Below are 55,145 nucleotides of genomic sequence, written 5' to 3'. Positions count from 1 at the left end.
GCGCCTGCTTGCGCCTGCCTGCTCGCTCGCCCGCGCTGAATGTCCTGCTGCGCGGCCGGTCCGTTGCCGGCGCCGCGCAGTGCGTTGTCGCGATTCACGTTTTGCGCGCTCGCCCGAATGTTGCCGGTGTTCATACCGCCATGCTGGATGCCTTGCACGCGCTGGCTCGGTGCCGCCGAGATTCTGGCCGGTGCGGTTCTGCAAAGTCTGTTGCGCCTGCGCGCGCGAGGTCGACATGTCGCGTCCGCGGTAAGCGTCGCGCTGCACGCCGCCTGCGTTCGCTGAAGTGTTGCGGTTGAAGGTCGTATTACGGTTCCAGCTTGTCGTGTTGCTGTTCACGTCGAGCCGCCGGTTCACGTTGATGTTGTTGTATCGATTGACGTTGATGTTGACGCTGTGGTTGTTCCAGTTGACGTCGCTCCACAACGCACTCGTGATCGCGATGCCCGCGCCGAACGCGAGGCCGGCGGCGAGTCCGCTCGCGACCGCGTAGCCCGGAGGCGGCGGCATGTACACGGGCGGATAAGCGGGATAGGGCCACGCGCCGTATACAACTGTCGGGTTATACGTCGGCACATACACGACCTGCGGATTCACCGGCACGATCTGGATGGTGGTTTGCTCGACGATCACCTTCTGCTGCCCGGTCGTCTTCAGATTGCCCGCCTGTTGCGCCTGTTTGCGCAGACGCTGCACGGAATCCATCACGTCGTTTGGCTGGGCGAGAAACGCGTTGCCGAGCTGCGCGACCCAGTCGGGTTTCGACGCCATCGTGGCGAGCACCTGCGGAAACGCCACGAGCGATTGCACGCTGGGGTCCCACGGCTGCGCAGCGACCGCTTTCACGGCGTCGTCGCCCTTGGTATTCCCGTTCGCTTTCGACCATGCCGCCGCCGCCTCTGTGTCCTGTGGAAAAGTCGACGCCATTAGCACCTGCGCGAGCAGCGCGTCGGGATAGAGCGCGATCGGCGCCGTGAGCGAATCGAGTTGCTGGTTGGATATTTTCGCGGCGGTCTGCGCGTAGGCGGCGGGGGCCGTGACATCGAGCATGACCGGCAAGCCAGCCAGTATGGCCAGCGCGATCAGCGTTCCCCGCGGGTTTGCCGTTGAGCGTTTCACGATGGAGTCTCCGTGTTTCGAAGTTGCATAGGTCTTGTTGCCGTCGGAGTGAGAGTGGACTGCGGACTTCGAGCCCGTGGGTGAGGTCGGTGAGGTCGATTGCATCAGGCTGGCAACCGGGAATATCGGACTGCGAATGGTTGTGTGTCTTCAAGGGACATCTGTGACAGCACTTTATGCATGCGATTCCGAAAAGGTCCGTGCGTTTCGATGGCGAGATTATTAGCTCGGGTCTATACACAATTGCAATCCTTTAACCAAATAAATTTAGATTGCACTTGAGGCAATGATGACCTAAGAAGCGTGTATCCGATCAGGCAGGCTGCGCGCAGGCGGCCACTCAGGAAAACCTATGGATGTCTAATCGTCGGCTTGCGTTTCACAGCGGCGTTATCTATCTTCCGTGCATGAAGGAGCGCTCGCCGGCGTGCGTCTCGGCGCATGAATCAGCGTGCTCCAGCCGCGCTTCATGACGAACTCGTCTAGCTGGTGCGGTGCGCGTTTCCAACGGCGCGCAGGGTGTTAAGCAACGCCGTCCGCGTTCAGTTTTTCTTTACTCGGTTGCGGCAATGCTGACGGGTAAGATGTTCTGCGTTTCGGCCTCTCGCGTCGCGGCCGCACGACGGGTTAGAAACCGATCAGTGTTCCTGAATATGAGGGTTGACATGAAGCGATTCGCCGCAGTGATTCTGGCAAGCGCGAGTGCGCTCGCTTTCGCTCAAAAACCGGCCACCTATCCCGCGCATGGACAAAGCCAACAGCAGCAGATGTCGGACGACGGCGCTTGCTATGCCTGGGCGAAGCAGAGCACCGGCATTGACCCGGCCGTCGTCGCGCAAACGCCTGCGCCACCATCGGGCCCGACCGGCGCGCGTGTCAGAGGCGCGGCGCGAGGGGCGGCCGCGGGCGCGATAGCCGGAGACGTGAGCGGCAATGACGCGGGACATGGCGCCGCGGTCGGTGCGACCGCGGGGGCGCTCGCGGGCGGAGTGCGCAGCCGTCAGCAGCACGCTGCGCAGGCCCAGGCCGCGCAAGCGTCTCAGCAATCGACGATGAGCACCTATTGGCATGCGTACGGCGCGTGCATGCAGGGCAAGGGCTACACGGTTCAGTAGCGGTGCAAGGGGAATGCGATCACTTCAACGGAGCTTGTATTGGACAACACGAACAATGGTGCCCGACCGGCCACGCGTGCAGCCGCTTCGCGCGTGGCGCTCGTCACCGCGGCGCTGGTCTGCGTCTATAGCAACAAGTGCGTTGCGACGGAGGGCGGCGTCGGCAGGCCGGTAACGGGGCAGCAGGTATCGCCTTACGCCGGAGTCGTGCCGCCCACCTCCGACTGGCTCGTGTCGTTCGCGGCCATCTACTATGAGGCTTCGCTTGGCGCATCGAAGACGGTGCCTGTCGCGGGCACCGTCACGGCAGGCCTGGATCTACAGCTTGTCTACATCATGGCGAACATGGCGAAAACGTGGGGCGTCACCGTAGGCGGGTGGAACTTCGCGTCGGCGGTCGGCGTGCCGGTGGCATACGTCAATGCGTCCAGCTTCAACGGAGTGCTTCCGAACGACCACGCCACGCAGTTCTCCGATCTGTTTTTCGTACCGGTGATCGCGGGCTACCATCTCACGAAAACAGACCACGTGGCGTTGAGCGTGCAGGTATTCGCACCCACGGGCGCCTACAGCACGAGCCGCCTCGCCAATGCCGGCCAGAACACCTGGACCTTCACGCCGACCATTGCGTACACGCACCTGATTCCGTCGCAAGGTGTGGAACTGACGCTCAACTATGGCATCGGCTTCTATACGCCGAACGACAAGACGCATTATCACAACGCGCCGGTGAGCGTGCTCGATCTGCTGGCGCTCAAACGCTTCGACAACGGCTGGGGCGTGGGCGTCGTCGGCGGCTGGATTCAGCAGCTCGCCGACGACAGCGGCGGCATTGCAGACAGAGTCGGGAGTGCGCGCGGACATGTATTGGGCGTCGGCCCGATGCTCACGTGGTCGGGCAAGGCTTACAAAACACCGGTATCCGCCGCGCTGCGCTGGGTCAACGAATTCCAGGCGAGCCATCGGCCTGGAGGCAACTCGGTGCAGCTTGCCATTAGCGCGACGTTTGAATAGACCGGCTCACTGTGATGCAGAGGCGAGCAGCGAGACCGGCACGCCATGACAGCTCACGGTCGCCACGACCGCCGCGCCCAGGCCGTCGCCGGGCTTCACGCGAACGTCGAACGGCGACGCCCGCTTGTCGACACGCAGAATGTTGAGCGGCCACGTTGAGCGCGACAGGCGTTCATGCGCAATGGCGCCAACCCAAAGCGGCACGGCGGCCGTGCCGTTATCGACGGCATAGCCGCTAGGCCAGAAGCGCAGCACGTCGCGTTGATCGCGCGTGTCGCCGGGACGCATGAAGACTAGCGACGACGGTACGCCGTTGTTCAGCTTCGGCAATACCGGAAGAGCGGCGGCGGCTACATCCGGTGAGGCCAGCGAAAGCAGGCTATGCGCGGACAGGTCCGTGCCCTCGATCCATCCCTCACCGCGCAATTGCCGGCGGATCGAATCGCGGTCCGATACCCATTGCAGCGTGAGTGGCTCTTTGCGGTCGCCGCCCATATCCGAGCGGTAGCAGGGCAGGCGCTTCCATACGGTAAGCGTCCACTGTTCGCGCGTGACGCGCGCGAGCGGCAACGGCGACGCGTCTTGCGGCGCCGCGGGCATGCCGAGACCGAACTGCACGCCGATACTCGCCAGCACCACCACGAGCACGATGGCCGGCATCCAGCGGCGCAGCGGCGGCGGCTGCGGATGCCGCAACATCGCGGTGAGCGCTACTATCGCGACCCAGACGTACGCGAGCGCAGCGCCGCCGATCGCATCCGACACCCAGTAGCGGCCGAAGTACACGCCCGCGAGCGCGACCACGATCACCATGAGCATGCTCGCGGTGACCACGGCCAGTCCTTCTAACATGCCGACGCGCCGCGCGAGGAGGAACGCGAGAAAGCCGTACACGATGACGGTCGCCGCCACGTGATTGCTGGGAAACACATAGGCGTCCGTCATCGACTCGTTGGGCGCGGCGCGGTGCATCGCGAACTGCAACGCGAAGATCAGCATCTGCGAAAAGACGACGGCCGCGAGCCAGTAGCCGACGGTGCGCCAGCGCCGCTCCCAGAGCATCCACAGCGCGACCGTCACGATCAGCGCCGCGAGCGTCGCGCTGCTGCCGAGCGTCGCGAGACCGGCGAGCACGGCATCGCCCCACGGCGTGCGCACCGACTGCATGAAGCGATAGACGGACTGATCGACATGCGTCAACGGATCACCCGCTATCACGTCCTGAAGGACCCCGAAGAATAGCGCGCCGCACACGAGCACGATCAGCGATGCGACGAGAATACTGGTGGCATCCGGCGCTTCGGGGTCCAGCATTTTTCGCGCGACGCGGCCAAGCGGTCCGGGATGACGGCAAGCCCAGTTGCCGAGATGACGGCCGGCCGCGCCCGACCATGCGTTAGCGTGCGAGAGCAGGAAGGCCGCCGCGCGATAACTCAGCCAGACGCTGCCGACCAGCAGCGCAAGAATCACGACGAGCCGGAACGAAACGGCCCCGGCGAGCAGCACCGACGCGCCGAATACGACGCCTGGCAGAATATGCGCCGGCGCCCACAGCAACGCGGACAGCAGGTTCATCGCGTAAAAGCGTAGGGGCGGCATGCCCATCATGCCAGCTACGACCGGCACGATCGCGCGCAACGGACCGACGAAGCGCGCGAGCACCACGCTCTTCGCGCCGTGCTTTTCGAAGAAACGATAACCCGCTTCGAGGACTTCGGGATGGCGGGAGAACGGCCACAGCTGAACGATCCGGCTCTCGTAGCGGCTGCCGAGCCAGAAGCTCAGACCGTCGCCGGCGATCGCGCCGGCGATCGCGCATGCGAGCACCCAGCCGAGGCTCAGCGACCCCGTGCCGGTCAGCGCGCCCGCAAGAAACATCGCAGTGCTGCCAGGGACAAATGTGCCGATGACGGCGACCGCCTCGAGGAAGGCCGCGATGAAGACGACCGTGAGCGTCCACTCCGGGTGACCGGCCAGCAGATGCAACAGGTGAAGGTAGGCTTGCTCCATCGTGCGCGATCAGCCGTTATGGCGTAACGATTGATCATAACGCGCACCGAGCGGTTTTATTCCTCGTTCTGGTTTTCGTTCTGTTCTTCTTCCGGCACACCGGCTCGCGCTAACCGGCTAGACGATCACGAAGCGCTCAACGTATCGCCCGAGACGTGCACGCGTTCGCCGACTTGCACCGGCGGCTGCGTTTGATAGTCGAAGTTGCGGTAGCTGCCGTCCTGCATGCGCACCTGGACCTGATAGCTCGTCTGCTTGCGCACCGCATGCTCGATGCCGTTGCCGGCAAGCCCGCCACCAACCGCGCCCGCAATCGTGGTCACGATCTTGCCGCGTCCGCCGCCGAACTGGTTGCCGACGAGGCCGCCCGCGACCGCTCCGCCAAGTGCGCCAAGTCCCGTCGTCGGTTCCGGCGACTGCACGGTGTTGATCGCGACGACTTCGCCCGCGTACGGGTCGGCGGCGACCGGCCGGGCGGCGGCAGGTTCGTTGGCCGTCCGGTAGCCGTCATTGTTTGCGTATCGCGGCGCTTGCGTACCGCTGGTGCTGTGCGTGCGATGAACGGGCGGCTTCACGGGCGCTGCGGGCTGTTGTGCGGTTTGTTGCGTGGACTGCTGCGCGTTCTGCTGAACAGCGGCCGGCTGCGGCGCGATGAGCGGACCGCTTGCGGCCTGCGCGGCAAGCGCCGCCGATGAAGACGACGGTTCTGTGACGGCATGCGAAGTCGGCAGCAAGCCGGTCATGGCCGCAACTCCCGTTGCGCTTGCAACGATGACCGCGACTGCTGCGCCGGCGACCAACGGATGAATACGGCTGCGCGGTGAATTGCTGGAAGTGAGGTTCGTGTTCATTGCGGGCTCCGCGAGTAGGTGCTTGCAATAACGCTTGCACAAAGCGTCCGGTGCACGTCGACGATGCGCTGCTTTGTAAGTATTTGTACGACTTCACATGGCAACGGCCCGCGGGGACGAGGATTCGGACTCAACGTGTTACCACCGTGAACGAAGCAGGCCGCGGCTCGTCATACTCGTTGAGCAGCGCGCTATCTGACGGAGCACAGGAATGAAAATCGCGACTGGCGGTATGGCACGGACAGTATTGATGTCGGCATGCGTGGTCGGCATGATCGGAGCGGCTCATGCGCAATCGGGCTCGGCGCGCGCAGGCAATGGCGGTTTGAGCGCTACGCCGTCGAACGGAAACGTCAATGGCGGCGCGGGTGGGGGAACGAATGCAGGAACAGGTGCCGGGACAGCCGGCTCGACTCTGAGCCCGACGCCAGGCCTCGCAACCCCGAGTGGTTCTGTCGGTAGTGGACGAACGGGCAGCGCAGGCCTGGGGCCGGCGCTCAACAATATGCGCGCCAACGGCACGAGCCTGAACCAGAATCCCGACCCGAGAGTACCGAACGTCAGCGGCAGGCCGCCGTCGCCACGATAAATCGAATCGCGAAGGTTGCGCTTCGGCGGGTGTCGGCGGATTAAAATGCACGCCCCATCAACCGGATTCAGTCGATCACAGGAAGGGCGTATGGCATACGGCGAGCACAAATACGAAGTCGCTGTGCAGTGGACAGGCAACCGCGGTACCGGCACCTCCGGATACCGCGACTACAGCCGCGATCATCTGATTAGCGCAGGGGACAAGCCGGCCATTCCGGGATCGTCGGATGCGGCTTTTCTCGGCGACGCCAACCGGTGGAATCCTGAAGACCTGCTGGTCGCATCTGCTTCGGCCTGTCACAAGCTGTGGTATCTGCATCTTTGCGCCGACGCCGGCATTGCCGTGGTCGACTACCGCGACCATGCCGAAGGAACCATGCTCGACAATCCGCAGCAAGGGCGTTTTTCGCGGATCGTGTTGCGCCCGCGCGTCGTCATTCAGCCGGGCGGCGACGTCGAACTGGCGACGCGCTTGCATCACGTGGCGCATGAGAAGTGCTATATCGCGAACTCGGTGAATTTCCCGATTCTGTGCGAGCCGGTGATCGAAACCAACGCGGGTTGAACGCAGCCCGCCGATGCAGGCCGCTCGCTTCAATCAGCCGGCGGACGTTGCCCCGAGCCTAGCGATTGCCGTCGAGCAGATCGCCCAGCAGTTCGTCGAATGCAGCCTGGGCGTCTTCGAGTTCCTGCAAGGCGGCGTCGAAAGTTTGGAGCGCGAACTGCGAAGGCTTGCCGCTGCCGGCCGGCGGAAATTGCGATTGCAACGACGCAAACGCCGTCTTCACGCGCTGCGTCGCGGTCAATACGCGCTCCATCGCGGCGCTTTCTTCCGCGCGGGCTTTATCGTGATCGATGTTGTCCGTGTGATCCATTGAGAACTCCGTGTTCGTCGGTGCGGCTCGCGCCGCGTCAAATGGCGTGACTATGCCACGTTGGCGTTCGCGTTCACCGTTCACGATAGCGGCAGGCCGCCATCGGCCTTCACTTCCCGCAACGATAACGCCGATTCCACCGACGTCACGCCCGGCAGGCTGCGCATCTGGTCGCGCATGAACGTGCCGTAGTCGTCGAGGTCGCGCGCCACCACTTGCAGAATGTAGTCGGCGCTGCCCGATACGTTGTGACACGCGATGATGCGCGGGATCGCCTGCACCTCGCGTTCGAAGCGGTTGGCCAACTCCTTGTCGTGCACAGCGAAGCGCACGAGGACGAACGCCACCACGCCGAAGCCGAGCGCCGAACGCGCCAGCACCGCGCGGTACTGGCTGATGTAGCCGTCGTGCTCGAGGCGCTTCAGGCGCCGCGCGCAAGGGGTCTCGCTGAGGCCGACGAGTTCGGCCAGCTTCGCGTTCGACATGCGGCCGTCTTTTTGCAGCGCGGCGAGGATCGCGCGATCAGTCTTATCGAGGTCGGTTGCCATGGTTTTTTGGCGGGGTTCTGTGCTTTGGCGGAAAGCTGGTGAAGTAGGGTGAATGTTAGCGCATTCCACTCAATACAGCTGACCATGTCCAGCAATTCGCCAGCAAAACCTCCATCGACGATAGCAAGATAGAGATCCCGAATTCAAGAGACTGACATGATTTCCGCACACCTGCTCGCCGTCTATATCGCCGCGCTCCTGGTCGTCTATGCGGTGCCCGGGCCAGACATGGCGCTGATCCTGCAAACGAGTATCGGGCGTGGGGTGCGCAGCGGCTTCGCGGCGGCTTGCGGGCTCGGCGTCGCGCGCGCGACGCACGTGACGCTGTCGGCATGCGGCGCTGCCGCGCTATTGCGCAACGCGCCGTGGCTCTACGACGTCGTGCGCTATGGCGGCGCGGTTTATCTGGCGTGGATCGGCATCCAGATATTTCGCTCGCCGGTGTTCGCGTTGGCCGACGGCGGCACGGCGGATGGCAAGGCCGGCGACTCGCTGAAGCCGGGCTTGCGTCCGGGCTTGCGTTCACTAAGGGCCGCGTTCGCCAAAGGCTTGCTGACCAACCTGCTGAATCCGAAAGCGTTGCTGTTCTGTTCGGTGTTGTTGCCGCAATTCGTGCGTCCGGAAGCTGGGCCCGTTGCGTGGCAGATGATGGAACTGGGCTCCGTGCTGCTCGCGGTGGGCCTGTGCTTCGACCTCACGTACGCAGTCGGCGCCGCGCGAATCGCGGGGTGGATGCGTGCGCACCCGCTCGCTCACACCTTGCAGCGCTGGACCTTCTCGGCGGCGCTGATCGGTTTTGCGCTGCGGCTTTCGCTCGATTGACGCGGCTTGTCCGTTCGTTACCTGTTCAACTTGCGCTCACGACGCGCGCGGTCGTCGATGATCTTGCTGCGGTGCTTGTCCTTCATCTTCTTCCAGCTTTTGCATTCGTCGCGCGTGCGCAGGCAGCCTATGCAGAAGCCGGTTTCACTGTCGAACTTGCAGATGTCAATGCAGGGCGATGCGATGCTCATGGCCGCTAAATGGATAGTGGAGGGCAGTGGAGGGGGCGACTTTCGCACGCCCCATGCTCATGCGCCAAGTGATTGTATTAATAAGGCCGATAGAGCGAAGGCCTATAGAGCGCCGCTCAGCGGTCCACTCAACGGGCCGATCAACGGACCGATGCACAGCCGAGCCCGTCGCTACACGCAACCATGACAATCACTGCCTGCCCGTCAATGAAAACCTTTGCGCTCTACGCCCTGACTGCCGTTGCTGAGATTCTCGGCTGTTATCTGCCGTGGCGGTGGCTGAAAGAGGGCGGCTCGATCTGGCTGCTGGTGCCGGGCGCGCTTAGCCTCGCGCTGTTCGCCTGGCTGCTCACGCTGCACGGCACCGCCGCAGCCCGCGTGTACGCGGCTTACGGCGGCGTGTATGTGGCCGTGGCGATAGCCTGGCTATGGTGGGTCGACAAGGTGCGGCCGACGCTGTGGGACGCGGCCGGCGTCGTGGTCACGCTGGCCGGCATGGCGATCATCGCCTTCCAGCCGCGCGTGTGAATCCGAACAGCGCCGACCGCGTCGGGCACTGAAGCGTCGGGCGCCCAGCACTGACGCGCACAACGCGTGACCAGCGGCCTCGGCCTCGTTTACTTCGATGCGCCCAGATAGTCGAGCTTGCCGAGTTCCACACCGTTATGGCGCAGGATGTCGTACGCCGTCGTGACGTGAAAATAGAAGTTGGGCAGCACGAAACCGAGCAGATACGAAAGGCCCGTGAACTCGATCGGGCCACTGCGCATCTTCAGTACGATCTCTCGCCCCTCCGATCCGTCGATCTGCCCGGCGCTGAATTCCTTCAGGTAGTCGATCGTTTTTTGAAGGCGGGCATGCAGTTCGTCGAAAGTCTGTTCCACGTCCTCGTATTTCGGCGCTTCGACGCCGGCCAGACGCGCCGCACATCCTTTCGCCGTATCGCTCGCGATATACACCTGGCGCACGAGCGGCAACATGTCCGGCGCGAGGCGGGCGTTCGTGAACACCGACGGTTCGATCTGCTTTTCGGCGGCGTGCGCCTGGGCCTTGCCGAGGATGGCTTGCAAATTGGTCAGGCCGCGAATCAGCACGGGCACTGATGCTTGATACATCGAAATTGACATGGGTTCCTCTGATTCTTCGATCGTGCACGCCGGCGGCGCGCGAGGCAATGGAACGGCTGGATAGCCGCTGCAGCATCATAGCGGAGCCGTGCGAAGCGCGCATGAGTCGCCGCGGCGTTAGCTATTCGGCCGACTGCCGCGCGCGCCGGAACTGTGTTTGAATGCATTGGTCCGAAGGTTTGCGAAGTCCCGAAGTCCCGAAGTCCCTTCAAACAGCAAACCTGCCGGCGGCCGCCGGGCGCTGAGTGGACGCGGCGCGCCCCGCGCCCGAGCCTGTCTCGCATGCCGCGCCGTCACGCCAGGAGGAGAGTCGACACCATGCCCAACAAGCACCCGCTGCCCGGAAGCGAACGAACGGTAGAAGAAGGTTCGAAACTCATCGGAGCTTGCGATCCATCGGAAAAAATCGAGGTTTTCGTGATGCTGCGCCGCCAGCAGCAGGCGCAGTTCGACGCGCTGATGCGCCGCATAGAAGCGGGCGACCCGGATGTGAAGCCGCTATCGCGCGAGGCGTTGGCAAAAAACTACGGCGCGGCCCCCGACGACATCGCCAAAGTCAAGGCCTTTGCCGCCGCGCACGGCCTGACGGTGGTACGTGAAGATCCGGCCGCGCGCTCGGTGCTGCTCTCCGGCACCGTCGCGCAATTCCAGAGCGCGTTCGAAGTCAAGCTCGAACAGTATCAGCACCATACGGCCGGACAATTCCGCGGCCGCACCGGCACGGTCAACGTGCCGGACGACCTGCACGGCGTGGTGGAAGCGGTGCTCGGGCTCGACAACCGCCCGCAAGCATGGCCGCACTTTCGCATCCGGCCACCATTCCGGCCGGCCAGAACGCATCAGGCTTCGTTCACGCCGCCGCAACTCGCGTCGCTCTACAAATTTCCGGACGGTGACGGCGGTGGCCAGTGCGTCGGCATCATCGAACTCGGCGGTGGATACAACGCGGCCGATCTCGCGTCGTATTTCGCGAGCCTCGGCGTCGCTTCGCCCACGGTGAAAGCGGTGAGCGTCGATCAGGCCCGCAATGAGCCGACCGGCGACCCTAACGGCCCGGACGGCGAAGTCATGCTCGACATAGAGATTGTCGGCGCTATCGTGCCCGGCGCGACAATCGCGGTGTATTTCGCGCCGAACAGCGACGCGGGTTTCGTCGACGCCGTGAGCCGCGCGGTGCACGATACGGTCAACAAGCCGTCGGTGATTTCGATCAGTTGGGGCGGCCCGGAGTCGATCTGGACCAGTCAGTCGATGAAAGCATTCAACAGCGTGCTGCAAGCCGCGGCCGCGCTTGGCGTGACGGTCTGCGCCGCGTCGGGCGATAGCGGATCGACCGACGGTGCGGGCGCGGGAGACCAGGTCGACTTCCCGGCGGCGAGCCCGTATGTGCTGGCTTGCGGCGGCACGAGCCTGACCGCGTCGGGCACGTCGATCTCGCACGAGGTGGTCTGGAATGATGGGCCTCAGGGCGGCGCGGGCGGCGGTGGCGTAAGCGGCGCGTTTTCGTTGCCGGCCTGGCAGGAGGGTTTGTCGGTTACGTCGGCGGGCGGCGGCAAGAAACCGCTCGCCAGACGCGGCGTGCCCGATGTCGCGGGCGACGCGTCACCGCTTACCGGCTACAGCGTGCTGGTCGGGGGCACGCAGACGGTGGTCGGCGGCACGAGCGCTGTCGCGCCGCTGTGGGCCGCGCTGATCGCCCGCATCAACGCGGCGAACGGCAAGCCGGCCGGCTTTGTCAACCCGAAGCTGTACAAGGCGGCTGGCGTCTGCAACGACATCACGCAGGGCAACAACGGCAGCTTCGCGGCGTCCGCCGGATGGGACGCCTGCACCGGACTCGGCAGTCCCAATGGTCAGAAAGTGGCCGCCGCACTATAGTCTGCAAGAGTCCGCAGCAGCACTGGCACATAAGACGTGAACGTACCCATGGAGCGATCATGACAAGCACAGAGTCAGCGTCCGTTAGTCCGCAGTCGCCGCACAATTCTCAAGCTTCGCCCCGCCCCGCCGCGACCGGTGGCAAGCACAAGGGGGGCGATCAGCCCTTCTTCGATCCCGTGGCGTATGGCAACGGGCCGGACGATTCCGTGACCGCCACCGACGAAAACGCCGCGATCACGCATCACTCGGTCGCGATAGACGGCAACAAGATTAACTACACCGCAACGGCGGGCCACCTGGTGATTGTGGACCCGAGCAGTTCGCAGCCCGATGCGCGGATGTTCTACGTCGCGTTCACGCAGGACAACCAGAAAGAGGAAACCCGCCCGGTTACGTTCTTCTATAACGGCGGCCCGGGTTCGTCGGCGGTTTTCGTGTTGCTCGGCTCGTTCGGGCCGCGCCGCATCAAGACGTCGATGCCGGGCTTCACGCCGCCCGCGCCGTACACGCTCGAAGACAACCCCGACAGCCTGCTCGACCGGAGCGATCTCGTCTTCATCAACCCGGTCGGCACCGGCTATTCGGCGGCCATCGCGCCGAACAAAAACCGCGACTTCTGGGGCGTCGACCAGGACGCCGATTCGATTGCGCAGTTCATCAAGCGCTTCCTGACGAAGAACAACCGCTGGAATTCGCCGAAGTATCTGTTCGGCGAGTCGTACGGCACGGCGCGCAGTTGCGTGCTTGCATACCGGCTGCACGAAGGCGGTGTGGATCTGAACGGCATCACGCTGCAGTCGTCGATTCTCGATTACACGCAGGCCGGCAACCCCATCGGCGCGCTGCCCACGGCCGCCGCCGACGCGTGGTATCACAAGAAGCTGGGCATTGCGCCGCGGCCCAAGGATCTCGGCGCGTTTGCCGAAGAAGTCGCACAGTTCGCGCGCACCGACTATCTTGCGGCGCTGCGCAAATTTCCGACCACCGATTCGGCGACGGTCGAGAAGCTGAGCGAATACACCGGCATCGACAAAACGACCTTGCTCGCGTGGAGCCTCGATATCGCGTCGTACGACAGCCGCGGCAACTCGCTTTTCCTGACCACGCTGCTGAAACCGCAAGGTCTGGCGCTCGGCGCCTACGACGGTCGGGTGACCGCGATCGGGACCGGCATCGCCGGCAAGGTCGACCCGAACTCGGGCGGCAACGATCCGACCATGACGGCGGTTTCCGGCGTCTACACGACAATGTGGAACGTCTACCTGAACGAGCAGTTGAAATACACGTCGAATTCGTCGTTCACGGACCTCAACGATCAGGCGTTTCACTTCTGGGACTTCGGCCACATCGATCCGACCGGCGCGCAGAAGGGCGTGGACGATAAGGGCAACGTGATTCTCTATACGGCTGGCGATCTGGCCGCCGTCATGGCGCTGAACCCCGACCTCAAGGTACTGTCAGCAAACGGCTTTTACGATTTCGTGACGCCGTTCTATCAGACGGTGCTCGATCTGCAGCAAATGCCGTTGTTGAGCCATCAGGTCCGGCAAAACCTGTCGGCGCGCTTTTATCCGTCGGGGCACATGATTTATCTCGACGGCGGATCGCGCACCGCGCTGAAGGCCGACCTCGCCAGAATGTACGACTCGACGGTGGCCAACTCGGAGGCGCTCGGGCGGATCCGGGCATTGCAGGCGCGCGTGGCGCAGTAGCATGCGGGATGACCGCCACGGCGGCTGTCCGCGACCGCGGAAGGTTCGCGGCAGCGCGCATTGGCAGGTGCGAGTACGCATGAATGCGGCGAGCTTTTTGTTGCATGCGTACTGGATGTGTTTTAATTGCCCTGCGAATTGAACTATTGCGTGCCCCCGCGGGCGCGCCGACGAATGAAGGCAGGCATTGCAGACAGGCGTTGCGAGGGCGATCCGGGCGAGCAGCTCAGCAGCGATCGCAGCAACGATCGCAGCAACCGCAGCGGCAGTATCGTTCGACCGTATCCGCTTACGCTCGCGTGGCGGTCGAGTCGCCAGGCGCGTCTTGCGCTTGTGCTGAGTCTGAGCGCGCTGCTCGCATTGCCCGTGGGCGCGGTCCGTGCGCAAGACGTGGACATGCTAGACGACCGCGTCACCCAGCAGTCGATCGGTAAGACGATATGCCGCCCCGGTTATGCCCGTGCTGTCGCGCCGCCGTTCGACGAACTCATGGCGCACAAGGCTCGGATGCTCGCCGAGCGCGGCATCGACGCCGATGGCGGCGCCGACTTCGCTCTCGATAGACGCGTGCCGGTGGTGCTCGGCGGGTCGCCCGACGCGCCCTCCAATCTCGGCCTTCTGCCTTGGGCGGGCCGTCAGGGCGAGCGCCGCAAGGCGCGCGCGGCGGTCATGCTCAAGCGCTGCGTCTGCGAAGGCAAACTGAGTCTCGCAGAAGCGCAAGCGGCGATCGTCGACGACTGGTCGATCGTCTACTCCGGTTTCGGTCAGACGTCGTGCGACGTGAGCCGGCTGGACGTCGCAACCAGTGCCGAAAGCCGCCGCGCAGCTGGCCCCGCAACCGGCCACTCAACCGGCCACTCAACCGGCCACTCAACCGGCCAGGGCACGTCGCCATGAGGCCGCGTGTCTCCGGATCACTTTGCCGCCGTGGTTCGTTCGCGCGGATCTGGCCGCGCTCGCGCGTAGCGTGCTCTCTGCGGCGTACTCTTTTTAGCGTGCAACTGCCGCCTCAACTTATTCCTGGAGAATCACCATGATCTATTCACGTCTTGCCGCAGTGACGCTTGCCGCGCTGACACTGGGTTGTGCCGCCGGCACTGCGTCCGCGCTCGCCGCCGAGCCGGTTCATTGCGGCAACGCCGACACGCTGCAGATTCGCGGCGATGTGCCAGCGGCCATCAGCTTCGATGTCTACCGGCAACTGCGTCCGCTGAACGCGCAACGCATCGCGTTGTTCCAGTCGGCGGGCGAAGTAAAACATCTGCCCGACGGACTCGCCGTCTGTGAGGTTGCCGATGACGGCGTCGACGATCCCTCTGCGGTGCTGGTCGAACTGCCGCAGGGCAAGAACGCATGGTGGGTGAGCGCGGCCAATGTGCAAGCGGCGGACTGATCCCGCGGCCCGCTTCTTGCAGCCGGCGTCCGCATACGACGCGTCCCAAAGCACCGCGGGGCGGCCCAAGCGAATGGTTTCGCTAACTGAACAGATGTTTTGCTGTTTTCGACGTCCTCTATTCGGGTACAGTGCATTGAAGGCGCTTTTCAAAGCCGCTTTCTCGCTTTCTTTTACGACGCTGTGCCGTATCGCATTTACGGTCGTCAGTGGCTATCCTGAAACAGGACGAAGCCTCGGCAAGCGGCTTGCATGGGAGAATTGAATGATTGCTTTCTATCTGTCATTGGCTGCTCTCGGCGCTGCGGGCGCTGCGCTCATCCGCGAACTTGCCGCTGCTCAGGCGAAACAGCGCGCCGCATTGCGCCCGGTGCGCGTGCACGCCGCGAATCGCGACAGCCGCCGAGGGTAGGCATGAACCTGATCGTGCGCAACATTGCGCCGTCGTGCAGCGAGCAGGAAGTGCGCGAATTCCTCAAGCGTGAACTGGGGCATTACGCCAGGAACGTCGAGGTCGTCGACGCCGGCACCCCCGGCGCGTATGCTACCGTCGAACTCGACGCGCAAGTGCCGTATGTCGGCGAGGTTATCGCGCGGCAGATTCACGGCAAGCAATTGGGCGGCTTCGCGCTCGAGGCGAGCGCCGATCTCTTTACCGACGAACCACCGCCGGCCCAGTAACTGCCGCCGTTAAGCTCGCCGCTCGTTTCGCGCTGGTTCTCCGCTGGCCGGCGCCGGCCAGTCGAACGGCGTGTACGGCAACGCCCGCTTGTGCCGCGTGACATCATAGAAACGCAAGATGATGTTGCGCGCCTTATCGCTCACCGGTTTGCCTTCCAGAAAGTCGTCGATGGTCTCGTACGGAACACCGTACGCATCCTCGTCCGGCCGTTGCGGACGCAAGGCTTCCAGGTCGGCCGTCGGCACCTTGTGCGCCAGCGCGTCCGAAGCGCCCAACGCCTTCGCGACCGCGCGCACCCGACGCTTATTGAGCCCCGCGAGCGGCAGCACATCGGCGCCGCCGTCGCCGAACTTCGTGAAGAATCCCATCAGCGATTCGGCCGCGTGGTCCGTGCCGATTACGACGCCCGTGCGCGTGCTGGCCACCGCGTACTGCGCAATCATCCGTTGCCGTGCCTTCACGTTGCCGTGGACGAAATCTTCCTGCGCTTCGTCCATGAACGGCAGCCCGCTTCGATGCAGCGAGGCGAGCATCGCATCGGCGGCGGGTTTGATGTCGATGGTCAGGCTCTCGTCCGCTCGAATGAAGGCAAGCGCCTGCTGCGCGTCTGCTTCGTCTTTCTGCTCGCCGTGGGGCAAGCGTATCGCGATGAAACGCGCGTCGTAGTTTTCGGCGCGCAGCCGCTCGACGGCCAGTTGCGCGAGGCGTCCGGCCGTAGTCGAATCGACGCCGCCGCTGATACCGAGCACGTAGCTCTTCAGGCCGTTACTGCGTAGATAATTCGCGAGAAAAGACACGCGACGCTCCATCTCCTGATTTGCGTCGAACTGGGCGGCCATGTGCATTTCTGCTGCGATGTCCGCCTGAACGGCGGCCGGATCGTTTTGCTTCATGATTGTTTTGCTCCTCGCTTGTGGGCGCAATGTCAAACAAAGAACGCTCGCGCGACAGTGGTGAGCATGTAGCGGACCTGCCGAAGCTCCATCGACAGATCGCGATGCGCTGAGTAACATCCTGGTTCCGAGCGCCGCATCAACCTGCGAGCAGCCAATAATAATCACATTAGCGCGAACCCGCGATGAACGACACCAAGCGGCCTCGCCCGCCTGTATTGGACCGCCTGACTCTTATACAAGTCCGGCGGCGCAAGATCCGCTGTACGCCGAATGTGTTTCCCCTGCCGCGCGCAACATGTGCTTTGCACCGCCTGATGCACGCGCCGGCTTCGGTGCTTCGCCAGCTCGCGTGCGGCGCCGCGCTCGCCGCATCGGCTTGCGCCGGTGTCGCTGCAATGCCGCCCGCGGCAATCAGGCAGTCCGCTTTTCCCGTCGATGCGTCGTCGGTCGCCGTGCCCGATGCGGCCGGCGTCGTGGACCCGCGTCGCGCGTTGCTGCTGCGAGACGTGTTCGCCCGGCACGTCACGCGCCGGCTCAACCTGCCGGCTGCGGAACAGCGCGCGTACGCCGACCGTTTGCAAGCGGCGTTGCGCGAACATGTGCTTGGTGGCGTGTCGGGCGAATACGTCGCGATGGTCGATCGCAATCCGAACGTGCAGGCGCTGTTTATCTATTTCCGCGCCGCGCCGGCCGACGCCTGGAAGATGATCGGCGCGTCGCCCGTTTCGACCGGCCGCCCTGGCGAGTTCGACCACTTTGTCACGCCGCTCGGTGTCTTCGAACATACGCCGTCCAACATGGATTTCCGCTCCGAAGGCACGGAGAACGACAATCACATCCGCGGCTACGGCAAGCGCGACATGCGCATCTTCGATCTCGGCTGGGCGCAGGCCGAGCGTGGCTGGGGCAAGGGCGGCATCTCGCAGATGCGATTCCAGATGCACGCCACCGATCCGGAGCGTCTTGAGCCCTTACTCGGCGTGCGCCACTCGAAGGGCTGTGTGCGGATTCCGGCGTCGCTCAATACCTTTCTCGATCACTACGGCATTCTCGACGCGGAATATGCCGCACTCGTCGATGCGGGCAAATCGCTGTGGGTGTTGAAGAGCGATCGGCAGATCGTGCCCTGGGCGGGGCGTTATATCGTCGTCGTGGATTCCGGACGCAAGGCTCGGCCCACCTGGGCGCCCGCGCCAGATGCGAAGGCGCACGCGAGGGTGCCGCCAGGAACGGACACGGCGGATTGATTCGCCGCGTTGGGCGGGGTGGCCGGGAAAAGAGCCTCACCGCATCAGCAACATCGTACCCGCGCCGAGGATGCCGCCGCACAACGCGCACGCCCACAGCAGCGCGCGTGTGCGCCGGTATTCGCGGCTGATGTCGGCCAGCAATTGAGCGCTCTGCCGCTGCGTGCGCGTGCGATCGTGCTCGTGCTGCAGATAGCGCACCGCCAGTTGCGGCACGCGCGGCAGCATATGCGCGAGATGCGGCAGCTCGCGTGAAATGCGCTTGAACCAGCCGCGATGATCCACGTCGCGCCGGGCAATATCCGCCAGCACGCGCCGCGCGATGTTCCATGTATCGACGCCCGGATGCAGCGCGCGCGCCAGCATTTCGGCCTGCTGGAACGAACGTTGAGCGGTGGCGAGACGGCCGGACACGACGCCATCGAACGGATGCACCGCATGCAGCAGATGATGAAACAGCGAACCCGCCGAGCGGTCTTCCGGAGCCGCGGCGAAATGCGCTTCGGCACGCGTGCGCAACTCGGCTTCGAGCAATTCGGCTCGCGTGTCGTGCGGCACGTGCCCCGCGTCGCGATGCATTTCGGCGAGCCGGCTGTAGTCCTGCTCGAAGAGCGCGGTCGCGCCGTGCACGAAGAACTCGCGCTCCTCGGTCGAGAGGCTCGACATGATCGAAAACTCCGCTAGCACCAGACGTCCCAGCGAATCCGGCTCGATACTCACGCGAACCCGGCGTGCATCGAGCGTGGCGTGGAAGAAGCCGTGCTCGAACGCCTGCTCGGTTATCACTTCGACGATATGCGCGGCGAGCGGCGCCAGCTTGATGTGGTGCGCGTGGAGTTCGCTCAGGTCGCTCGCGGGCAGTGTGCTGACGCGCTGCATTGTCAGCGTGTCGCGGGTGCACAGGTCCCAGATCACATCGGGCACGACGATGCGCGTGTCGCCGTCGAAATGATGACCGGTCTGGCTCAGGTTCGCGGCTTCGGCGCGCAGATCGAAGCGGCGCAGGATGTCGTCGGTAAAGCTTTGAGCCAGCGTCCGCAGTCGCAGGCGGCGCGCCGCGCCCGACAGCTTTTCCAGCCAGCGCGCGACCCAGCGTAATAGCGCAAGCTCGTCGCCGATCTGTTGCAACTGACCAGCCCGCAGCAGTTTGATGGCCACTTCGCGATGACCGTTGACGGGCGCGAGCAGCCGCGCGAAATGCGTCTGTTCCGCGAAACCGCTGCGCACGGGTGTCAGGTCCACGGCGCTGAAAAGTATGGCGAGCGGCTGGCCGAATGCGCGCGCCAGTGCTTCTTCGGACTCGCGAGGCGGCAGCGGCGCTTCCAGATGATCGACTGCGTCGATTGCATCGTGCAATGTCGCGGTCGCGAGTTCGGGACGCTCGATCAGCGCCTGCGCGAAGCGGCCGGCGAGCGGGCCGAGCGTCGGCAGCAGGGCGTGAAGGCTTTGCGCGCCGCGCGGCGACGCATGCACGCGGCCGACGAGTTCGGTCATCCAGTGGAGTTTGTGATCGGATGGCGCGGCGAGCCAGATCAGGCGCGCGCCGTAACGCAGTGCATGGTAGAGCAGCAGTAAGCGGCGAAACAGTGGCGGCATCGGCAGTTCGATTGACGGCGATGCGGCGCGCAAAGGCTTGCGCGCTGCTTGGCCAGGACAGTCAGATTATCAGGGATATGCGCCGACCGGCGCATCCGCGAGCGATGCGTAAACAATACGGCGGCCTTCCAATCGTGGCGAAATTAGCGTGCCGGCTTGCGGCCTTCCATAGCGTTGTGACCGCGAATATCGAGAGATTCCCCTCCTGTACGCCCCGGCCAGAAACGGGCAGGCCCGTAACACCCAAGGTGCCGTTCCTGTGCAGCAAGGCACCGCAGCGGTCGATAAAACGCATTGCTTTGACGCGGTGACGCTCTCCTGGAACCCATGCGCTTGCGGTAGATGTTCGCCGGGAATGTTTATCGGCATGAATCTTATGTTCCCAGTGGTAATCATGGCATGAACGTTGCGTAAGGATTGCCGGTGAGCGAATGACGGTGCGTCAGTCCCGGTCACCCTGGCCGTACACGAAGATGGACAGGAACTGAATCGGCGTTTTGATCAATCGCTCGGGGCCGTGAGGTACGTCGGCCTGAAAGGTGATGGTGTCGCCGGGATGCAGGATGTAGGTTTGCTGGCCGTGCCGGTACTCGATGACGCCCTTGAGCATGTGGATGAATTCGGTGCCCTGATGTTCGAAGACGGGGAAGATTTCCGATTCATCGTCCATCGTGATCAGGAACGGCTCGAACAGTTTTTTGGGGCCCTGGTCGTAGGCGAGCAGGTGATAGGTGTGGCCGCGTTTCGTGCCTTTACGGACCACCTCCATGCCTTCGCCTTTTTTCACGAGCTGAGCGCCGCCTTCGGGCACGTCGAAACGGCGGAACAGCGTGGACATCGACACACCCAGCGCATTGGCGATCCGGTTGAGCACGTCGAGTCCGGTCGAAGTCTGGGCGTTCTCGATCTTCGAGAGCATGCCGCGGCTGATCCCGGCCTGCTCGGATACCTGGGCAATCGTGAGTCCGTGGCGCTGGCGAAGTTCACGGATCGTTGCGCCCAGATAGCGTTCGAGCGAGTTTTTACTGTCTTCGCCGTTTTGCATGGTTGAACCTCGTTGAAAGGCGAGAGGGTAGCAGATCGAAGGGCCGTATTGCGTCCTGGGAGTTTCACTGCAGGAACTATTGTTGCATGTTAATAAATCTGTATCGATGCTGCGAACAGGCTCGCAGTGGGGTCGTGCAATGGGGCACGGCTCTTCAATCAGCCAGCGATGGTGGTGCAAGGAGTGACGATGAACCTGAACGATGCGAGCAAGCTGCCGGTCAATGAGTTGGGTAGCGTGCCCCGCTTTGGCTCGGCTGAAGAGGCCCAGGACTATCTCACGCAACGCGGCGTGAAGTACGTGCTAGCCCAATTCGTCGATATTCACGGGGTGGCGAAGGCCAAGTCGGTGCCGGTCGCGCATCTCAAGGGCGTGCTGAAAGCAGGCGCCGGCTTTGCGGGTTTTGCGATCTGGGGCGTGGGTATCGAGCCGAACGGTCCTGACTACATGGCGGTGGGCGATCTGTCGACGCTTACGCCGGTGCCGTGGCAGGACGGTCTCGCGCGCATTGTCTGCGACGGTCATGTCGACGGACAAGCGTGGGCTTTCGATTCGCGCGTCACGCTGAAGAAGCAGGTCGCGCGCATGACGCAGCGCGGCTGGACGCTGTTCACCGGACTGGAGCCGGAGTTCTCGCTCCTCAAGCGCTCGGTGACGGGCGCAATCGAACCGTGCGATCCGAGCGATACGCTCGCGAAGCCGTGTTACGACTACAAGGGGCTGTCGCGCACGCGGGTCTTCCTGGAAAAGCTCACCGAATCGATGCGCTCGGTCGGCATCGACGTCTATCAGATCGATCACGAAGACGCGAACGGTCAGTTCGAAATCAACTACACGTATACCGATTGCCTGACTTCTTGCGATCACTATGTGTTCTTCAAGATGGCCGCCTCCGAGATCGCAAATGAACTGGGCATGATCTGCTCGTTCATGCCGAAACCCTTCGCGAACCGTCCGGGCAACGGCATGCATATGCACATGTCGATTGGCGACGGCGAACGCAATCTGTTCTCGGACAGAAGCGACAAACTCGGCATGGGGCTATCCACGCTCGGCTATCAGTTCACGGCGGGACTGCTCGCGCATGCGCCGGCACTCGCGGCGCTATGCAACCCGACCGTCAACTCGTACAAGCGCCTCGTGGTTGGCCGCTCGCTGACGGGCGCGACATGGGCACCGGCCTACATCAGCTATGGCGACAACAACCGCTCGACGATGGTGCGCATGCCCGGCGAGCGCATCGAACTGCGTCTGCCCGATGGCGCGTGCAATCCGTACCTCGCGACAGCGGCCGTGATTGCGGCCGGACTCGACGGCGTCGACCGCGAATTGTCGCCGGGGGCGCCGGCTAATGAAAACCTCTATGAGTGGTCGCCCGAGAAGTTGCGCGAGCATCAGATCGGCATCCTGCCGCAAAACCTCGAACAGGCGCTCGACGCGCTCGAAAGCGATCGCGTGATCTGCGATGCGCTCGGACCTGTCGCCGACGAATTCATCAAGCTCAAACGGATGGAATGGCTCGAGTACATGCGCCATGTCTCGGACTGGGAAATGAAAAGTTATCTGGAATTCTTCTAAGGGGTACGACTATGTGTGGAATCGTAGGCCTGCTGGTCAAGACGCCGGCATTGCGCGCGCAGCTCGGTCAGTTGATGGTGCCGATGCTGATCGGCATGACCGAGCGCGGACCGGATTCGGCCGGACTCGCGGTGTTCGGCAACGTGGTGGGCGACAGCCAGCGCAAGCTGAGCTTGTATGCGGGCTTTACCGAAGCCGGCCACGACTTCGACTGGAACGCGTTGCTCGATGCGCTCCACAGCGCGATCGACGTGGATGCACGCGCCGAGTCGAAGGGCAATCATGCGGTGCTGACCGTGAACGGCCATGTCGAAGCAGTGAAGGCATGGCTCAACGAGCGTTTTCCGAAGCTGTTTTTGCTGTCCACCGGACGCTCGATCGATCTGTACAAGGACATCGGCTCGCCTGCCGAGGTCGCGCAACGTTACGACTTCTCGAAGCTCACCGGCTCGCATCTCGTCGGTCATACGCGAATGGCGACCGAATCGGCGGTCACGCCGGATCGAGCCCATCCGTTCACGGCCGGCGAAGACTTTTGCCTCGTGCATAACGGCTCGCTCTCGAATGCGCATGGAGTGCGCCGCAAGCTGGAACCGCAAGGCATCCGCTTCCAGACGGACAACGATACGGAAGCCGCGTGTCGCTTTCTCGAATGGCGGCTGCGTGAAGGCGATGAACTGCCAGTCGCATTGCAGAAGGGCTTTGAAGAACTCGACGGCTTCTACACGTTCCTGATGGGTACCTCGACCGAACTCGCGCTGATTCGCGATCCGTTCGCGTGCAAACCCGCAGTGGTCGCGGAAAACGACGACTACGTGGCGATCGCTTCCGAGTTCCGTTCGCTCGCGCACTTGCCGGACATCAAGAACGCCAGGGTATTCGAATCCGCACCCGAGGAGATGTATGTATGGAAAGCATGAACTTTGACCTTGACGGGTCGTCGGTTCGCGAACTGAACCAGTATCTGCATGGCGCGAAAGAAGCGCTCGAAGGCGTGAAGGTGGATGTCACGTCGCCGAACGGCGCGCACAACATCGCGGTGGGCGTGAACGCGCACGTCGCGGTAACGGTGCAAGGACACGCCGGTTACTACGTGGGCGGCATGAACCAGCTCGCGACGATCGTCGTGGAAGGCAGCGCCGGCACCGGCGTCGCGGAAAACATGATGAGCGGCAAGGTCCACGTGAAGGGCTTTGCATCGAACGGCGCAGGGGCATCCGCACACGGCGGGCTGCTCGTGATCGACGGCGATGCTGGCTTGCGTTGCGGGATTTCGCTCAAGGGCGGCGACATCGTGGTGGGCGGCTCGGTGGGCAGCTTTTCGGCGTTCATGGCGCAAGCTGGCCGCATGGTGATCTGCGGCGATGCAGGCGACGCATTGGGCGATTCGCTGTATGAAGCCGTGCTGTATGTTCGCGGCGAGGTGAAGTCACTCGGCGCGGATGCGCAGTACGAGCCGATGACCGACGCGGACGTGGCCGCCGTCGGCGCACTGCTCGGCGCCGCGGGTCTCGATCACGACCCGCGCTCGTTCAAACGCATCGCGTCGGCCCGCACGCTCTATCACTGGAACGCTGACGCGGACCAGGAATATTGAACTTCATCGAGAACGTCCCCATGGAAGCCAAACCCATCCATTTCGCCCGCTTGCAGCAGGAAGAGTCGCAAGGCTACGACCGCAAGACGATCGACTACATTCACACCGCCGCGCAGCGCGGTCTCTATGAAATTCGCGGTCTCGGCGCGAAGCGCCGCGTGCCGCACTTCGACGATCTGCTGTTTCTCGGTGCCTCGCTGTCGCGTTACCCGCTCGAAGGGTATCGCGAGAAGTGCACGACACAAACGGTGCTCGGCACGCGCTTCGCGAAGAAGCCCGTCGTACTCGATATTCCGATCACGATTGCGGGCATGAGCTTCGGCGCGCTGTCGGCGAACGTGAAGGAAGCGCTCGGCCAGGCGGCCACCGCGATGGGCACGTCCACCACCACCGGCGACGGCGGCATGACGCAGGAAGAACGCCGCTCGTCGAAGACACTGGTGTATCAGTGCCTGCCATCGCGTTACGGCTGGAACCCCGACGACGTGCGCCGTGCCGATGCGATCGAAGTCGTGATCGGACAAGGCGCGAAGCCGGGGGGCGGCGGCATGCTGCTCGGGCAGAAGGTGAACCCGCGCGTGGCCTCTATGCGCACGCTGCCCGCCGGTGTCGACCAGCGCTCGGCGAGCCGCCATCCGGACTGGACCGGCCCCGACGATCTGGCGATCAAGATTCAGGAACTGCGCGAAATCACCGATTCGGAAAAACCGATCTACGTGAAAGTCGGCGCGACGCGCACGTTCAATGACGTCAAGCTGGCCGTGCATGCGGGCGCCGATGTCGTGGTGATCGACGGCATGCAGGGCGGCACCGCAGCTACCCAGACCTGTTTCATCGAGAACGTCGGCATTCCCACGCTGGCGGCGGTTCGTCAGGCGGTGGACGCGCTCGAGGACCTGAACATGAAGGGCACCGTGCAACTGATCGTGTCGGGCGGCATTCGCTCCGGCGCGGATGTGGCGAAGGCGCTCGCCATGGGCGCCGACGCGGTTGCGATCGGGCAGGGCATGCTGATGGCGCTCGGCTGCAATAGCGACACGTATTTCCAGAACGGCGCGCTGCATTCCGCGACGGCGGATTATTCCGCGCTCGGCACGTCGCCCGGCTTTTGTCATCACTGCCACACCGGCAAGTGCCCGGTCGGCGTAACGACGCAGGACGCCGTGCTCGAACAGCGCGTGCAGGCGGAAGAGGGTTCGCGCCGCGTACGCAACTACCTTAAGACGCTGAACATGGAACTGACGACGATCGCCCGTGCCTGCGGCAAACAGAACGTGCATCACCTGGAGCCGGAGGACCTTGTCGCGTTGACCGTGGAAGCCGCTGCCATGGCGCGTATTCCGCTCGCCGGTACGTCATGGATTCCGGGGCAGTGGTACTGAGCGACGATCGATTCGACGCCCGGTATGGGCTCGCTATGCGAGCGACACGGGGCGTCGAAGCGATCGCAGCAGTCAATGCATTGCACACGGCGCTAACGGAGGACTGTGCCGCGGCATTCACGCATCACCGCCGGTTAAAACCGGCGTAGCAGTCGCCGTTGCATTGTGTTCTACCACCACACACTACAGTCATCGCTTCCTTACGCATTGTGCATTGCGCGCAGGGGTGCTTCGACGTTTCTACAGGATCGCGCAATGAAAAGACTGAACAAAGTTTTTGCGTTACTCATGATGCTGGCGCTAGCCGCGCCGGCATACGCGCAGAACGCCGCCACGGCGCCCGTGCCGAACAAGGGCGATACCGCGTGGATGATCGTGGCCACACTGCTCGTCGTGATGATGGCCGCGCCTGGGCTCGGGCTGTTTTACGGCGGCATGGTGCGCGCCAAGAACATGTTGTCCGTGCTGATGCAGACGCTGGTGGTGTTCTGTCTGCTCGGCGTGTTGTGGGCCGTGTATGGCTACAGTATCGCCTTCACCGAGGGCAACGCCTTCTTCGGCGGCTTGAGCAAGGCGTTTCTTGCCGGCATCACGCCGGACTCGACGGCGTCGACGTTCAGCAAGGGCGTCGTGATTCCCGAGTTCATCTATGTGTCGTTCCAGTTGACCTTCGCGGCGATCACGCCGGCGCTGATCATCGGCGGCATTGCCGAGCGCGCCAAATTTTCCGCGGTGCTGCTCTTCATGGTGCTGTGGTTCACGTTCTCGTATCTGCCGATCGCGCATATGGTCTGGTACTGGCCTGGCCCCGACGCGTACACGAGCGCGGCTGCGGGCGACAAGGCGACAGCGACCGCGGGCTTCCTGTTCCAGAAGGGCGCGATCGATTTTGCGGGCGGCACGGTGGTCCACATCAACGCGGGCATCGCGGCGCTGGTCGGCGCGGTGATGATCGGCAAGCGTACCGGCTTCGGTCGTGAAACGATGGCCCCGCATAATCTGACGATGACAATGGTCGGCGGTTCGTTGCTGTGGGTGGGCTGGTTCGGTTTCAACGTCGGGTCGAACCTCGAAGCGAGCGGCGCGGCGACGCTGGCATTCATCACGACGCTGCTTGCGACGTGTGCCGCAACTGTGTCGTGGACGCTCGTCGAGTGGGTCTTGAAGAAAAAGCCGTCCATGCTCGGCGCGATATCTGGCGCGATTGCAGGGCTCGTTGTCATTACGCCTGCATGCGGCTATGTCGGACCGATGGGCGCGATCGCGATGGGTCTGATTGCGGGTGTGGTTTGCTACTGGGGCGTGAACGGCTTGAAGCGCTTGCTCGGCGTCGACGACTCGCTCGACGTATTCGGCGTTCATTGCCTTGGCGGCGTGGTAGGTGCATTGCTGACGGGCGTATTCACGTCGCCGCGGTTGGGCGGCACGGGTGTCTACGATTACGTGGCCAACAAGGTTGGCGATTACGACATGCTGACCCAGATGGTCGCGCAGTGCTGGGGCGTGGGCACGTCGCTGGTCTGGTCGGCGGTGGTATCGATCGTCGCGTTCAAGCTGGTCGATATGACGGTCGGACTGCGTATCGAACAGGATGGCGAACGCGAAGGGCTCGACGTCAGTTCGCATGGAGAGAGCGCATACCATTCCTGAGGCGTTCAACGACTGTAGTGCGTTGCCCGCGCGCACTGGCGAGCCGGAAATCGCGTGAATTCTGGGGGCGGTTCCCGCACTGCGAGCGCACACCGAGAGCTGCGTTCTCATCGACTCGATGACGAACGGAACGTCGTGCGCGACAGCGGCGTCACCGGCTTTCGCCTTTATACGACTTTGATGTCCGCTTCGCAGCGAAAGCCGCCGCCTGACCTAGCGCTTGCCAGACCGTTCGCGGGCTTCGGCAAGCGCCTGCCGCACCAACGCCTGCGCAGCCCAGCTACTGGCGGCCAACGCCTCGTCGGTGCTTGCGCCGGCGACGTCGCGCAGCGACAGTGCGGCTTCTGTTCCCATCAGCATGGTCAACGCGTGGGCGAGCCGTCGGCGCGCGGCCGGGGCCAACTCGTTCTTCAATGCCTCGACGATCGGACGGATGTACTGCAGGCGCCGCGCAGGCCGCGGCGGCCGCGATTCCGGCGGGTTGTCCAACCATGCCGACATAAATGAGCGCTCCACCGCGTGCAGGCCGACTTCATCATCGAGCAACAGCTTGTTCATGGTGCGTGCGGCGCGAGCGGCTACCTCGGCCGGATCGTCGTGTCCAGGACGGCAGAAAGTTTCGAACGGAGGCACCGCCCGCTCGAACATTGCGTCACTGATGAGGTCCTCGACCGAGGAGTAATAGCGATAAGCCGTGGCGCGGGACACCATTGCGCGCTCCGCGACCTCCGGAAAACTGGGCTTGCGGCCGCCCTCGCACAGCGCGAGCGCCGCCTCGATGAGCGCGAGCCGCGTGCGCCGGCGTTGATTGGCGCGGCCTTCACCGGCCGGCGCGGGACCTGCGGTCGCGCTTGACGTTTTCATTTTCATCGTTCAATAATGAGACTGTAGTCTCACGAAAAGACATGGTCTTATTATAAGTGATCGTCACATTACGGAGGAGCACGATGGAACCGATTCTCAAGGAGCAGTTCGATCGCATCATTGATCGTCATTTCCGCTTCGAGGCAGAAGACGACGTCGAGGGCGTGCTGAGCACGATGGTCCCGGAGGTCGAACATGACGTGGTGGGCTCGCCCACTGGCCCACTGCACGGCACGCAAGAGGCGCGCGTCTTCTACGACGCGCTGTTCGCGGACCTTTCAGGCGAGAAGGTGACCTCGCTGCGCCGCTATTACGGGCCGGATTTCGTCGTCGATGAGAGCGTGTGGGAGGGCACTGCGCCCGGCACGCCCTTTGGGATTCCCGGCGGCGGTCGACGGCTGAGCTTCCGCTTGCTGCACGTGTTCGACATGGCGCCCGATGGCCTGATCCGGCGCGAGAACGTGTGGATCGATCTCGCTTCGATCATGCAGCAATTGGACGCCACCGTGGCCGCGCCGTAACGGCCACTGACCCTCAAGGAGCAATGCCATGACCGACACCACTCGCAGCCGCGCCTGGTTCCGCGTAGCCGTCGTCTACTTCGCCGCTGCGGTTGCGCTGGGCATCGTGATGGGAGCCTCCGGCGACCCTACCCTCACTGCCGTGCATGCGCACCTCAACCTCCTCGGCTGGGTCACGATGGTGCTGTTCGCGCTGATCGGCATGGCCCATCCGGCGATCGCTGAGGGGCCGGTAGCGACGGTGCAGTTCTGGCTGCACAACATCGGTCTGCCCGTGATGCTGGGCGCGCTCGCGCTGCGGCTCAAGGGCTATACAGCCGTGGAGCCGGTAATCGGCCTGGCCTCCGCTGTTGTCAGTACGTTGCCCCGTGCGAAATTCGCACTGCGGTCCTGGAGGGTACGCCAGACCCACCATGCATAGGTCAGGAGTGATCCGCCGAAGGGTCGAAATAGCTTTCGAGCATCACCGCAAGTTGCCACACCGGGCACGGTCTGCGACACAGGCCGTCAAAGCCGATTCGCCTCATGTCGCGTGGTAATTCGTGCTGGAAGACGCTGGTCATTGCCACCATCAGGACATTGCGGAATGCAGGATTGCTCGCCGCATTCCGGACGAACCGGAAGTCGTCTGCGCGGCCCAGGCGTGTGTCAATAAACAGTGCACGGGGCTTCCAGTGCTCGGTCATGAGTTCCAGTCTTTCCATGGTCGAGGTCGCGACGGCGGTGAATCCCCTCAGCCTCAACAGCAAAGCCAGCGATTCGCCGACCGGGACGTCGCCATGGGCGATTACGACGCTTCTGCAGTTCACCGGGCGGGAAGAGCGCTTCAGACGCCACACGGCGAACTGTCCCTCGTCTTCATAGGGCGGGCGGTGCGTCATTTCGAGAGACGTCCTCGTTGGGTTGACTTCGCGAGCAAGCGGCACTGACCGCGACGCTGTAGCCAGTCACCGATGATTTCACATTGTCACGTCAACGTCTATGCTGTGACCGCCAGCGAGACGGGCTGATTTTTGTGGCTTCGGCGGGTCTGCGTTGTATCTGCGCAACCTGCAGGAGCAACAGCACAGGCAGAAGCCAGGCCACAGGCGCCGCGGCAGCATCGGAAAGTTCATACCAGACCCCGGATTTTCGCCAACGGAAATTGTCGATAGGATAGGCACGCGTCAGCGCTCTCAACGTTCGGCTTGTGTGTTTGCTGGCCGCAGCGTTGTCAGCGGCTTTTTTTCGAACGCAACGAGTGCGCCCGGCCAATTATCCAGCTACGCTGTACCTGATCTTCCGGAGAAAAAACATGGCAGACGTGGAACAGTTCAAGGACGACCTGGAAAACAACGCTGACGGCCTGATCGGCGGCAGCCGGGGCGACTTCATGGAAGCACTGGGGGAGGCGGTGTATGCCCGCGTGGGAGCCGACCAGCTCGATAGCATCGTTTCAGCGTACCTGACGCTCCAGGCGGTTCTGGATGAGAACGTGGACAGGCTGGACGACGAGGCCGACGAGGCGATCGAGAACGCCACCAGCGAGTTTAACGAGGCGGTCGGCAAAATTCTGGGCGTCTAGTCGTTGGCACGGTGTGGTCTCCCGCGGTCCGCTGGCGCCTCTCGTTCGTAGAGCAGCCGCTCTGACAAAAGCCGGCCCGGACCGCATCGGGCGGTTTGCACCAGAAGCGGTCCGGGTATCGCTATCGGCGGACTTCTCGGTGGTGCCAGGCCTGGACGGTCTCGCCCTCTGTATCGCCTTTCGCGACGGCCAGGCGGGGAAATTGCCCGGCACCGCAGCAGGCACTGCGCCCTTGGCTCGCCCGAAACAGGCGGCCCTGCGATCAGAGGCCGCTTACCGTCTTGACCGTCACCCACTGGCCATTCTTCACCTGATAGACGGTGGAAGAGCCGTTTTTCAGCGAGCCGTCCCCGTTAAACTCTATGTGCCCCGTGATGCCATCGAAGCTGATGCTTCGTAGCCTCGCGCGATAGTCGTCGGGCTTTGTCGAATTGGCTGCCTGCATTGCCTTGATGGCGGTCCACGCCGCGTCGTAGCCGAACGGCGCGTATGACAGCACGTCTTCGCCGAATTTCTGTTTGAAGCGTTCGGCGAACTTTGCGCCGACCGTCGTGCTGTCGAGCGGACGGCCGTATTCCCAGGCCATCGCGCCCTCGGACACGTTGCCCGCGAGCTTGATGAAGTCGATGTCCTTCACGCCGCCGCCGCCCACGTATTGCGCCTTGATGCCGAGCTGGTTCATCTGCTTCATGATGCCGGCCGCCTGCGGATTGAGGGCAGCCACGAAAATCAGATCCGGGTTCCTGCTCTTGATATTCGTGAGTTGCGTCTTGAAGTCCGTCGCCTGGTTCGTCGTGAATTCGCGATCGATGATGTCGCCGCCGTGTGCCTTGACCGCCTTCACGAACTCGTCGGCTTCGCCTTGGCCGAAGGCCGTGCGGTCGTCGATGACGGCGATGCGTTTGGCCTTCGTCGTCGTGACCGCATAGGCACCCGCGGTGCCCGCGTTTTGCGCGTCACTCGAGATCACCATGAAGACGTTCTTGTAGCCGCGGCCGCTGATGACCGGGTTCGTGGCGGCCGGATCGATGTCGGGCAGGCCCGCCTTCTCGTAGAGGTCGGAAGCGGGGATGGTCGTGCCCGAGTTGAAGTGGCCGACGACGACCGACACGCCTTCGTCCACGAGTTTTTGCGCGACCTGCACGCCGACGCGCGGGTCAGCCTGATCGTCTTCGGCGACGAGTTCGAACGAGACGGGCTGGCCTTTGATTTTGATGCCTTGCGCCTTCGCGTCGTCGAGCGCCATTTTGACGCCGTTCTCCAGATCCTTGCCGTAGTTGGCGTTGGGTCCCGTGAGCGGCGCGGCAAAACCGATTTTCACGACGGTATCCGCGTGACAGGCGAGCGGTGCAACAGCGAGCAGTGCTCCAACTGCAACTGCGATGGGGGTCAAAGTCTTCGCAAAACGCATATTGTTTCCTTTGCGAGCATGAGTTCACTGCAATGGCGTGCATGCGGGCTTTGCTCGCCCGTTTCGGCGCGCTGCGCGGTCGGAGCAGCGGCCGGTGCACGGCTTCTGTCTGTATCGACCGGGTGTGCGGCTACTCCTGAAAAGGCGTTGCACCCATCGGACGGCTTCCAATGAGAGCGTCGCGACGCTCGCTGGGAGCGACGATGGAAAGCCCGTTTCAGCGGCCGCTCGTTTGAGTAGTATAGGTCACGTTGTGACGTAAATAGCATTTGTTCCCCGGCGCACGCGATGGAGCAGTCGTCGCTGCGCTCCCGCATGTATCGCGGCCTCCGCAGCATTGACCCTACAAATCCTCACGACTGCTGCGGGTGATGGCGCCAAATTCAATCTCAACGACCACTTCGACGGGCGACTTCGTACTCAGCAGCCGCTAGACGGCTGACAGTTTATGACGCTGCCGCCCCCGCGTTTTGAGGCACCGCCGGTGCCTGCCATGGCGCCACGTGCACAGCTCGCGTCGAGTAATCGGTACCGCTTAAGCCGAATAGCAGACCCAGGGTTAGCAATGCGGTGATCGCCGCGATGCGTAGCATCGGGGACGCCCGCCGCAAATTCATGAAGTAGATCGCCACAAGCAACGCTTTCGCTATCGCAACTAAAAGGTTGATCGCGCTATTCCACGCGCCCAGCTTCAGGTACGAACTGCTGAACGTCAGCAGCAGCAACGCCAGAAGCGCAACCCATACCTTGAGTTGGTCCGCGTACCGATGCACCTCACGCGAGCTCATCCGCTGCTCCTTCCAACCAGGTACAGTAAGGGATAAAGAAAAATCCATGCAATGTCGACAAAATGCCAGTAAAGACCGGCCACTTCAATGCGCTCAGGTTTGGCAAAGCGGCGCTTGCCGCGGGAGAGGCCAAGCGCAAAGACCGCAACCGTGACAATGCCGATGATCAGATGCAGTGCATGAAGCCCGGTCATGCCGAAGTAGAGGAAATAGAACAACTGCGCAGCGTCGGCATGACGTGATTCGGAAAAAGCGAACCTTGCGCCGGGCACGAGGTGCTCATGCCATTCTTTCCAGTACTCAGTGCCCTTAATGATAACGAAGCCGGCACCGAGAGCCGCCGTAAAATACAGCATGCATGCGGCTAGCCGCACCGCGTCTATTTTCCGTGCTTGCACGGCGATTGCCATCAGCACGCTGCTCGTCAACAGTACGGCGGTGTTGATTGTGCCGAGCATGATATCGGTGTGACGGCTCGCAGCGGCAAAGCCTTCGGGAAAATGCGTGCGTCCGTAGAAGTAACCGAAAAAAAGCGGGCCAAAGAACATCAACTCCGTCGCAAGAAAAGTCCACATGCCCAGCGTCGAAGCTTCTTCCTGCTGCTCGGCAGTATCGAACTGTTCGGCGTGAAGGGTCATTGGGGCGCCTCTTCTCCGGTTTCCGGATCGTACTGGTATGCATTTCGCTGCACTATCGGCGTGTGTTCAAAATTATGCTTGGGCGGCGGTGAAGACGTTTGCCATTCGAGCCCGGTGGCACGCCAGGGGTTGGGGCCGGCACGCTTGCCGTAGAAGAGCGACCATGTCAAATAAACCATTGGCAACAGGTAGCCGACTGCAAGGATCGAAGCACCCGCCGATGACAGGACGTTCAGTACCTGAAACTCGGGGGGATACGCGTGATAGCGGCGCGGCATGCCTTCGAGGCCGAGCAGGTATTGCGGAAAAAAGGTCAGATTGAAGCCGAAAAAAATAATCAGAGCGGCCGCGCGGCCTAGCATTTCCGGGTACATGCGTCCTGTCATCTTGGGCCACCAGAAGTGGATGCCGCCCAGGTAAGCCATCACTGTGCCGCCGACCATGATGTAGTGAAAGTGAGCGATGACGTAATAGGTGTCGGTCAGATGCACATCCAGTGCCAGCGAGGCCAGCGTCAACCCCGCAAGTCCGCCGATGGTGAAAAGGCCGACGAACCCGAGCGCATAGAGCATGGGCGCGGAAAACGTAATGCGGCCCTTGTACAGAGTCGCCGTCCAATTGAAGACCTTGATGGCCGATGGAATCGCAACCAGAAAGGATAGAAGCGAAAACACCATGCTCGCGTACATCGACTGACCCGACACGAACATGTGGTGACCCCAGACCAGAAAGCCGATCGACGCAATGCCAAGAATCGCATAAGCCATGAAGCGATAGCCGAAAATGCACTTGCGCGAAAAGCACGGAATGATTTCACTCGCCACGCCCATCGCGGGTAACACCATGATGTAGACCGCTGGATGCGAGTAAAACCAGAAGAGGTGCTGGAAAAGCAGCGGATCGCCGCCTAAAGCCGGATCGAAGATGCCGATGTGCAGCAGGCGTTCGGCCGCGATCAACGCGAGCGTCATCGCCAGCACTGGCGTGGCCAGCACGAGAATTATCGAGGTTGCGTAGTTGGCCCATACGAAGAGCGGCAAGCGGAACCACGTCATGCCCGGCGCGCGCATCGTATGCACGGTGACAATGAAATTCAACCCGGTCAGGATGGAGGAAAAACCGACAATGAAAACGCCAGTCACGGCGAGAAGCACGTTGCTGTTTGAGAACATCGTCGAGAACGGCGTATAGAAAGTCCACCCCGTATCCACACCGCCCGCGTAAAGCGCGCCCAGCGTGAACAGTCCGCCCACTACGTATATGTACCAGCTCGTGAGGTTCAGGCGGGGAAAGGCAAGGTCGCGCGCGCCTATCATCATTGGCATCAGAAAGTTGCCGAGCGCCGAAGGGATCGACGGGATCAGAAACATCCACACCATGATCACCCCATGAGCGGTAAACAACCGGTTATAGGTGTCGGCTGAAACCAGGGCGCCTTGCGGCGTGAGGAGATTCAGCCGCATAAGGGCCGCGGCCGCGCCGCCGACGAAAAAAAACGCCGTAATGGACACCATGTAAAGCCAGCCAATGCGCTTGTGATCGTGTGTAGTGAGCCACGACTTGAGCGACCAGTCCTCCAGATAATCCGACACTTCGGCTTCACTGACCCGCGCGTGCATAGTTGCCTCCGGTGGAACGGATGTATTCGATGATGGCCAATATGTCGTCCTCGCTAATCTGTCCAGCGAACGACGGCATGATCGGCTCGTAACCGGCCACGATGTCCTTGCGCGGCAGCAGAATGGAGTCGCGGATATACGCTTCGTCCGCAATGAGCGCGCGGCCGTCGGATAGATGGACTTCACGCCCCAGCAAGCCATGCAAATCCGGCGCGTGGACCGAGGATTGCGCCTCATGGCATCCGCTACAGCCATAGCGCCGGTACAGCTCAAAGCCATGCGCGGCAATGCCAGGCCGGGTATTGCCGCTGGCCAGCCACGCAGCGAAATCGCCCGGCTGCATCACGATGATGCGCCCGCCCATAGCGGCGTGGTCAGTGCCGCAATACTCGGCACAATGAAGATGAAATTCGCCCGTTTCAGTCGCGGTGAACCAGATAGTCGTATATCGGCCGGGCACCACGTCCTGCTTGATCCGGAAAGCGGGCACGTAAAAGCTGTGAATAACGTCCTGCGAAGTCATCACAAGGCGCACCGGCTGATTGACCGGCACATGTAGTTCATCGATCTCCCGCTTGCCGTTCGTATGCTCGAGCTTCCACATCCACTGCTTGGCGACCACGAACACCGGCATCGAATCGGATGGCGCGCGATAGAGTTGCGTAAAGTCATATGCGGCCCATGCAAACGTGCCGATAAAGAGCAGGAGAGGAATCACGGTCCAGGCGATTTCGACCCCACGAGCAGTCGTCGGCGCATTGCTGCGATCCGCTGCCGAGCCCGCGCGGTAGCGGATCGAAAAAACGACGATCAGCAGGGCCACGGCGAAAGCGACGGCGGCCAGTACAACCGTCTGCGTGATGAAGAGCGCGTCGTAGCGGCCGCTTGCCGTTGTCGCGCTGTGTGGAAAAAGGTGAAAGGACGCATTCATGTCGCGCCCCTTCTCATCGCACGCCACAGCCAGATGACGAGCGCGGCCAGTACCGCGATACATGCAGCGCGCACGCCTGCGATAACTTGCGCACTGTAACGGCCTGTCACCGGGTCGTAATGCGAGCACAGCAGGAGCAGCTGATCGACCGGCGAGCCGATGCTTCCCGATGAAGCGTCGATCAGGGCGAGGCGCACATCGCGCGGGTCGAAGCGCACTCCCATGAAGTAATGCGAGATGCGGCCACTGGGCGTGGCCACGATGAAGCCTGCCGGATGCATGTACTGTCGCAATTGCCGGTCGTAGACGTATTCGAACCCGACGGCGCTCGTCAGTGCGTCGACTTCCGGCTTTGCCCCGGTCAGCAAAGTCAGCTGGGCGCCGGCGTTGGCAAGCAAGGGCGCATAAGAAGCCTTCTTGCGGGCGGCGAGCTCGGGCGTCTCGGATGGATCGATGCTAACGCCCAACACGCGATAGGCGTGCGGCGGCAGGTCTACCGCGGCCAGACTCTCGAGCACGCCATCCATCAGCGTGCTGCACAAATTGGGACAATGGAAATAACCGAGTACCAGCACCACCGGCCGGTCGCCAAAATACGCGCCAAGGCGCGTGGGCCGTCCGTTGTCGTCGGTAAAGGCGCTGGATAAAGGCAGTTTCGAGTTGAGCCGTTGCACATATCGCGTCTGCTCCGGCGGACGAACGGTGAGTACCTGCGCGCGCACCGGCTGCTGTTGTACCAGGCCCATAAGACCTGCAAAAGCGAGGAGTAGCGTCCACCGGCAGCGCCTCGCGCTCGCGATGCGGTACGCCAGGCGGCGCCTCCCGGTAGACTCGGCCACCCAGGACCACAATCCGTCCAGACGCGTCATGGGGACTCCTTGCGCACATCGGCCGATTTGCCGTTTTGGCCCTGGTTTGGGTTGGCCATGATGCGCATCGCCTCTTCAACCGGAATACGCGCGATGCCACGTTGCTGATCGATCCATTCCCACGATTCCAGCAATTTGCGCTTTTGGGCCTCATACTGCGCGCGCTCCTGTCGCGGCGCGCTTTGCAATGCGGGCGGGCTCACCTGCGGCACATTCCCGGCGTTGGGGCCGCCATAGGTCTGCGCCCCGGACAGTGCTCCCCACCGCTGCCAGAGCAGCCATGCCGCCAGCACCACGATCATGATGCCGATCGCGATGGCAGCGCCCCCCCACAGCACGCCGCGGACATTCACTACGTTGGGAGCAGGGGACGTTTCCGGTTGGCGATCAGACATGGCCAGCCCCTGCGGCGGTGGCAGCGGCGAAGGAAGCGCCCCTCTTTGCCGCCACGTAAGCAGCCACACAAAACGCGATGGTCGTGAGCGGCGCGGTCCATAGCCACTGCAGCCAGCCAACCGGCAGCGATGGGAAGACTGTCCACCAAACGTCGAGCTGATGAGCCGCGAGCAATCCGGCGGCCAGCCATCCAAGCAGCGCGGGCGCTTCCTTGGCGTTGCGAAAAAGCAGGATCAGGAGGGGCGCAAAAAAATGAAACAGAGCGAGGAGCCAGGCGATGTAGAGCCAACCGTGCTTCATGCGCGGGATGTACCACGCGATTTCATGCGGCAGGTCCTCAGCCCAGATAATGAGGAACTGTGTAAATACCAGATAGGCCCATGTCATGACGTACATGAGCAGCAAGTTGCCGAGATCTCGAAAAATAATGGGCGGCGGCAACGGACGGCTGCGCGTCGCCAGCAGTGCCGCGAGCGCCATGCCCGCGAGTGCCTGGCTCACACCCGCCAGCATGCCGAACACGCTGGAATACCAAAGCGGCATGAGCGACATCACCCAGTCCACCGCCGCAAGGCTTACCGTCAAGCCGTACACGATCAGCGATGCAGCCGAGAAACGCGGGGAGCGCCGCAGCGTCGGCTGCCTTGAAAGCGATGCGAGCAATGTCCACACAGCGAGATAGAAGACGCTGCGCACGACAAACAGCCAGGGCGTGAGCCAGATATTCTTGAACCATGCACTCTGCGCGGGCAGCTCACCCGCCCAGCGCTGAACGCCGGCGGATGCGCGCGGCGCCCAGGGATACAGCTCATGCATGCCGATCAGCACCGGCAGGAAGAGCAGGGCCAAAATCCACATAAGGCGCGACAGCTCGAGCAAGGGTACCCGAATCGCCTCGCCCCATCGTCCGCCGGTCAGGTTATGGACCCAGACATTTGCGAGGCCACCCATCACGAGCCCGCAGCAGAACCACCAGGTGGCGAGATAAGCGCCCAGGAACGCCGCAGGGGCGAACAGCCAGGCCGCAACGCAGCCGGCAACCATGGCGAGAAGGGCGACCAGTGGGAGATGCCGGTTCATCGGGGCCCTCCCGGCTTGGTGGCCTCAAGGCGCTCCAGCACGTCAGGGGGTAGCCTGGAGACGTCGGCATGCTGGCTCAACTGCAGCGCGCGGATATAAGCAATGATGGCCCAGCGGTCGGATGGGTCGACCCGGTCCGCGTACGGATACATGACGCCATAGCCGTTGGTGACGACGTCGAAGAAATGCCGGTCGGGTGCCTGACGAAGACGATCGTCGTGGTACGACGGCGGATGCGGAAAGCCCCGTCGAGCGATTAATCCATCGCCGTCGCCGACCGCGCTGTGGCAAGGCATGCAGTAGATTTGATACCGTTGCCTGCCACGCAGCAAAAGTTGCATCGTCACGGGATAGGGATTGTTTTGCGCACTCCCGGCCGCGGCGTCTTCGCTCACGTCGTCCGTGCCCTTGCGACCGCTCGAGGTGCCGGCGAACGATCCCTGCGAATAAGGCACGCTACCTTGCGGCAGCGGGCGCGATGAATTGCCGTCAGCGAACAGCTCGCTTCGCGAAAGCGGCTTGTACTTGGGCTGGTCATACATGTCCTGCTTTGCCTTTTCGCATCCGCTCAGCGACGCGGCCACGCAGCAGGACAACAATATCTCCGCCAGCTGTTTCATCGCGGCACCTCGACTACGGACATCGGTTGCAATTCTTGCAAGAAGCGCTTGCTGCGCTCGATATCGAAATGCGGGTCGTGAGCCGTCAGGCACAGGAAGAACCGGTTGCGGGTGGCCTGCTCGAAATGAGGCGCATTGAAAACCGGATGATTGAGTCGCGGCAGCCCGTTCGCCGCCAGCATGCCGACCACCGCCGCGATCGAGGCGCCCAGGATGGTCAGTTCGAATGTTGGCGCGATGAACGACGGCCAGCTATGCAAAGGTCGTCCGCCGACGTTGATCGGATAGTCGATCACCGCCGAATACCATTGCAGGAAATAGCCGCCCACCGCGCCCACGATGCCGCCGACAAGCGTAATGAGCGGCACCCTGCTTTTTACGAAACCGACCGCTTCGGCGATACCTTCCACCGCGTACGGCGAATAAGCTTCGATGTTCCGATAGCCGTCTTCCCGCGCGCGCTTCGCCGCTCCGAGCAAGGCTTCACTGGTGCTGAATTCCGCGAGCAGACCGTAGACACTGCCGCTCATAATTCGCTCTCCGCGCTTTCATGGACGAGCTCGCGCATCTCGGCAATCGAAATGACCGGCAGAAAGCGGATGAACAGCAGGAACAACCAGGCGAAAAAGGCAATGGATCCGAACAGCGTCAGCCAGTCCCAGACGGTGGGTATGAAGAGTCCCCAGGCGGAAGGCATGAAGTCGCGGTGCAGACTCGATACCACGATAAGAAACCTTTCCATCCACATACCGACGTTGACCAGGAGGCTGATCGCAAATAACGTTATCACGCTATGACGTACACGGCGAAACCACAGAAGCTGCGGCACGGCGACATTGCAGAACATCATCGACCAGTAAACCGGCGCATACGGGCCTAGCCAGCGGTTGACGGTCATATATTGCTCGAAGAGGTCCCCGCCGTAAAAGGCGGTGAAGATCTCCGCCGTATAACCGTAAGCGACGATGAGACTGGTTGCCAGCATCACCTTCGCCGCATTCGCCAGATGGCGTTGCGTGATGAAATCCTCCAGGCCGAAAAAATAGCGCAGCGGGATGGCGAGCGTGAGGACCATCGCAAAGCCGGAGAACAATGCGCCGGCCACGAAGTAAGGCGGGAAAATGGTGGAGTGGTAGCCGGGCGTGTTGCCTATCGCGAAGTCCAGCGAGACCACCGAGTGCACCGAAATCACGAGCGGGGTGGCGAGCCCCGCCAGCAACAGGTAGGCACTCTCATAGCGCGCCCAATGCCGCGCCTCGCCCCGCCAGCCGAGTGCGAGCAGACCATACGCAAACGTCGGAAAGCGCCTGCCGGCGGCGCACGCGCGGTCACGCAGCGTGCCCAGGTCGGGGATCAGACCCACATACCAGAACATCAGCGAGACGATCAGATAAGTGCCGATCGCAAAGATGTCCCACACCAGAGGGCTTCGCCATTGCGGCCATACGTTCATGACATTGGGGTAGGGAATGAGCCAGTAGAAAAACCACGGCCGTCCCAGGTGCAAGATGGGGAAAAGCCCGGCGATACTGGCCGCGAATAGCGTCATGGCCTCAGCGAAGCGATTGATCGAAGTGCGCCACTTTTGCCGCAGCAGCAGAAGGAAAGCCGAGATGAACGTGCCGGCATGACCTATACCGATCCACCAGACGAAGTTGCCGATTGCGAATCCCCATGCGACGGGAATATTGACACCCCAGATGCCGACTCCCATGGTGAAGAGCCATACGATCGCCCCAAACAGCACCAGCGTACCGGCGAACGTCACGAGAAAGGCGGCTAGCCACGGCCAGCGAACGGGGCGCTCGAGCACGAGGTTGGCGATCTTGTCGCTGACGCTCGCATAGCCCCACCCGGCGCGCAGGACCTCGCTGTCCTTCGAAACGGGCGGCTGCTCCGAGCCCGGGTTCATGCCTGCTCCAGATCGTCATCGGGATTCAAAATGAGCGCCGCATACGTGGTGCGTGGCCGCGTGTTCAGTTCTGCCAGCAAGGCGTAGTCCAACGTTGACGCTTTGGCCCGATTGACTTTGCTCGTCGGATCGTTCAGATCGCCAAATGATATGGCTTCGGTCGGGCATACCGCCTGGCACGCGGTCACCACCTCGCCATCGCGCAAGCGCCGTCCAATCTTTTCCGCCTCGATGCGCCCGCGAGTGATGCGCTGCAGACAGTACGTGCACTTCTCCATGACACCCCTGCGTCGCACCGTCACCTCGGGATTGTAGGCAGGCCTTGTGCGGTCGATTGCCGTATTCGCGTATTGCAGGAAGTTGAAGCGCCGTACTTTGTAAGGGCAGTTGTTCGAACAAAAGCGCGTACCCACGCAGCGGTTGTAGACCTGCACATTGAGCCCCTCACTGTCGTGCACGGTTGCGCCGACTGGGCACACTTCTTCGCAAGGCGCGGTTTCGCAATGCATGCACGGTACCGGCTGGAAGGCGCTGCGCGGATTGGAGGCCGGCCCGACGTCGTAACGGTCGACGCGAATCCAGTGCATCTCGCGTCCGCGCGCGACTTCTTCCTTGCCGACCACGGGAATGTTGTTCTCGGCTTGACAGGCGATGGTGCAGGCGCGACAGCCGATGCAGGCATTCAGGTCGATCGCCATGCCCCATTTGTAGTCCTTGTATTGCCACTCAGGATAGATCGACGTTTCGGGTACGCGTTTGCGGGGTTCGTCGTTCGCGAAATGCGGGTTACGGCGAAATTCGTCGAGCGTCGCCATGCGCACAATCTCGCGCCCTTCCATCTGCTGATGGTTCTGGGTGGTGGCAAAGGCAATCTGGCGTCCGGTCTTTTCCGCCTTCAACGCGTGAGAGCCCCGCAAAACCCTGAGGCGGTATGCATTGAAGCCCACCCCGTTGCCGACCTGACCGGCGGCCCATCTACCGTATCCGAGCGGCAGCGTAACCGCGCCTTCAGCGTGAGCGGGCCACACCCATGCCGGCGCCTCGAGCGCAACTTCCGGCGCGTCGACAAGCGACAGGCGCAGCACGTCGCCGGTGCTCACGCCCAACGCCTGGGCGGTGTGTTCTCCGAGCAAGGCCGCGTTTTCCCAGGTCATCGTGCTGAACGGACGCGGCAGCTCCTGCAGCCAGCTGTTGTTGGCATATTCGCCGCCTCCCACCGACGGATCCCCGATAAACAATGCGCGCAGCGCGGGGCCGTTGAAATCAGGCGGTGGCGGCAGCTCGGGCAGACCGCCCAACTTGAGCGCCGAGCTGGCGCTGCCGGCAATGAGCCCGTGGCGAAGCGCCTGCTGCCAGAAGCCTTCGAAATTTCCCCCTTCCTGTTTGCTCTGCCAGTAACGGCGTACCAGCGCGTACCCCGTTTGCTCCTCGCCATCGGTCAGGAGGGCCAGCAGCTCATGCGCGGAGTGGCCGTGGTAGAGCGGCGCAATGACAGGCTGCACGATGGACGCCGTACCGTCGAACGCGCGGCCATCGCTCCATTGCTCGAACCCATGCGTGGCCGGCACGTGCCACCTGGCGGCGTGCGCGGTCTCGTCGCGATACAGGCCGAGGTGCAGCGAGAACGGCAGCTTGCTCAAAGCGCGTTCGAAACCAATGTCCGGCGGCGCGTCGTAGACCGGATTGACCTCCAGCATGACCAGCGAAGTCGCCGCACCCGAGTGAATGTCTTCGACGAGTGTCGCAATCGACTCCGCATGGTTCTGCGGCTGGGCTTCAACGGATGCGATCGGCAAAATCGTTTCACCGAGATTGCCAAGATGTTCGTTCATTCGATGCACGAGCGCACGCGTGCGCGGCGAAATGCTGCCGCCGGCCACAATGAGCGACTGTCCGCGATGCGCGGCGAGCCGATTCGCCAGTACTGCTTCCCATTTGGCGGCCCGCTGGTCAGAAGCGGGTGGAATGCCGGATAGCTCGCTGCTTGCCATACCGAGTCGGGAGGCGATGCGCCATATGGTTCTTTCGATGTCATGCGGCGGCATCGCAAGGCGGTTGTCCGCCAGCGCGCCAAGCAATTGCGGGCTCGCTTCGAGCGCATAGAGCCGCTTGTCGAATTGCGGTGAGTCGCTGCGGCGATTGTGCAAGAAATCGCGCGCGTAGCGTATGCCTCCGGGCCGATTCACGAACGGGTCGGCGTCGACGCTCACGATGATGGCAGCGCGATCGAAGCGATACAGCATGTCGGCGGATTCGCCGAACGCGAGCCGCGACGCTTCGAAGCCGGCGTCGTCGTGCAGCGGATCATGACAATGCCAGCGCGCTTTTGGGTATTGCGTCAGCATTCGGGTCATCTGGTCGGCTAGTGTTGGCGACGTCGTGGTCCCCGTCAGAATGCGAAGACCGGCGCCACCATTCGCATGCCACTGCGCGCGTTGCGACAGCAAGGCCGCCTTGAAGGCCTCCCAGGTCGAGAGCGCATTGCCGTGCTGCACCGTCTGTGAACGGTCTGGATCCCACAGTTGCAGCACCGAGGCCTGCGCGAATACACCCGTAGCGCCGAGGCTCGCGGGATGTTCGGGGTTGCCTTCCACTTTCGTGGGCCGGCCCATCTCGTTTTCGACCAGCACCCCTTGTGCGTAACCGCCGTGGCTGAAGGTCGTCGCGTAATACAGTGGCTTGCCGGGCAGCATCTTTTCCGGCATCTCCACATACGGGACGATGACCTCCTGCGGCGGTCCGCTGCAACTCGCGCCGGCCATCGCAAGCGATGCACCCATGACCTTGAGGAAGGCGCGGCGTTCCGCACTCATCGGCTCGTCGTTAGCCGGTACGATCGGGATGAAGGGACGATGGCGCATGATCTTAACGATGACAGGTTGAGCAATCGGTCAGCCGCCGCGTATCCTGCAGATGAAAGAGCTGGTTCAACTGCCCGATCTCCTGCTGCGACAAAGGCCGCGTATCCGTCATTGAGAACACGTCGGCAAGTGGCCGGATGTGCCGCGGCGCATTTCGATGACACTGCAGGCACCACTGCATGTCGAGTGACGCCACCCTCGCGGTCAGCGGCATTTCGTCCACCCGCCCGTGGCACTCCACACAGGCGACGCCCTTGTTGACATGGATGCTGTGATCGAAATACACAAAGTCCGGCAGGTCGTGCACGCGGTTCCAGCTAATAGGCGTATTGCTGTCCATGCTCGCGTGCAGTGGCGCGAGTACCGGCGAATCGGTGAACAACTGCGAATGGCAGGTGAGGCAGATCTCGGTTGATGGCATGCCGGCGAACGCGGATTTTTCGACCGAAGTATGGCAATAACGGCAGTCGATACCATCATCGCCAACATGATGCTTGTGGCTGAACGGGATTGGTTGCTCGACAGGCTCTTGCATCTTGACGTCGGGCGAGGAGTACCAGCGCGCGGCAGTGATGGCGCCGATCCCAAGGACGAGCGCCGCCATGGCGAACAGCTTGATGGCAAAAACCGTTGACTGACTAAACGCTTGCGCCATGGATGCACATCCAATCCACTCAAGTGTGACTCATCTGCCCGGGCATCTCGTCGCCAAAAAAGTATAGGACAAAGAAGTCGCGGCGGCCTGGGTCGCGACTCCGACTGGCGAAAAGAGAAGAAGCAGCGACCGAAGACTGCGCTCGCCAACTAGCACAGACATTTCGTGGTTCGAATCTTGTCGCGCAAAAGGTTGATGTCGTATTGCACGGCCATGTTGCTGTCATTCTTACAATCAATACCGGTACGTTTAAGCGGTGAACCCAATGGAGCGGCTCTCGATTTGCATTGAGTATCTGCATTGTCGCAACCGGGACTGTGCAGCCGTGCAGCAGATCCTCCTTGCTGTGGAACACACCGTGATCGGGATGATCGAAGCCAGACGCTGACGTGCGAAAACGCAGCGGAGCCTATCACTATCGTCAACGCGCAATGGTGCAGCCGCTATGCCAGCCGCTATGCCAGCCGTTATACCCGCCGAGCCACGTGTGACCTGAGGGCATGCCGACGAATGGCAGAGGGGAATCCCATCGGTGCGCGGAACGTTGCTTGCTGGAACTGCGCTGACCGGCCATCGGCACGCAGCGCGGTCGACCGTTAAGCCGTCCCTCGAGCCGAGAGGCAGGACCTTATGTATGTTTACCGCTTGCCGTCATTTACCCGACGATGATCTTTCCATCGATTACAACGTGGCGTCCACCTCCAGGGAGCGAGAAGTAGTCCATGACATAACGTGGGGTGTTGTAGGAGCGGTTCGCCGGTAGCTTTGAATGTCGTCGTGCCGCATTGACGGGTAGCGGGCACAAGCGGTGGGAGGCTTGGCGGCGCATGCCCCAGGAACGGAACATGTCGCTGGAGATCAAGGTTGGACCGCCCCAACTCGCAATTCACCAGGGACACGCCGTCCTTCTTACCGGAACCGACGGGCAGATCCGGAAGCCAAGCCATAAAGGTCTTTACTTCTATGACACCCGGGTCATCAGCACCTGGACTGTCTATGCCAACGGAGTGCCTTGGGATCTCCTCAATGGCGGCACGACCAGCTCGGTCAACGCCGCCATATATTTTGCAAATCGCGAATTTGTCACCGAGGCTGGACCGGTCGCGCCGCACACAATCGGGCTGGCGCTCAAACGTCATATTGGCGGCGGCTTGCATGAGGATATCGATCTCATCAACTACGGTCGAGCCAAGGTGCGCTTCAACCTCGAAATCGTGGTGCGCAGTGATTTTGCAGATATCTTCGAGGTCAAGTCTGGTCACCTTGTCCGACGTGGACGCATCACCACAAAATGGTCCGCGCGTAGGCAATGCCTTACCACCACTTACCGTAACAAGGACTTTTTTCGTGGCGTAGCGTTGACCGTCCGGGCCTGCGACGCGCAGGCGGTGTACGCAAACGGCCGACTCACCTTCGACATCGAACTTGCGCATGGCGCCTGCTGGCATAGCTGTCTTACCTACGACCTTTCAGACGGTGCCACGAGCTATCCTGCTCCGCGCGAATGTGCCCGAGGGGGCAGCGACACGCCGGTGGAAGGCAAGTCTCAGGCGGAGTGGCGTCGCGAAGTACTCAAGCTTGAAAGCAGCAATGATGGATTCCGGCGTTTGTTTCGTCAGGCAACCGACGATTTTGCGGCATTGCGCCTCCCGGTTCGCGGTGCTCACTGCACTCAAATTGTGCCGGCGGCCGGACTGCCGTGGTTCGTGGCGCTGTTCGGACGTGACAGCCTGATTGCGTCATTGCAAACGTCCTTCGTCCATACGGATTTTGCGCGCGGGACGCTGGATGTGCTCGGGGTCTGGCAGGCAAGCAAGCGCGACGACTATCGCGACGCCGAGCCAGGCAAAATCATGCACGAACTCCGTCTGGGGGAGTTAGCCAGGCTGAAACTGGTGCCCCATACGCCTTATTACGGGGCAGCGGACGCGACACCTCTCTATCTCATCACGCTGCATACTGCCTGGTGCTGCACCGGCGATCCAGCATTGCTTAGACGCCACCTTCCGACCGCTGAGCGCTGCCTTGAATGGATCGATCAGTACGGCGACCGCGACGGCGATGGTTTTCAGGAATATGCGACGCGCTCCTCCGAGGGTCTCGAGAATCAAGGCTGGAAGGACTCGGGCGATGCGCTCGTGTATCCGGACGGGACGCTCGTGAAGGGTCCGAAGGCGCTTTGCGAATTGCAGGGCTATGTCTACGATGCGTGGCTGCGAATGGCGCAGATCTACGACGCCTTGGGCGACACCGGCCGGGCGGCCGCCATGCGCACAAAAGCCGCGGCGCTGTTCCGGCGGTTTAATGACGCCTTCTGGGACGAGGGAGCAGGCTTTTACGCGTTCGCACTCGACGGCGATAAGAGAAAGGTTATGAGCGTCGCATCCAATCCGGGTCATTGTCTCTGGTCCGGGATCGTACCGCCCGAACGTGCCGGACGCGTCGTGGCGCGGCTGATGCAACCGGACATGTGGAGTGGGTGGGGCGTTCGCACATTGTCGGCGAGTCATCCCGCCTATAACCCCCACTCTTATCAGAATGGCGCGGTCTGGCCGCATGACAACGGTCTCATTGCGCAGGGGTTCAAGCGCTATGGTTTTGCCGATGAGGCCGCCCGGATTGCCCATGACGTCTATACCGCGGGGAGCTTTTTCGCACTGAATCAGTTGCCCGAACTGTACGCGGGCCTGCACCGGGATGCCGCGAATTTCCCGGTCCAGTATCCAGGCGCGAATGTGCCGCAGGCCTGGGCAGCGGGATCGGTCTTCTCGTTATTGCAGGCGGTCCTCGGCCTCCAGCCCGATGCGCCTAACAAGATGCTTTATGTCGACCCGGTATTGCCTGCCTGGCTGAGTGAACTGACGCTCAGGGACCTGCGCGTCGGCAACGAGGTCTTCGATATTCATTTCTGGCGGAATGATGAAACGACGCAGTTCGACGTTCTCCGTGGTGATCCGGCCTGGATCGCACGACGCGCGGTGAACGTGACGAGCGACTTGCTGAAAGGTATTCCCGAAGGACGCAGCCGTCGCTGAGGCAGCGCGAAAGCAGAGTGGCGGAAGCAGACTGTCAGTTCGCTCAGCTCCCGCCATCTGGAAGTTACGTCGCCGGTTTTTACTCGGCGGTTGCGAAGTTCGCCGACTTGTTACGCCAATTCAAAGCACTTTACATTTTAAGTATCGTTTAAGCGCGCTGACCTACGCTGAATTCACTGATTTAAAGAGCGCGCACCTGGCGTCCTCTGCGTTGCCGTGTCGGCTCGTATGTAGGCAACAATCGCCGGTATCGTGGACTGCGTATTAAGTGCTCGCGCGTCTAACGAACAGAGACATCTATCGCGGGAGAGTGTGATGGACATTGCCCATAACGAAGGCTTCGACGACAGTCGACGACAATGGCTGATTGCGACGTCATGTTTGGGCGGTATTGCTGGCGTTGCCACCCTTGTACCGTTCGTCGATTCGCTTGCACCGTCGGCCAGGACCAGGGCCGCCGGCGCGCCGGTTACGGTAAATATAAGCGGGTTGCGTCCCACAGATATGATTACCGTGGCCTGGCGGGGCCTACCGGTGTTTATCGTCAACCGGAGCCCACAGATGCTAGAAAACGTGCTCAAGGCGGACCGGCTGGTCGCCGACCCGGCAAGCGACCATCCATTCACCATGCCTTTGCCGAGCTACTGTAGAAATGAGTACCGTTCGCGAGCCGTTCAAAAGAATATCCTTGTTGTAATCGGTGTCTGCACGCACCTGGGTTGCACGCCCAGGCCACGATTCGATGCCGGTCTTCAGCCTGGTTTGCCAGACGACTGGCCCGGTGGATTTCTTTGTCCATGTCATGGCTCGACGTACGACCTCGCTGGCCGTGTGTTCCGAAACAAACCTGCTCCGCAAAACCTGGATGTGCCTCGCTACATGTTTGCATCGGCTGTCGAGGTCGTCATTGGACAGGACGAAGCAGGCGAAGCGTAATGCAAGACACTACTGGGAAATCGTGTTCCTTCCGCATGCGAGCCACCTCAGGCTCGCCGCTTAAACGATGATCAGACGGAAATCCTGAACGCGTCGTCATTTCGCACGGCCACTGATATTGCAGACACGGCGCTGCGGAGCTTAGGCGCGTCTTCCGGTAGCCGATCGGTCAGGAATGAAGACTCGGCAGACAAAATGTTTTGCACCCACTAGCGCGGCTTCCCACTCCAGCCAGTGCCGAAACCGTGCCCCTGCAATCGCTGAGGGACCTCTAAATGCCGGCGGTTGTAGCGTCGTAGCGCGGAGAAATATGAAGGTCCGTTGATAACGGAAGGCGAGCGGTACGGTCGCGAATCCAAGGCGAAGTTTCCAACATTGTGCGGGCGGAACACTGATTCCGCAGGGACGGTCTCTGGACCGCGGAACTCCAGCATCGCAATCTGCGCGATGACCTGGTTGCCTGCGATGGCCGGAACCGGCGGGAGGACTGCTGACGCGACAACGGACGCGCACGCAAGGTAACGGATCATCGACTACTCCCGAACAAGCGGGAATACCGGAGCTGCCCGGACACGGCAGCAGCGTAACCCCCCCCAATACGGGTGTTCCCGGCTTCGGACCTTTAAAATCGCAGCATACTGATATGGCGAACGGTCACTGAACGTTGCATTCGCTGCAACAAAGCAGTACCTGGCGAATCTTCAGGATTTGTGCATGTCGTGACACAGTTTAGGCACAAAATGACATATTTTCAATCTGTGATCGAATTTCCCGGAGGTGGGATGGGCTCCCGTAAAAGCAAGGCCGTCAAGGTACCGGGCAAGCCGGATCTGGAGGCAATGTCCGAATTCCGTTACCAGCTACGGCAGTTTCTCAGGTACTCCGAGGAGGTTACCCATGCGGAAGGCATTACGCCGTTGCAATACCAGCTACTGCTCCACGTCAGAGGGTTCCCCGCCCGTCAATGGGCAACGGTGGGTGAACTCGCCGAGCGCCTTCAGGCCGCGCCCAACGGAACGGCCGCACTGGTCTCGCGCTGTGAAGCGGTCGGCCTTGTAGTTCGCAGGCCGGACCCTGTGGATCGTCGTCAGGTCCAGGTGCATCTCACGGCGAAGGGCGAACGCTGCCTTCTGAAACTGGCGGCGCTGCATAAGTCGGAGATGGAGTCGTTCGGCTGGGCATTCGGCGGAACAGGCAGACAGTAGGGGCGTCTTTATGCCGGTATCGACGGCTGAATGGCTGCGCCTGCCCGGCTTCATATAAGTCACAGTATGCCAGATTGCTTATAATTCCTTCATCGCGGCAGAATCGCGTCCCGATATTGATGGTAAGCGTGCATTGCAGCAAGTGCGGCGACGTTGGCTGCATTCCGGCGTGCATCCGCAATGGCCGGCCAGACATGCATGACATCAGCGGGCCCACCATGTAGTTCTTCTGGGGTGACAAGCTATGACGGGCGAGCGTCACCAGCGTCACCAGGATCCCTCCAGCGAGGCGCACCACGTGAAGGTCGCGCCGGTGCAGCCACGCCCGGTTGCCCACCTCGATGACGACTCCGTCGTGCCGGTCGCTCTTTACTGGCTATGTTTTCTCGCGTTCGTTGTCGGCATCGTGACTGGCCTCGGCGCTGTCGTGTTCCGGGGACTGATCGGACTGGTGCACAACACGTTCTTTCTCGGGCAACTGTCGTTCTCCTATGATGCGAGCCGCTTCACGCCAGCCTCGCCGTGGGGCATCTTCGTCATTCTCGTGCCTGTCGTGGGCGGACTCGCGGTCACCTGGATCGTGAGCACCTTTGCGCCGGAAGCGAAAGGGCACGGTGTGCCGGAGGTGATGGATGCGATCTACTACAAACGCGGTGCCATCCGCCCCGTCGTGGCGGTGGTGAAATCGATTGCATCCGCGCTGGCGATCGGCTCTGGCGCTGCCGTGGGACGCGAGGGGCCGATCATCCAGATCGGCTCCGCGCTCGGGTCGACGCTCGGTCAGCTGATCACCATGACGGCCGGCCAGCGTATTACGCTGGTCGCGGCAGGTGCCGGTGCCGGCATTGCCGCGACCTTTAACACGCCGATCGGCGGAGTGCTGTTCGCCACCGAATTGATGATGCCCGAGATCAGTGTCAACACTTTTCTGCCGGTGGCGATTGCAACAGGGACAGCGACCTTTCTGGGCCGGCTGTTCTTCGGGGCTGCACCGGCGTTCTTTGTCCCTGCGCAACTGGGCGCAATTCCGAACCAGCCGGGCAGTGCACTGACGCTGATTCTTTATGCGCTCCTCGGTGCCGTGACGGGCGCGGCTGCCGCACTACTGATACGCGCGCTGCATTGGGCTGAAGATGGGTTCGACAAGATACCGGGACGTTACCGGCGTCACGCCTTCGGGATGCTGATTGTCGGCGCGATGATGTATCTGCTATGGCGCTACGCGGGACATTATTACGTCGAAGGCGTCGGTTACGCGACAATCCAGGCCACGCTGTACGGACAACTGCAGGGCGGTGCGTTCCTGCTGCTACTGGCGCTGTGCAAGATGCTGGCGACATCGGTCAGCCTGGGTTCGGGTTCGTCGGGTGGCGTGTTTTCTCCGTCGCTGTTTATCGGTGCGACGCTCGGGGCGGCGTTTGCGTCCGTGGTTGCTATGGCGTTGCCGGGGGCGCCCGTCAGCGCACCTGCGTTCGCGATGGTGGGCATGGGGGCAATGGTCGGCGGCGGCACAGGCGCCGCGATGACCGCGGTTGCGATGGTCTTCGAAATGACGCGGGACTATGACATCGTGCTGCCGATGATTATCGCGGTGGCGTTCAGCCTGGGCGCACGCCGGCTACTGTCTCCCGAAAGTATCTATACGCTCAAGCTCGTGCGACGCGGACACCCGATTCCCAACGCCCTGCACGCGAACATGTTCCTTGTGCAGAGCGCGGCCCAGGTCATGGAAACCGATGTCTTCGTGCTCGATGAGCATGTACCGTTTCGCGACGTGCTTGCCGGTGCCGAAGGCGCCGCTTTCCGGCATGTCGTCGTTACGAGGGCGCATGAGATCCATGGAGTGCTGCGGATCAATACCGGGCTGCGCCGCGCCGTGAGTCATGGCGCTCCGGATATCGCACTCGGCGCTCTCGCGCAGCGCAATTTCATTGTCGTAGAGGAGAACGACGTTGCGTTCGGTGTCATCACGCGGCTGTGGAAGCGGCACGCGGTGATGGCGGTCGTAGTCGGGCGACAGGAAGGGCGTGGCCCCGTCCGCGTGCTGGGGGTGATCGCCAAGGAACACATTGCGGATGCAGTTGCGAGCAGCATCAGGATATTCCCGGGGCAGGCCGAGAATCGGCCCCGACAAGGTGCCGTGAGGCCGTTTGACAGAAGACGAAGAAAACAGAAGGGCGGCCGCGACGGCAAAGGAGTTGGCAATGAAACTGGCACATGAGCTGGACAGCCTTCGCGAGCGTATCGGCAAGACACTTCATCTGGACTACCTGAAACAGGTGTCGGGCGCAATGCGAGCCGGAAAACTGCAACCGGTGCCTGAATGGGCGATCGTCTACCGGACGGCACACGGCTTCTGCTGCATCTATCAGGGTGAGGCCGTCGAGCTGCGCGAAATGCTCGATGTCCAGATCTGGGCCGAAGAGATGGATGTCCAGACCTGGTTCATCGGTTTTTGACGTGTGTTCCGCTGTCTGCTCGCTACGTGCCACTCCTATTGGTCCACTGCAGACGCGGCAATCAGATCGGCCAGTCGGCCGAGGAGCCGGCTCAGCGCTGCGACCTGCGTGGCAGTGTCCGCTGTTCCGACCGTGGACGTCAGTGTCGCGAATTGCGTAGCCCTTTGCGCGGCATTCGGTCCTTCGGTCATCGTCCACGACGCCTGGACCGTCATTACCTTGTCTGCGTCGGTGTTGGCTTGCAGCACGGTCACGACCAGCGAGCGAGTTCCGCCAGGCGCGGGCGCATCCGGAAGCACGAAAGCGCCTGACGGCAATCGTTGAAGTAAATCTTGCGCAAGGGAGCGGCGCATCATGTCGGCAAGCGGCGCGCCCCAACGCGAATTGTTGTCGACAATCAGGCGAGCACCGGACACGCCGACGATCACTTCTTGCCGATCGAGTTCCGGGGGAATATGGACTACTGTAAGTTGCAACGGACGGACTTTGCCAGTCACAGCCGTTGCAGGCGCGACGGAGTTCAGCGTGAAGTACTGAATGGGCGGACTATGTGCGCATCCCATGAGGAGAACAGCGGCCAATGTCATTGAAGCCGGCGTCAGCCGTGCGCGCAATCGACTGCGGTACCCGTTTCCCACACTGTTTGTCATTTTGCATTTCCCGGTCGTCCGCGCAGGAGTTCCTCCGGGTGCTGATCGAGATGGTCGGCCAGTGACCGGATAGATCTCGCGGTGTTGGTGAGTTCGTGCAAGGTGTCCGGCAAGTCGTTCTGACTGCCAGCGCCCGCGCCGAGCGTGCGGTTGGCCGCGCGCGCCGTGCTTTCCACTTCGCTGGCGGTTTCACGCAACTGTGCAGCGAGTGCACGAATTTGCGGGGAAACTTGCTGAAGCGTCTGATCGGCCTGAGCTGCGGCACCGTCGATATGAGAAATGGTATCGGGAATCTTCGGCGACGAAGAGAGCCGACGAAGCTGCGATACCGTCTTGCGGACATCTTCGCCTGTTTCGTGGATCGGCAGACCGTTTATCTTCGACATGACCTGATCGGCTTTCGAAACGATTCCGTCGACGCCGGCCGATGAAGCCGTTGGAATCACCGTGGCGCCGTTCTCGGTCATCAGCGTTGCGCTCGGCGCATCCTGCACGAAATCCAGCTTCACCTTTCGCGAGCCGACCAGCGGCGGATCTTGCGTCAATTGCGCGCGCAGACCTTCCGCGACGAGGCGCTTCAGCATCGTATCGACAAGCGTCTTCGCATCGCTGCCTGAGTCGGTCGTCGCGGTTGCAAGGCCAAGCTGTGATGGATCCAGCGCGATTTCGACCGGCGTCGCCAAGGCGCCGGTACGCGCATCGTATTTCAACGTCGTTTTGATGACGGTGCCGACAGGAAAGCCCAGCAACTCGACTTGCGCGCCGGGTTTTAGCTCGCCAGCGGGGCCGCTTAGGTACACGACGTACTGAACCGTCGGTCGGTGTTCGGGCGCAAGCGCAGGTGCGCGGTCGGTGCCGTCGAATTGCCGCGCGGGTTTGCCCGGACCCGGTTCCATGACGATCTGCGGACCGGAAATCAATCCCTTGAACGACGACGGATCGACGATGTCAGGCTTGGCTCCGTGCAGATAAAAGCGCGTGCCGCTGCGCAGGTATTGTTTTTCGGCGCGATCGATTTTCAGTACCGCTTTAATGTGGCGTCCGTCCGGCGCGAGGGTCAACTCGGACACCGAACCAATTTTGAGTCCGCGCATCGTGACGCTCGTATCGTCCGCTTTCATGCCGTACGCGTTATCGAAAGTGACAGTGACTTTTTCGCCGCCTTGCACCAGTGCACGAATGCCGATCCAGCCGGCCACCGCCAACGCCGCTATCGGCACCGACCAGATCCAGCCAGGCCAGGAAGTCCGTTTAACGACCGCCGGGGTGCGTTGTGGAGGTCCGTCACTCATGGCCGTCCCCCGCAAGTACATCCCACATCAGACGTGGATCGAAGCTGCGCGATGCCGCCATCGTCAGGAAGACGACCAGTGCGAATGCCGTCGCGCCCGGACCCGCGCGCGCCGATGCCACGCCATCGAACTGGATCAGCGGCACGAATGCGACGATGGTGAAGACGTCGATATTCGACCAACGGCCCAATTCGTCGATCAACCGGTAAAGGTGGGACTTTGCGGACAGGTGCCTGCGCGAACGGCGCCGTATCGAAGTGACGAACCATGCCATTCCAAAGATCTTTGCAAATGGAATCACGATACTGGTGCAGAAAATCAGAATGCCGAGCGGCCAGAGTCCGGCGGAGAAAAGCTGCCCGACACCGTCCACGATTCGCACCGGCACATCGCGGCCAAGTTGCGTGGATATGGTCATTGGAAAAAGGTTGGCGGGAATCGCCAGCACGAGTGCGGCCAATGACAGTGCAGTCGCGCGGGCGATCGCGTCGGACTTGCGCGCCTGCAGTTTGAGCCCGCATCGCGGACAGGGATGTCCTTCGCAAGAGGCAGGCAAGATCATGTCGCACGCGGAACAGGCAAGCGTCGGCTCGTCTGCGACGAGCTGACGTTCGGCGCCGATTGCGCGCCACACCGCGCGGCGATCGAGCGTCGCGCGCGTCAACATTGACAGGAAGCCAGCGGCAATAAAGCAATAGCCGCCCGCGCCTAACGTGCTAGTCAAATCCTGGGTCACGCGCGAATAGCCGACGAAGCAGCCGACCAGAAACACGTCGGGCATGGTCCACGGGTCGAGCCACAGTGCCCATCGGTACATTGCGCCGATGCCGTGGAAAGTCCTGCCAAGGCGAATCGCGCCCAACACCAGGCATAGCGCGCCCAGGCGGATGAAGGGCAGAGCGATCCCCGAGATGCCTAGCAACACGGCAAGCAGCACCCATCCGTCCTGGGTCAGCGACACGATTCCCGATGCGAGTACGGACGAATGATCCGTGCCGAGCAGGTGCACCGTCATCAGCGGTGACAGGTTGGCGGGAAACAGCAGAACGAAGGTTGCGCTCGCGCAGGCGAACGCGCCGTCGATGCTTCGCCCGCTGCGCCGCTCCAGCGGACAACGGCAAACGCGGCAGTAAGCAGCCGCGCGCGCGGGTAGGGCCGGAATGTCCTCCAGCGCACCGCATTCCGGGCAGCCGATTGTCAATTGATCGCTCCTTGCAGTTCACCGACGGGATGAAAATGTTCGATAACGCTGCTGGTTTGAATCGGGGCCCGCATTACGCATGCCACAGCGCGGCGATTCGTGGGGGAATCCAGTTGGCTTCCGTTCCGGCGCGTCGCGCGAGTGCCCTCGCAATGATGGCGTGGCATCGCATTCCTCGCACGAACCTGGAACGCCGATTGCTTGCAACGGGATCGGGGCGCCCGTCGTCATCGACACCGGCGCTTTGACATCCGAACAGGAGAGAAGCTGATGACCTACGGTACTGTTCCTGCCTGGCTCGTACTGGGTGCTATCGCTTCGATAACCGCGTGGCAAGTCGGCATGTACGGGCTCATGGCGATCATCCGGTTTCTCTGCCGAACCCGCGACATCTTTACTCCTCAATGACCGAGTATTGTCTGGCGACTCGATCCGTCAATTGCACACAAAAGGCCAGGAGCGATTCTATTGAGACTTCCATAATTCATGACGTCACCACAGCGTAGCCTGCATCCAGCAAGCGGCAATGATCGAAGGCCGCTTTTGAGCGCTCTTGAGCTTGTTGCGGGCGCTCGCGTGCAGTTCGCCCAGATCGTTGGGGCAGTAGTTGGCCAGTGCGTGGCGCTTCAGCCAGGCCCACAGGTATTCGACCGGGTTCATGTCCGGCGCGTACGGCGGCAGGAACGCGATCTGGATGTGTCCGCCCAGGCGGTCCA

55 protein-coding genes and 1 pseudogene (1 of these 56 running past the window's edge) are annotated in these 55,145 nt (G+C 62.2%); 27 read left to right on the top strand and 29 right to left on the bottom strand.

Annotation, left to right across the window (positions count from 1 at the left end):
- Positions 1 to 1,119, bottom strand: a pseudogene (locus C0Z16_RS06820) (DUF3300 domain-containing protein); it reaches 175 nt to the left of the window's first position.
- Positions 1,120 to 1,784: 665 nt separating this feature from the next.
- Between C0Z16_RS06820 and C0Z16_RS06815 the strand changes: the two are divergent.
- Entirely contained in the window at positions 1,785 to 2,234 is a 450-nt protein-coding gene (locus C0Z16_RS06815) for a YMGG-like glycine zipper-containing protein (RefSeq protein WP_102631418.1), read from the top strand.
- Positions 2,235 to 2,273: 39 nt separating this feature from the next.
- Positions 2,274 to 3,248: a SphA family protein gene (locus C0Z16_RS06810; RefSeq protein WP_102631417.1), complete on the top strand. Its 975-nt coding sequence runs from the start codon at positions 2,274 to 2,276 to the stop codon at positions 3,246 to 3,248.
- Positions 3,249 to 3,254: 6 nt separating this feature from the next.
- Here the strand turns inward: C0Z16_RS06810 and C0Z16_RS06805 are convergent, their stop codons facing one another.
- Entirely contained in the window at positions 3,255 to 5,258 is a 2,004-nt protein-coding gene (locus tag C0Z16_RS06805) for a bifunctional DedA family/phosphatase PAP2 family protein (RefSeq protein WP_102631416.1), read from the bottom strand.
- Positions 5,259 to 5,383: 125 nt separating this feature from the next.
- Positions 5,384 to 6,109, bottom strand: coding sequence for a glycine zipper 2TM domain-containing protein (locus tag C0Z16_RS06800; RefSeq protein WP_102631415.1), 726 nt, complete (start codon positions 6,107 to 6,109; stop codon positions 5,384 to 5,386).
- Between the two features lie 211 nt (positions 6,110 to 6,320).
- Here C0Z16_RS06800 and C0Z16_RS06795 point away from each other — a divergent pair, with 211 nt between their 5' ends.
- Positions 6,321 to 6,698: a hypothetical protein gene (locus C0Z16_RS06795; protein ID WP_102631414.1), complete on the top strand. Its 378-nt coding sequence runs from the start codon at positions 6,321 to 6,323 to the stop codon at positions 6,696 to 6,698.
- Positions 6,699 to 6,788: 90 nt separating this feature from the next.
- Positions 6,789 to 7,265 carry an OsmC family protein gene (locus C0Z16_RS06790; RefSeq protein ID WP_102631413.1) on the top strand — a complete coding sequence of 159 codons (477 nt, stop codon included), beginning with the start codon at positions 6,789 to 6,791 and terminating at the stop codon, positions 7,263 to 7,265.
- A 58-nt stretch (positions 7,266 to 7,323) separates the two neighbouring features.
- Here the strand turns inward: C0Z16_RS06790 and C0Z16_RS06785 are convergent, their stop codons facing one another.
- Both C0Z16_RS06785 and C0Z16_RS06780 read right to left on the bottom strand, forming a co-directional pair.
- On the bottom strand, positions 7,324 to 7,575 hold the full coding sequence (locus C0Z16_RS06785; protein WP_407070656.1) for a hypothetical protein: 252 nt from the start codon (positions 7,573 to 7,575) through the stop codon (positions 7,324 to 7,326).
- A gap of 80 nt (positions 7,576 to 7,655) precedes the next feature.
- Positions 7,656 to 8,123, bottom strand: coding sequence for an Lrp/AsnC family transcriptional regulator (locus C0Z16_RS06780; RefSeq protein ID WP_102631412.1), 468 nt, complete (start codon positions 8,121 to 8,123; stop codon positions 7,656 to 7,658).
- A 156-nt stretch (positions 8,124 to 8,279) separates the two neighbouring features.
- Here C0Z16_RS06780 and C0Z16_RS06775 point away from each other — a divergent pair, with 156 nt between their 5' ends.
- Positions 8,280 to 8,945 (top strand): LysE family translocator, encoded by a 666-nt coding sequence (locus C0Z16_RS06775; protein ID WP_102631411.1) that lies wholly within the window; start codon positions 8,280 to 8,282, stop codon positions 8,943 to 8,945.
- A 17-nt stretch (positions 8,946 to 8,962) separates the two neighbouring features.
- On the opposite strand, the gene C0Z16_RS06770 is transcribed toward C0Z16_RS06775, so the two are convergent.
- Positions 8,963 to 9,136, bottom strand: a complete 174-nt coding sequence (locus C0Z16_RS06770; protein WP_102631410.1) for a DUF1289 domain-containing protein — start codon at positions 9,134 to 9,136, stop codon at positions 8,963 to 8,965.
- 207 nt (positions 9,137 to 9,343) lie between these two features.
- Here C0Z16_RS06770 and C0Z16_RS06765 point away from each other — a divergent pair, with 207 nt between their 5' ends.
- The gene (locus C0Z16_RS06765; protein ID WP_102631409.1) at positions 9,344 to 9,664 is read left to right on the top strand and encodes a YnfA family protein; all 321 of its coding nucleotides are present in this window, start codon (positions 9,344 to 9,346) and stop codon (positions 9,662 to 9,664) included.
- 89 nt (positions 9,665 to 9,753) lie between these two features.
- Here C0Z16_RS06765 and C0Z16_RS06760 read toward each other — a convergent pair whose 3' ends face one another.
- Positions 9,754 to 10,263 (bottom strand): DUF1993 domain-containing protein, encoded by a 510-nt coding sequence (locus C0Z16_RS06760; protein ID WP_102631408.1) that lies wholly within the window; start codon positions 10,261 to 10,263, stop codon positions 9,754 to 9,756.
- A 318-nt stretch (positions 10,264 to 10,581) separates the two neighbouring features.
- Here C0Z16_RS06760 and C0Z16_RS06755 point away from each other — a divergent pair, with 318 nt between their 5' ends.
- From C0Z16_RS06755 to C0Z16_RS06735, 6 genes are all read left to right on the top strand, one after another.
- Positions 10,582 to 12,141, top strand: a complete 1,560-nt coding sequence (locus C0Z16_RS06755; RefSeq protein WP_102631407.1) for a S53 family peptidase — start codon at positions 10,582 to 10,584, stop codon at positions 12,139 to 12,141.
- Between the two features lie 59 nt (positions 12,142 to 12,200).
- Entirely contained in the window at positions 12,201 to 13,856 is a 1,656-nt protein-coding gene (locus tag C0Z16_RS06750) for a S10 family peptidase (protein WP_102631406.1), read from the top strand.
- 174 nt (positions 13,857 to 14,030) lie between these two features.
- Positions 14,031 to 14,753, top strand: coding sequence for a hypothetical protein (locus C0Z16_RS06745; protein WP_102631405.1), 723 nt, complete (start codon positions 14,031 to 14,033; stop codon positions 14,751 to 14,753).
- A gap of 136 nt (positions 14,754 to 14,889) precedes the next feature.
- A complete protein-coding gene (locus tag C0Z16_RS06740) occupies positions 14,890 to 15,249 on the top strand; it encodes a hypothetical protein (protein WP_102631404.1) in 360 nt (119 codons plus the stop codon).
- 265 nt (positions 15,250 to 15,514) lie between these two features.
- Complete coding sequence (locus C0Z16_RS38090) at positions 15,515 to 15,661, top strand: hypothetical protein (protein WP_167403493.1); 147 nt, start codon at positions 15,515 to 15,517, stop codon at positions 15,659 to 15,661.
- A 2-nt stretch (positions 15,662 to 15,663) separates the two neighbouring features.
- Positions 15,664 to 15,930 carry an RNA-binding protein gene (locus C0Z16_RS06735; RefSeq protein WP_102631403.1) on the top strand — a complete coding sequence of 89 codons (267 nt, stop codon included), beginning with the start codon at positions 15,664 to 15,666 and terminating at the stop codon, positions 15,928 to 15,930.
- Between the two features lie 9 nt (positions 15,931 to 15,939).
- On the opposite strand, the gene nadE is transcribed toward C0Z16_RS06735, so the two are convergent.
- Complete coding sequence (gene nadE, locus C0Z16_RS06730; RefSeq protein WP_102631402.1) at positions 15,940 to 16,824, bottom strand: ammonia-dependent NAD(+) synthetase; 885 nt, start codon at positions 16,822 to 16,824, stop codon at positions 15,940 to 15,942.
- A gap of 317 nt (positions 16,825 to 17,141) precedes the next feature.
- Here nadE and C0Z16_RS06725 point away from each other — a divergent pair, with 317 nt between their 5' ends.
- Complete coding sequence (locus C0Z16_RS06725) at positions 17,142 to 18,074, top strand: L,D-transpeptidase (RefSeq protein ID WP_102631401.1); 933 nt, start codon at positions 17,142 to 17,144, stop codon at positions 18,072 to 18,074.
- 36 nt (positions 18,075 to 18,110) lie between these two features.
- Here C0Z16_RS06725 and C0Z16_RS06720 read toward each other — a convergent pair whose 3' ends face one another.
- Positions 18,111 to 19,670: an ABC1 kinase family protein gene (locus tag C0Z16_RS06720; RefSeq protein ID WP_102631400.1), complete on the bottom strand. Its 1,560-nt coding sequence runs from the start codon at positions 19,668 to 19,670 to the stop codon at positions 18,111 to 18,113.
- A 442-nt stretch (positions 19,671 to 20,112) separates the two neighbouring features.
- Positions 20,113 to 20,715, bottom strand: a complete 603-nt coding sequence (locus C0Z16_RS06715) for a helix-turn-helix domain-containing protein (RefSeq protein ID WP_102631399.1) — start codon at positions 20,713 to 20,715, stop codon at positions 20,113 to 20,115.
- 189 nt (positions 20,716 to 20,904) lie between these two features.
- Between C0Z16_RS06715 and glnT the strand changes: the two genes are divergently transcribed.
- From glnT to C0Z16_RS06690, 5 genes are all read left to right on the top strand, one after another.
- A complete protein-coding gene (gene glnT / locus C0Z16_RS06710; protein WP_175130740.1) occupies positions 20,905 to 22,293 on the top strand; it encodes a type III glutamate--ammonia ligase in 1,389 nt (462 codons plus the stop codon).
- Positions 22,294 to 22,304: 11 nt separating this feature from the next.
- Complete coding sequence (locus tag C0Z16_RS06705; protein WP_102631398.1) at positions 22,305 to 23,213, top strand: class II glutamine amidotransferase; 909 nt, start codon at positions 22,305 to 22,307, stop codon at positions 23,211 to 23,213.
- Positions 23,201 to 23,890: a GltB/FmdC/FwdC-like GXGXG domain-containing protein gene (locus tag C0Z16_RS06700; protein WP_102631397.1), complete on the top strand. Its 690-nt coding sequence runs from the start codon at positions 23,201 to 23,203 to the stop codon at positions 23,888 to 23,890. The genes C0Z16_RS06705 and C0Z16_RS06700 overlap by 13 nt, the downstream gene beginning before the upstream one ends.
- 20 nt (positions 23,891 to 23,910) lie before the next feature.
- Positions 23,911 to 25,272, top strand: a complete 1,362-nt coding sequence (locus C0Z16_RS06695; RefSeq protein ID WP_102631396.1) for an FMN-binding glutamate synthase family protein — start codon at positions 23,911 to 23,913, stop codon at positions 25,270 to 25,272.
- A gap of 255 nt (positions 25,273 to 25,527) precedes the next feature.
- The gene (locus C0Z16_RS06690) at positions 25,528 to 26,922 is read left to right on the top strand and encodes an ammonium transporter (protein WP_102631395.1); all 1,395 of its coding nucleotides are present in this window, start codon (positions 25,528 to 25,530) and stop codon (positions 26,920 to 26,922) included.
- A 213-nt stretch (positions 26,923 to 27,135) separates the two neighbouring features.
- Here C0Z16_RS06690 and C0Z16_RS06685 read toward each other — a convergent pair whose 3' ends face one another.
- Entirely contained in the window at positions 27,136 to 27,786 is a 651-nt protein-coding gene (locus tag C0Z16_RS06685) for a TetR/AcrR family transcriptional regulator (protein WP_244201194.1), read from the bottom strand.
- 83 nt (positions 27,787 to 27,869) lie between these two features.
- Here C0Z16_RS06685 and C0Z16_RS06680 point away from each other — a divergent pair, with 83 nt between their 5' ends.
- Entirely contained in the window at positions 27,870 to 28,307 is a 438-nt protein-coding gene (locus C0Z16_RS06680; RefSeq protein WP_102631393.1) for a nuclear transport factor 2 family protein, read from the top strand.
- Positions 28,308 to 28,335: 28 nt separating this feature from the next.
- Complete coding sequence (locus C0Z16_RS06675; protein WP_102631392.1) at positions 28,336 to 28,728, top strand: DUF2871 family protein; 393 nt, start codon at positions 28,336 to 28,338, stop codon at positions 28,726 to 28,728.
- A gap of 1 nt (position 28,729) precedes the next feature.
- Here the strand turns inward: C0Z16_RS06675 and C0Z16_RS06670 are convergent, their stop codons facing one another.
- Complete coding sequence (locus C0Z16_RS06670) at positions 28,730 to 29,188, bottom strand: response regulator (protein WP_102631391.1); 459 nt, start codon at positions 29,186 to 29,188, stop codon at positions 28,730 to 28,732.
- Between the two features lie 413 nt (positions 29,189 to 29,601).
- Here C0Z16_RS06670 and C0Z16_RS06665 point away from each other — a divergent pair, with 413 nt between their 5' ends.
- Positions 29,602 to 29,871 carry a hypothetical protein gene (locus C0Z16_RS06665; RefSeq protein WP_175130741.1) on the top strand — a complete coding sequence of 90 codons (270 nt, stop codon included), beginning with the start codon at positions 29,602 to 29,604 and terminating at the stop codon, positions 29,869 to 29,871.
- Positions 29,872 to 30,133: 262 nt separating this feature from the next.
- Here C0Z16_RS06665 and C0Z16_RS06660 read toward each other — a convergent pair whose 3' ends face one another.
- From C0Z16_RS06660 to C0Z16_RS06600, 13 genes are all read right to left on the bottom strand, one after another.
- Entirely contained in the window at positions 30,134 to 31,282 is a 1,149-nt protein-coding gene (locus tag C0Z16_RS06660) for a branched-chain amino acid ABC transporter substrate-binding protein (protein WP_102631390.1), read from the bottom strand.
- A gap of 446 nt (positions 31,283 to 31,728) precedes the next feature.
- Positions 31,729 to 32,070 (bottom strand): cytochrome C oxidase subunit IV family protein, encoded by a 342-nt coding sequence (locus C0Z16_RS06655; protein ID WP_102631389.1) that lies wholly within the window; start codon positions 32,068 to 32,070, stop codon positions 31,729 to 31,731.
- Positions 32,067 to 32,708: a cytochrome c oxidase subunit 3 gene (locus tag C0Z16_RS06650; RefSeq protein ID WP_102631388.1), complete on the bottom strand. Its 642-nt coding sequence runs from the start codon at positions 32,706 to 32,708 to the stop codon at positions 32,067 to 32,069. The genes C0Z16_RS06655 and C0Z16_RS06650 overlap by 4 nt, the downstream gene beginning before the upstream one ends.
- Entirely contained in the window at positions 32,705 to 34,327 is a 1,623-nt protein-coding gene (gene ctaD / locus C0Z16_RS06645) for a cytochrome c oxidase subunit I (protein ID WP_102631387.1), read from the bottom strand. The genes C0Z16_RS06650 and ctaD overlap by 4 nt, the downstream gene beginning before the upstream one ends.
- Complete coding sequence (gene coxB / locus C0Z16_RS06640; protein WP_102631386.1) at positions 34,308 to 35,258, bottom strand: cytochrome c oxidase subunit II; 951 nt, start codon at positions 35,256 to 35,258, stop codon at positions 34,308 to 34,310. Before coxB ends, ctaD begins: the two co-directional genes overlap by 20 nt.
- Positions 35,255 to 36,127 carry an SCO family protein gene (locus C0Z16_RS06635; protein ID WP_146014291.1) on the bottom strand — a complete coding sequence of 291 codons (873 nt, stop codon included), beginning with the start codon at positions 36,125 to 36,127 and terminating at the stop codon, positions 35,255 to 35,257. The genes coxB and C0Z16_RS06635 overlap by 4 nt, the downstream gene beginning before the upstream one ends.
- Positions 36,124 to 36,522 (bottom strand): hypothetical protein, encoded by a 399-nt coding sequence (locus C0Z16_RS06630; protein ID WP_146014290.1) that lies wholly within the window; start codon positions 36,520 to 36,522, stop codon positions 36,124 to 36,126. Before C0Z16_RS06630 ends, C0Z16_RS06635 begins: the two co-directional genes overlap by 4 nt.
- Positions 36,515 to 37,603: a hypothetical protein gene (locus C0Z16_RS06625; RefSeq protein ID WP_175130742.1), complete on the bottom strand. Its 1,089-nt coding sequence runs from the start codon at positions 37,601 to 37,603 to the stop codon at positions 36,515 to 36,517. The genes C0Z16_RS06630 and C0Z16_RS06625 overlap by 8 nt, the downstream gene beginning before the upstream one ends.
- On the bottom strand, positions 37,600 to 38,187 hold the full coding sequence (locus tag C0Z16_RS06620) for a c-type cytochrome (RefSeq protein ID WP_244201193.1): 588 nt from the start codon (positions 38,185 to 38,187) through the stop codon (positions 37,600 to 37,602). The genes C0Z16_RS06625 and C0Z16_RS06620 overlap by 4 nt, the downstream gene beginning before the upstream one ends.
- A gap of 32 nt (positions 38,188 to 38,219) precedes the next feature.
- Positions 38,220 to 38,753 (bottom strand): DUF3341 domain-containing protein, encoded by a 534-nt coding sequence (locus tag C0Z16_RS06615; protein ID WP_102631382.1) that lies wholly within the window; start codon positions 38,751 to 38,753, stop codon positions 38,220 to 38,222.
- The gene (nrfD, locus tag C0Z16_RS06610) at positions 38,750 to 40,135 is read right to left on the bottom strand and encodes an NrfD/PsrC family molybdoenzyme membrane anchor subunit (protein WP_102631381.1); all 1,386 of its coding nucleotides are present in this window, start codon (positions 40,133 to 40,135) and stop codon (positions 38,750 to 38,752) included. Before nrfD ends, C0Z16_RS06615 begins: the two co-directional genes overlap by 4 nt.
- Entirely contained in the window at positions 40,132 to 42,996 is a 2,865-nt protein-coding gene (locus C0Z16_RS06605) for a 4Fe-4S dicluster domain-containing protein (protein WP_102631380.1), read from the bottom strand. The genes nrfD and C0Z16_RS06605 overlap by 4 nt, the downstream gene beginning before the upstream one ends.
- A 4-nt stretch (positions 42,997 to 43,000) precedes the next feature.
- A complete protein-coding gene (locus C0Z16_RS06600) occupies positions 43,001 to 43,651 on the bottom strand; it encodes a cytochrome c3 family protein (RefSeq protein ID WP_102631379.1) in 651 nt (216 codons plus the stop codon).
- A gap of 845 nt (positions 43,652 to 44,496) precedes the next feature.
- Between C0Z16_RS06600 and C0Z16_RS06595 the strand changes: the two genes are divergently transcribed.
- The 5 genes from C0Z16_RS06595 to C0Z16_RS06575 all read left to right on the top strand — a co-directional run bounded on the left by C0Z16_RS06595 (position 44,497) and on the right by C0Z16_RS06575 (position 51,286).
- Positions 44,497 to 46,686 carry an amylo-alpha-1,6-glucosidase gene (locus tag C0Z16_RS06595; RefSeq protein WP_102631378.1) on the top strand — a complete coding sequence of 730 codons (2,190 nt, stop codon included), beginning with the start codon at positions 44,497 to 44,499 and terminating at the stop codon, positions 46,684 to 46,686.
- A gap of 315 nt (positions 46,687 to 47,001) precedes the next feature.
- Positions 47,002 to 47,622 (top strand): ubiquinol-cytochrome c reductase iron-sulfur subunit, encoded by a 621-nt coding sequence (gene petA, locus C0Z16_RS06590; RefSeq protein WP_102631377.1) that lies wholly within the window; start codon positions 47,002 to 47,004, stop codon positions 47,620 to 47,622.
- A gap of 782 nt (positions 47,623 to 48,404) precedes the next feature.
- On the top strand, positions 48,405 to 48,827 hold the full coding sequence (locus C0Z16_RS06585; protein WP_102631376.1) for a MarR family winged helix-turn-helix transcriptional regulator: 423 nt from the start codon (positions 48,405 to 48,407) through the stop codon (positions 48,825 to 48,827).
- A gap of 244 nt (positions 48,828 to 49,071) precedes the next feature.
- A complete protein-coding gene (locus C0Z16_RS06580) occupies positions 49,072 to 51,048 on the top strand; it encodes a chloride channel protein (RefSeq protein ID WP_102631375.1) in 1,977 nt (658 codons plus the stop codon).
- Positions 51,032 to 51,286: a hypothetical protein gene (locus tag C0Z16_RS06575; RefSeq protein WP_102631374.1), complete on the top strand. Its 255-nt coding sequence runs from the start codon at positions 51,032 to 51,034 to the stop codon at positions 51,284 to 51,286. Before C0Z16_RS06580 ends, C0Z16_RS06575 begins: the two co-directional genes overlap by 17 nt.
- A gap of 35 nt (positions 51,287 to 51,321) precedes the next feature.
- On the opposite strand, the gene C0Z16_RS06570 is transcribed toward C0Z16_RS06575, so the two are convergent.
- From C0Z16_RS06570 to C0Z16_RS06560, 3 genes are all read right to left on the bottom strand, one after another.
- Positions 51,322 to 51,849, bottom strand: a complete 528-nt coding sequence (locus C0Z16_RS06570; protein ID WP_279635055.1) for a PqiC family protein — start codon at positions 51,847 to 51,849, stop codon at positions 51,322 to 51,324.
- An 83-nt stretch (positions 51,850 to 51,932) separates the two neighbouring features.
- Positions 51,933 to 53,228 (bottom strand): MlaD family protein, encoded by a 1,296-nt coding sequence (locus C0Z16_RS06565; RefSeq protein WP_102631373.1) that lies wholly within the window; start codon positions 53,226 to 53,228, stop codon positions 51,933 to 51,935.
- Positions 53,221 to 54,429, bottom strand: coding sequence for a paraquat-inducible protein A (locus C0Z16_RS06560; protein WP_102631372.1), 1,209 nt, complete (start codon positions 54,427 to 54,429; stop codon positions 53,221 to 53,223). The genes C0Z16_RS06565 and C0Z16_RS06560 overlap by 8 nt, the downstream gene beginning before the upstream one ends.
- 270 nt (positions 54,430 to 54,699) lie before the next feature.
- Between C0Z16_RS06560 and C0Z16_RS37715 the strand changes: the two genes are divergently transcribed.
- The gene (locus tag C0Z16_RS37715; RefSeq protein ID WP_158244480.1) at positions 54,700 to 54,837 is read left to right on the top strand and encodes a hypothetical protein; all 138 of its coding nucleotides are present in this window, start codon (positions 54,700 to 54,702) and stop codon (positions 54,835 to 54,837) included.
- An 84-nt stretch (positions 54,838 to 54,921) separates the two neighbouring features.
- On the opposite strand, the gene C0Z16_RS06555 is transcribed toward C0Z16_RS37715, so the two are convergent.
- On the bottom strand, positions 54,922 to 55,145 hold a 224-nt coding region (locus C0Z16_RS06555), incomplete at its 5' end, for a transposase (RefSeq protein WP_208638624.1).

It is taken from the genome of Paraburkholderia rhynchosiae (genome assembly GCF_002879865.1).
Lineage (GTDB): Bacteria > Pseudomonadota > Gammaproteobacteria > Burkholderiales > Burkholderiaceae > Paraburkholderia > Paraburkholderia rhynchosiae.
Note: the sequence above shows the minus strand (reverse complement) of the source record. Positions and strands in the feature narration are given on the sequence as shown.

Excerpts from the sequence above, each read along its gene's own strand:
- C0Z16_RS06675 (WP_102631392.1), top strand. The coding sequence starts at position 28,336 with ATGACCGACACCACTCGCAGCCGCGCCTGGTTCCGCGTAGCCGTCGTC.
- C0Z16_RS06595 (WP_102631378.1), top strand. The coding sequence starts at position 44,497 with ATGTCGCTGGAGATCAAGGTTGGACCGCCCCAACTCGCAATTCACCAG.
- C0Z16_RS06565 (WP_102631373.1), bottom strand. The coding sequence starts at position 53,228 with ATGAGTGACGGACCTCCACAACGCACCCCGGCGGTCGTTAAACGGACT.
- C0Z16_RS06695 (WP_102631396.1), top strand. The coding sequence starts at position 23,911 with ATGGAAGCCAAACCCATCCATTTCGCCCGCTTGCAGCAGGAAGAGTCG.
- C0Z16_RS06745 (WP_102631405.1), top strand. The coding sequence starts at position 14,031 with ATGAAGGCAGGCATTGCAGACAGGCGTTGCGAGGGCGATCCGGGCGAG.
- C0Z16_RS06805 (WP_102631416.1), bottom strand. The coding sequence starts at position 5,258 with ATGGAGCAAGCCTACCTTCACCTGTTGCATCTGCTGGCCGGTCACCCG.
- C0Z16_RS06605 (WP_102631380.1), bottom strand. The coding sequence starts at position 42,996 with ATGCGCCATCGTCCCTTCATCCCGATCGTACCGGCTAACGACGAGCCG.
- C0Z16_RS06650 (WP_102631388.1), bottom strand. The coding sequence starts at position 32,708 with ATGACCCTTCACGCCGAACAGTTCGATACTGCCGAGCAGCAGGAAGAA.
- C0Z16_RS06670 (WP_102631391.1), bottom strand. The coding sequence starts at position 29,188 with ATGACGCACCGCCCGCCCTATGAAGACGAGGGACAGTTCGCCGTGTGG.
- C0Z16_RS06685 (WP_244201194.1), bottom strand. The coding sequence starts at position 27,786 with ATGAAAACGTCAAGCGCGACCGCAGGTCCCGCGCCGGCCGGTGAAGGC.
- C0Z16_RS06765 (WP_102631409.1), top strand. The coding sequence starts at position 9,344 with ATGAAAACCTTTGCGCTCTACGCCCTGACTGCCGTTGCTGAGATTCTC.
- C0Z16_RS06635 (WP_146014291.1), bottom strand. The coding sequence starts at position 36,127 with ATGACGCGTCTGGACGGATTGTGGTCCTGGGTGGCCGAGTCTACCGGG.
- C0Z16_RS06615 (WP_102631382.1), bottom strand. The coding sequence starts at position 38,753 with ATGAGCGGCAGTGTCTACGGTCTGCTCGCGGAATTCAGCACCAGTGAA.
- C0Z16_RS06575 (WP_102631374.1), top strand. The coding sequence starts at position 51,032 with ATGAAACTGGCACATGAGCTGGACAGCCTTCGCGAGCGTATCGGCAAG.
- C0Z16_RS06720 (WP_102631400.1), bottom strand. The coding sequence starts at position 19,670 with ATGCCGCCACTGTTTCGCCGCTTACTGCTGCTCTACCATGCACTGCGT.
- C0Z16_RS06800 (WP_102631415.1), bottom strand. The coding sequence starts at position 6,109 with ATGAACACGAACCTCACTTCCAGCAATTCACCGCGCAGCCGTATTCAT.
- C0Z16_RS06705 (WP_102631398.1), top strand. The coding sequence starts at position 22,305 with ATGTGTGGAATCGTAGGCCTGCTGGTCAAGACGCCGGCATTGCGCGCG.
- C0Z16_RS06785 (WP_407070656.1), bottom strand. The coding sequence starts at position 7,575 with ATGGATCACACGGACAACATCGATCACGATAAAGCCCGCGCGGAAGAA.
- nrfD (WP_102631381.1), bottom strand. The coding sequence starts at position 40,135 with ATGAACCCGGGCTCGGAGCAGCCGCCCGTTTCGAAGGACAGCGAGGTC.
- C0Z16_RS38090 (WP_167403493.1), top strand. The coding sequence starts at position 15,515 with ATGATTGCTTTCTATCTGTCATTGGCTGCTCTCGGCGCTGCGGGCGCT.
- C0Z16_RS06580 (WP_102631375.1), top strand. The coding sequence starts at position 49,072 with ATGACGGGCGAGCGTCACCAGCGTCACCAGGATCCCTCCAGCGAGGCG.
- C0Z16_RS06625 (WP_175130742.1), bottom strand. The coding sequence starts at position 37,603 with ATGAACCGGCATCTCCCACTGGTCGCCCTTCTCGCCATGGTTGCCGGC.
- C0Z16_RS06680 (WP_102631393.1), top strand. The coding sequence starts at position 27,870 with ATGGAACCGATTCTCAAGGAGCAGTTCGATCGCATCATTGATCGTCAT.
- C0Z16_RS06690 (WP_102631395.1), top strand. The coding sequence starts at position 25,528 with ATGAAAAGACTGAACAAAGTTTTTGCGTTACTCATGATGCTGGCGCTA.
- coxB (WP_102631386.1), bottom strand. The coding sequence starts at position 35,258 with ATGAATGCGTCCTTTCACCTTTTTCCACACAGCGCGACAACGGCAAGC.
- C0Z16_RS06600 (WP_102631379.1), bottom strand. The coding sequence starts at position 43,651 with ATGGCGCAAGCGTTTAGTCAGTCAACGGTTTTTGCCATCAAGCTGTTC.
- C0Z16_RS06755 (WP_102631407.1), top strand. The coding sequence starts at position 10,582 with ATGCCCAACAAGCACCCGCTGCCCGGAAGCGAACGAACGGTAGAAGAA.
- C0Z16_RS06770 (WP_102631410.1), bottom strand. The coding sequence starts at position 9,136 with ATGAGCATCGCATCGCCCTGCATTGACATCTGCAAGTTCGACAGTGAA.
- C0Z16_RS06660 (WP_102631390.1), bottom strand. The coding sequence starts at position 31,282 with ATGCGTTTTGCGAAGACTTTGACCCCCATCGCAGTTGCAGTTGGAGCA.
- nadE (WP_102631402.1), bottom strand. The coding sequence starts at position 16,824 with ATGAAGCAAAACGATCCGGCCGCCGTTCAGGCGGACATCGCAGCAGAA.
- C0Z16_RS06740 (WP_102631404.1), top strand. The coding sequence starts at position 14,890 with ATGATCTATTCACGTCTTGCCGCAGTGACGCTTGCCGCGCTGACACTG.
- C0Z16_RS06725 (WP_102631401.1), top strand. The coding sequence starts at position 17,142 with ATGCACGCGCCGGCTTCGGTGCTTCGCCAGCTCGCGTGCGGCGCCGCG.
- petA (WP_102631377.1), top strand. The coding sequence starts at position 47,002 with ATGGACATTGCCCATAACGAAGGCTTCGACGACAGTCGACGACAATGG.
- C0Z16_RS06815 (WP_102631418.1), top strand. The coding sequence starts at position 1,785 with ATGAAGCGATTCGCCGCAGTGATTCTGGCAAGCGCGAGTGCGCTCGCT.
- ctaD (WP_102631387.1), bottom strand. The coding sequence starts at position 34,327 with ATGCACGCGCGGGTCAGTGAAGCCGAAGTGTCGGATTATCTGGAGGAC.
- C0Z16_RS06790 (WP_102631413.1), top strand. The coding sequence starts at position 6,789 with ATGGCATACGGCGAGCACAAATACGAAGTCGCTGTGCAGTGGACAGGC.
- C0Z16_RS06715 (WP_102631399.1), bottom strand. The coding sequence starts at position 20,715 with ATGCAAAACGGCGAAGACAGTAAAAACTCGCTCGAACGCTATCTGGGC.
- C0Z16_RS06775 (WP_102631411.1), top strand. The coding sequence starts at position 8,280 with ATGATTTCCGCACACCTGCTCGCCGTCTATATCGCCGCGCTCCTGGTC.
- C0Z16_RS06750 (WP_102631406.1), top strand. The coding sequence starts at position 12,201 with ATGACAAGCACAGAGTCAGCGTCCGTTAGTCCGCAGTCGCCGCACAAT.
- C0Z16_RS06665 (WP_175130741.1), top strand. The coding sequence starts at position 29,602 with ATGGCAGACGTGGAACAGTTCAAGGACGACCTGGAAAACAACGCTGAC.
- C0Z16_RS06700 (WP_102631397.1), top strand. The coding sequence starts at position 23,201 with ATGGAAAGCATGAACTTTGACCTTGACGGGTCGTCGGTTCGCGAACTG.
- C0Z16_RS06570 (WP_279635055.1), bottom strand. The coding sequence starts at position 51,849 with ATGGGATGCGCACATAGTCCGCCCATTCAGTACTTCACGCTGAACTCC.
- C0Z16_RS06585 (WP_102631376.1), top strand. The coding sequence starts at position 48,405 with ATGGGCTCCCGTAAAAGCAAGGCCGTCAAGGTACCGGGCAAGCCGGAT.
- C0Z16_RS37715 (WP_158244480.1), top strand. The coding sequence starts at position 54,700 with ATGACCTACGGTACTGTTCCTGCCTGGCTCGTACTGGGTGCTATCGCT.
- C0Z16_RS06735 (WP_102631403.1), top strand. The coding sequence starts at position 15,664 with ATGAACCTGATCGTGCGCAACATTGCGCCGTCGTGCAGCGAGCAGGAA.
- C0Z16_RS06795 (WP_102631414.1), top strand. The coding sequence starts at position 6,321 with ATGAAAATCGCGACTGGCGGTATGGCACGGACAGTATTGATGTCGGCA.
- C0Z16_RS06655 (WP_102631389.1), bottom strand. The coding sequence starts at position 32,070 with ATGAGCTCGCGTGAGGTGCATCGGTACGCGGACCAACTCAAGGTATGG.
- glnT (WP_175130740.1), top strand. The coding sequence starts at position 20,905 with ATGAACCTGAACGATGCGAGCAAGCTGCCGGTCAATGAGTTGGGTAGC.
- C0Z16_RS06630 (WP_146014290.1), bottom strand. The coding sequence starts at position 36,522 with ATGTCTGATCGCCAACCGGAAACGTCCCCTGCTCCCAACGTAGTGAAT.
- C0Z16_RS06760 (WP_102631408.1), bottom strand. The coding sequence starts at position 10,263 with ATGTCAATTTCGATGTATCAAGCATCAGTGCCCGTGCTGATTCGCGGC.
- C0Z16_RS06780 (WP_102631412.1), bottom strand. The coding sequence starts at position 8,123 with ATGGCAACCGACCTCGATAAGACTGATCGCGCGATCCTCGCCGCGCTG.